This is a genomic window from Corallococcus interemptor, assembly GCF_003668875.1.
GTDB classification, from domain to species: domain Bacteria; phylum Myxococcota; class Myxococcia; order Myxococcales; family Myxococcaceae; genus Corallococcus; species Corallococcus interemptor.
The window spans coordinates 55,912-103,766 of the sequence record NZ_RAWM01000017.1 but is presented as its reverse complement, the minus strand read 5'-3'; the positions used below and the strand labels follow the sequence as shown (position 1 = coordinate 103,766).

45 protein-coding genes and 1 tRNA gene are annotated in these 47,855 nt (G+C 69.0%); 20 read left to right on the top strand and 26 right to left on the bottom strand.

Translation table 11 applies throughout. The annotated features are described in order from the left end of the window. The 5 genes from D7X96_RS09370 to D7X96_RS09345 form a co-directional block, all read right to left on the bottom strand. Positions 1–1,424, bottom strand: a 1,424-nt coding sequence (locus D7X96_RS09370; RefSeq protein ID WP_440588241.1) for an Ig-like domain-containing protein, incomplete at its 3' end; no start/stop codon positions are given. 780 nt (positions 1,425–2,204) lie between these two features. Further along, a complete protein-coding gene (locus tag D7X96_RS09360) occupies positions 2,205–3,134 on the bottom strand; it encodes an RluA family pseudouridine synthase (protein ID WP_199747237.1) in 930 nt (309 codons plus the stop codon). A gap of 631 nt (positions 3,135–3,765) precedes the next feature. After that, positions 3,766–3,839 (bottom strand) — tRNA-Arg (locus tag D7X96_RS09355). A 156-nt stretch (positions 3,840–3,995) separates the two neighbouring features. Further along, complete coding sequence (locus D7X96_RS09350; RefSeq protein WP_244219508.1) at positions 3,996–5,237, bottom strand: SMP-30/gluconolactonase/LRE family protein; 1,242 nt, start codon at positions 5,235–5,237, stop codon at positions 3,996–3,998. Between the two features lie 3 nt (positions 5,238–5,240). Further along, positions 5,241–5,513 carry a hypothetical protein gene (locus D7X96_RS09345; RefSeq protein WP_121769515.1) on the bottom strand — a complete coding sequence of 91 codons (273 nt, stop codon included), beginning with the start codon at positions 5,511–5,513 and terminating at the stop codon, positions 5,241–5,243. 374 nt (positions 5,514–5,887) lie between these two features. Here D7X96_RS09345 and D7X96_RS09340 point away from each other — a divergent pair, with 374 nt between their 5' ends. Next, positions 5,888–6,412 (top strand): GNAT family N-acetyltransferase, encoded by a 525-nt coding sequence (locus D7X96_RS09340; RefSeq protein WP_121769514.1) that lies wholly within the window; start codon positions 5,888–5,890, stop codon positions 6,410–6,412. On the opposite strand, the gene D7X96_RS09335 is transcribed toward D7X96_RS09340, so the two are convergent. Then, a complete protein-coding gene (locus D7X96_RS09335) occupies positions 6,409–7,686 on the bottom strand; it encodes an APC family permease (protein WP_121769513.1) in 1,278 nt (425 codons plus the stop codon). The two genes, D7X96_RS09340 and D7X96_RS09335, sit on opposite strands and share 4 nt — an antisense overlap. A gap of 106 nt (positions 7,687–7,792) precedes the next feature. Beyond that, a complete protein-coding gene (locus tag D7X96_RS09330; protein ID WP_244219507.1) occupies positions 7,793–8,809 on the bottom strand; it encodes an MBL fold metallo-hydrolase in 1,017 nt (338 codons plus the stop codon). Positions 8,810–8,897: 88 nt separating this feature from the next. Here D7X96_RS09330 and D7X96_RS09325 point away from each other — a divergent pair, with 88 nt between their 5' ends. Continuing rightward, a complete protein-coding gene (locus D7X96_RS09325; RefSeq protein ID WP_121769511.1) occupies positions 8,898–9,821 on the top strand; it encodes a LysR family transcriptional regulator in 924 nt (307 codons plus the stop codon). A 31-nt stretch (positions 9,822–9,852) separates the two neighbouring features. After that, on the top strand, positions 9,853–10,089 hold the full coding sequence (locus tag D7X96_RS39940) for a SelT/SelW/SelH family protein (RefSeq protein ID WP_233609465.1): 237 nt from the start codon (positions 9,853–9,855) through the stop codon (positions 10,087–10,089). Between the two features lie 4 nt (positions 10,090–10,093). On the opposite strand, the gene D7X96_RS09320 is transcribed toward D7X96_RS39940, so the two are convergent. Then, complete coding sequence (locus tag D7X96_RS09320) at positions 10,094–10,801, bottom strand: glutathione S-transferase family protein (RefSeq protein WP_121769510.1); 708 nt, start codon at positions 10,799–10,801, stop codon at positions 10,094–10,096. A gap of 130 nt (positions 10,802–10,931) precedes the next feature. Between D7X96_RS09320 and D7X96_RS09315 the strand changes: the two genes are divergently transcribed. Then, the gene (locus D7X96_RS09315) at positions 10,932–11,819 is read left to right on the top strand and encodes a LysR family transcriptional regulator (protein WP_120546482.1); all 888 of its coding nucleotides are present in this window, start codon (positions 10,932–10,934) and stop codon (positions 11,817–11,819) included. Here the strand turns inward: D7X96_RS09315 and D7X96_RS09310 are convergent. After that, entirely contained in the window at positions 11,782–12,909 is a 1,128-nt protein-coding gene (locus D7X96_RS09310) for a sensor histidine kinase (RefSeq protein WP_121769523.1), read from the bottom strand. The genes D7X96_RS09315 and D7X96_RS09310 overlap by 38 nt on opposite strands. 26 nt (positions 12,910–12,935) lie before the next feature. On the opposite strand from D7X96_RS09310, the gene D7X96_RS09305 reads away from it, so the two are divergent. The 3 genes from D7X96_RS09305 to D7X96_RS09295 all read left to right on the top strand — a co-directional run bounded on the left by D7X96_RS09305 (position 12,936) and on the right by D7X96_RS09295 (position 14,985). Further along, positions 12,936–13,100, top strand: coding sequence for a hypothetical protein (locus D7X96_RS09305; protein WP_233609466.1), 165 nt, complete (start codon positions 12,936–12,938; stop codon positions 13,098–13,100). A gap of 42 nt (positions 13,101–13,142) precedes the next feature. Beyond that, complete coding sequence (locus D7X96_RS09300; RefSeq protein ID WP_121769509.1) at positions 13,143–13,688, top strand: ester cyclase; 546 nt, start codon at positions 13,143–13,145, stop codon at positions 13,686–13,688. 145 nt (positions 13,689–13,833) lie between these two features. Then, positions 13,834–14,985 carry a serine/threonine-protein kinase gene (locus D7X96_RS09295; protein WP_121769508.1) on the top strand — a complete coding sequence of 384 codons (1,152 nt, stop codon included), beginning with the start codon at positions 13,834–13,836 and terminating at the stop codon, positions 14,983–14,985. Positions 14,986–14,989: 4 nt separating this feature from the next. On the opposite strand, the gene D7X96_RS09290 is transcribed toward D7X96_RS09295, so the two are convergent. Then, positions 14,990–15,349 (bottom strand): helix-turn-helix transcriptional regulator, encoded by a 360-nt coding sequence (locus tag D7X96_RS09290; protein ID WP_120546443.1) that lies wholly within the window; start codon positions 15,347–15,349, stop codon positions 14,990–14,992. A gap of 111 nt (positions 15,350–15,460) precedes the next feature. On the opposite strand from D7X96_RS09290, the gene D7X96_RS09285 reads away from it, so the two are divergent. Together D7X96_RS09285 and D7X96_RS09280 are read left to right on the top strand one after the other, a co-directional pair. Continuing rightward, on the top strand, positions 15,461–17,242 hold the full coding sequence (locus D7X96_RS09285) for a serine/threonine-protein kinase (RefSeq protein ID WP_306449681.1): 1,782 nt from the start codon (positions 15,461–15,463) through the stop codon (positions 17,240–17,242). Positions 17,243–17,270: 28 nt separating this feature from the next. Then, the gene (locus D7X96_RS09280) at positions 17,271–18,185 is read left to right on the top strand and encodes a DUF2381 family protein (RefSeq protein ID WP_244219506.1); all 915 of its coding nucleotides are present in this window, start codon (positions 17,271–17,273) and stop codon (positions 18,183–18,185) included. Positions 18,186–18,201: 16 nt separating this feature from the next. On the opposite strand, the gene D7X96_RS09275 is transcribed toward D7X96_RS09280, so the two are convergent. The 5 genes from D7X96_RS09275 to D7X96_RS09255 all read right to left on the bottom strand — a co-directional run bounded on the left by D7X96_RS09275 (position 18,202) and on the right by D7X96_RS09255 (position 23,436). Continuing rightward, a complete protein-coding gene (locus D7X96_RS09275; RefSeq protein WP_121769507.1) occupies positions 18,202–19,599 on the bottom strand; it encodes a sensor histidine kinase in 1,398 nt (465 codons plus the stop codon). Continuing rightward, positions 19,596–20,282 carry a response regulator transcription factor gene (locus D7X96_RS09270; protein WP_121769506.1) on the bottom strand — a complete coding sequence of 229 codons (687 nt, stop codon included), beginning with the start codon at positions 20,280–20,282 and terminating at the stop codon, positions 19,596–19,598. The genes D7X96_RS09275 and D7X96_RS09270 overlap by 4 nt, the downstream gene beginning before the upstream one ends. A 27-nt stretch (positions 20,283–20,309) precedes the next feature. Further along, a complete protein-coding gene (locus D7X96_RS09265) occupies positions 20,310–21,914 on the bottom strand; it encodes a phage tail protein (protein ID WP_120546441.1) in 1,605 nt (534 codons plus the stop codon). A gap of 86 nt (positions 21,915–22,000) precedes the next feature. Beyond that, positions 22,001–22,765, bottom strand: coding sequence for an SDR family NAD(P)-dependent oxidoreductase (locus D7X96_RS09260; protein ID WP_120546440.1), 765 nt, complete (start codon positions 22,763–22,765; stop codon positions 22,001–22,003). Then, positions 22,765–23,436, bottom strand: coding sequence for an SDR family oxidoreductase (locus D7X96_RS09255; protein ID WP_121769505.1), 672 nt, complete (start codon positions 23,434–23,436; stop codon positions 22,765–22,767). Before D7X96_RS09255 ends, D7X96_RS09260 begins: the two co-directional genes overlap by 1 nt. A 175-nt stretch (positions 23,437–23,611) precedes the next feature. Here D7X96_RS09255 and D7X96_RS09250 point away from each other — a divergent pair, with 175 nt between their 5' ends. The 5 genes from D7X96_RS09250 to D7X96_RS09230 all read left to right on the top strand — a co-directional run bounded on the left by D7X96_RS09250 (position 23,612) and on the right by D7X96_RS09230 (position 32,684). Then, positions 23,612–27,136, top strand: coding sequence for a hypothetical protein (locus D7X96_RS09250; RefSeq protein ID WP_121769504.1), 3,525 nt, complete (start codon positions 23,612–23,614; stop codon positions 27,134–27,136). A 142-nt stretch (positions 27,137–27,278) separates the two neighbouring features. Continuing rightward, positions 27,279–28,898, top strand: coding sequence for an alpha/beta hydrolase (locus tag D7X96_RS09245; RefSeq protein ID WP_244219505.1), 1,620 nt, complete (start codon positions 27,279–27,281; stop codon positions 28,896–28,898). Positions 28,899–29,156: 258 nt separating this feature from the next. Continuing rightward, positions 29,157–31,235 carry a sodium-translocating pyrophosphatase gene (locus D7X96_RS09240; RefSeq protein ID WP_120546436.1) on the top strand — a complete coding sequence of 693 codons (2,079 nt, stop codon included), beginning with the start codon at positions 29,157–29,159 and terminating at the stop codon, positions 31,233–31,235. 168 nt (positions 31,236–31,403) lie between these two features. Next, the gene (locus D7X96_RS09235; protein WP_120546435.1) at positions 31,404–31,598 is read left to right on the top strand and encodes a hypothetical protein; all 195 of its coding nucleotides are present in this window, start codon (positions 31,404–31,406) and stop codon (positions 31,596–31,598) included. A 69-nt stretch (positions 31,599–31,667) separates the two neighbouring features. Continuing rightward, on the top strand, positions 31,668–32,684 hold the full coding sequence (locus tag D7X96_RS09230; protein ID WP_120546434.1) for a hypothetical protein: 1,017 nt from the start codon (positions 31,668–31,670) through the stop codon (positions 32,682–32,684). Positions 32,685–32,686: 2 nt separating this feature from the next. On the opposite strand, the gene D7X96_RS09225 is transcribed toward D7X96_RS09230, so the two are convergent. Both D7X96_RS09225 and D7X96_RS09220 read right to left on the bottom strand, forming a co-directional pair. Further along, on the bottom strand, positions 32,687–34,219 hold the full coding sequence (locus tag D7X96_RS09225; RefSeq protein ID WP_121769502.1) for a M28 family metallopeptidase: 1,533 nt from the start codon (positions 34,217–34,219) through the stop codon (positions 32,687–32,689). Positions 34,220–34,265: 46 nt separating this feature from the next. Continuing rightward, positions 34,266–35,270: an alcohol dehydrogenase gene (locus D7X96_RS09220; protein ID WP_233609470.1), complete on the bottom strand. Its 1,005-nt coding sequence runs from the start codon at positions 35,268–35,270 to the stop codon at positions 34,266–34,268. A 151-nt stretch (positions 35,271–35,421) separates the two neighbouring features. Here D7X96_RS09220 and D7X96_RS09215 point away from each other — a divergent pair, with 151 nt between their 5' ends. Next, positions 35,422–36,303, top strand: coding sequence for an NAD(P)-dependent oxidoreductase (locus D7X96_RS09215; protein ID WP_121722003.1), 882 nt, complete (start codon positions 35,422–35,424; stop codon positions 36,301–36,303). Between the two features lies 1 nt (position 36,304). On the opposite strand, the gene D7X96_RS09210 is transcribed toward D7X96_RS09215, so the two are convergent. Continuing rightward, positions 36,305–37,045: a fatty acid desaturase family protein gene (locus tag D7X96_RS09210; protein ID WP_208647288.1), complete on the bottom strand. Its 741-nt coding sequence runs from the start codon at positions 37,043–37,045 to the stop codon at positions 36,305–36,307. A gap of 139 nt (positions 37,046–37,184) precedes the next feature. Here D7X96_RS09210 and D7X96_RS09205 point away from each other — a divergent pair, with 139 nt between their 5' ends. Further along, positions 37,185–37,598 carry a hypothetical protein gene (locus D7X96_RS09205; protein ID WP_199746828.1) on the top strand — a complete coding sequence of 138 codons (414 nt, stop codon included), beginning with the start codon at positions 37,185–37,187 and terminating at the stop codon, positions 37,596–37,598. 6 nt (positions 37,599–37,604) lie between these two features. Here D7X96_RS09205 and D7X96_RS09200 read toward each other — a convergent pair whose 3' ends face one another. The 3 genes from D7X96_RS09200 to D7X96_RS09190 form a co-directional block, all read right to left on the bottom strand. Next, complete coding sequence (locus D7X96_RS09200; RefSeq protein WP_121769501.1) at positions 37,605–38,474, bottom strand: OmpA/MotB family protein; 870 nt, start codon at positions 38,472–38,474, stop codon at positions 37,605–37,607. A gap of 110 nt (positions 38,475–38,584) precedes the next feature. After that, positions 38,585–39,766: a right-handed parallel beta-helix repeat-containing protein gene (locus D7X96_RS09195; RefSeq protein WP_120546428.1), complete on the bottom strand. Its 1,182-nt coding sequence runs from the start codon at positions 39,764–39,766 to the stop codon at positions 38,585–38,587. Between the two features lie 145 nt (positions 39,767–39,911). Then, positions 39,912–40,955 (bottom strand): NAD(P)-dependent alcohol dehydrogenase, encoded by a 1,044-nt coding sequence (locus D7X96_RS09190; RefSeq protein ID WP_121722005.1) that lies wholly within the window; start codon positions 40,953–40,955, stop codon positions 39,912–39,914. Between the two features lie 147 nt (positions 40,956–41,102). Between D7X96_RS09190 and D7X96_RS09185 the strand changes: the two genes are divergently transcribed. Continuing rightward, positions 41,103–42,008: a LysR family transcriptional regulator gene (locus D7X96_RS09185; RefSeq protein ID WP_121769500.1), complete on the top strand. Its 906-nt coding sequence runs from the start codon at positions 41,103–41,105 to the stop codon at positions 42,006–42,008. Between the two features lie 115 nt (positions 42,009–42,123). Here D7X96_RS09185 and D7X96_RS09180 read toward each other — a convergent pair whose 3' ends face one another. From D7X96_RS09180 to D7X96_RS09170, 3 genes are read right to left on the bottom strand one after another with little or no spacing between them, the layout of a single operon-like run. Further along, positions 42,124–42,807, bottom strand: a complete 684-nt coding sequence (locus D7X96_RS09180; protein WP_121769499.1) for a phosphatase domain-containing protein — start codon at positions 42,805–42,807, stop codon at positions 42,124–42,126. 1 nt (position 42,808) lies between these two features. Further along, entirely contained in the window at positions 42,809–43,429 is a 621-nt protein-coding gene (locus D7X96_RS09175; RefSeq protein WP_121769498.1) for a DUF1877 family protein, read from the bottom strand. A gap of 32 nt (positions 43,430–43,461) precedes the next feature. Next, positions 43,462–43,773 carry a hypothetical protein gene (locus D7X96_RS09170; protein ID WP_121769497.1) on the bottom strand — a complete coding sequence of 104 codons (312 nt, stop codon included), beginning with the start codon at positions 43,771–43,773 and terminating at the stop codon, positions 43,462–43,464. Between D7X96_RS09170 and D7X96_RS09165 the strand changes: the two genes are divergently transcribed. Beyond that, on the top strand, positions 43,772–44,224 hold the full coding sequence (locus D7X96_RS09165; protein ID WP_244219504.1) for an alpha/beta hydrolase fold domain-containing protein: 453 nt from the start codon (positions 43,772–43,774) through the stop codon (positions 44,222–44,224). The genes D7X96_RS09170 and D7X96_RS09165 overlap by 2 nt on opposite strands. On the opposite strand, the gene D7X96_RS09160 is transcribed toward D7X96_RS09165, so the two are convergent. Beyond that, complete coding sequence (locus tag D7X96_RS09160; protein ID WP_121769496.1) at positions 44,218–44,646, bottom strand: DUF4326 domain-containing protein; 429 nt, start codon at positions 44,644–44,646, stop codon at positions 44,218–44,220. The genes D7X96_RS09165 and D7X96_RS09160 overlap by 7 nt on opposite strands. 71 nt (positions 44,647–44,717) lie before the next feature. Beyond that, a complete protein-coding gene (locus D7X96_RS09155) occupies positions 44,718–45,107 on the bottom strand; it encodes a hypothetical protein (RefSeq protein ID WP_121769495.1) in 390 nt (129 codons plus the stop codon). 218 nt (positions 45,108–45,325) lie between these two features. Here D7X96_RS09155 and D7X96_RS09150 point away from each other — a divergent pair, with 218 nt between their 5' ends. Next, complete coding sequence (locus D7X96_RS09150; RefSeq protein WP_121769494.1) at positions 45,326–46,591, top strand: CCA tRNA nucleotidyltransferase; 1,266 nt, start codon at positions 45,326–45,328, stop codon at positions 46,589–46,591. A gap of 94 nt (positions 46,592–46,685) precedes the next feature. Beyond that, on the top strand, positions 46,686–47,732 hold the full coding sequence (gene mnmA / locus D7X96_RS09145; protein ID WP_121722010.1) for a tRNA 2-thiouridine(34) synthase MnmA: 1,047 nt from the start codon (positions 46,686–46,688) through the stop codon (positions 47,730–47,732). Positions 47,733–47,855: the final 123 nt, after the last annotated feature.

The following is a 47,855-nucleotide window of genomic DNA, read 5'->3' as shown; positions in this document are numbered from 1 at the left end:
CCGTAATACCCGGCTCCGCCCCCTCCGCCCTGGGACGACCCGTAGTAGCCCATGCCGCCTCCACCCCCCACGATGACGTCGAGGCCTTCAGAAGCCCCCAGGGTGAATGTGCCGGTTGCACTCACGCCCTTCGCCCCCGTCGTGGAGCCGTTGCCTCCGCCGCCTCCGCCCACGAGCTGGTAGGTGATGAAGAGCGGCACTCCGAAGGGATTGGTCCTGTTCAGGACCGAGGTCACGACCTTCGTGCAGACGGGGAACTGCAACACGAACTCCTGGGACTTCTTCTGACCATTGGCATCCTGGACCTGGACGGTCACGGTGTAGTTCGTGGTGGTCTGCGGAGTCGTGGGCGCTGTCCAGACGACTTCGCTCCTGCCGGTGGTCGTCGTAGGTGTCCCCAGCACGCCACCCGTCGCGCTCCAGGTGAAGGTCAGCGCGGTGTTCTCCGGATCATGCGCCGTGACGTACAGGCGCACCGTGGCGGCCGACTTGACCGTCGCGCTGGACTGGTAGGAGGTGTCGATGACCGGGGCCGAGTTGGGGACTCCCACCGAGCCCACGTTGAGGGTCAGCTCGCCCGTCGTGCTTCCTCCACGGCCGTCGCTCACGGTGACCTTGGTCTTGCACTTGCCGCTGGAGGGAGCCGTCGAGGGCGCGGTCCAGGTGGAACTCTTGCTGGCCGCGCCAGCGAAGACGCCGCCGCAATCATCCGTCCAGGCGTAGGTCAGCGAATCCCCATCGGAATCCGACGCTGACACATCCAGCGTCACGACGCCGCCCGAGGCCACCTGCCCCGAAGGCGTTCCGGTGATCTGGGACACCACCGGCCAGGTGTTGAAGGTGACGGTGACGTTCGCGCTCCCCGTGGCGGTCACGACCGCGATCTGGAGCGAGATGCCGGCCTGTCCACCCTTGCCGTCGTTCACCGTGGCGCTCAACGTGTACGTTCCCTGAGTCGCGGGCGCGGTCCAGGTCGGGTTGGAGACCGCGGCGTTGCTGAAGGCTCCCCCCGTGGCTGTCCAAGCATAGACGAGGGTGTCACCATCCGCGTCGGTGGCGGTCAGGGCGAGGGTCACCGGCTTGTTGGGTTCGACCTGGGCGGGTGAGACCGTGACGCCGGTGATCTTCGGCGCGCTGTTCACGAATGGGGTGGGGGCAGTGCTCTGCTGGAGCAGCAGCAGCACGGAGGTCGTCTGGGCCGCGGTGATGGTGATGTTCGTCACCTCGCCCGCGTAGATGACAGTGTTGGAGGCATTGTACGCCTTGGCGCTGAAGGTCCTGGCCGTCCCAGCGGGGAGGTTGCCAACCACGCCGCCCCACTGAGCCCCGGTCTTGTCCAGGTTGGTGGTGACCGTGGTCATGCCCGAGCCCGTGACCGTCAGCTCCACCCGAGTCACCTCGGAGGTGTTGAGCTCCTGGGACATGACACCAATCTGGGCACTGCCCGTGGGTTCAATGACCATGGGATCGTCGCCCGCACAGCCGACAAGCGCCGCGCAAAGTGACACTGCGACACACAACAGCCACGTCCTGCCTCGAGGATGCATGAGCCCTCACGGGATGGAAGGCAGACCGCTGCATGAACACAGCGCAACCCCCCATGGTTGATCTGCCATTGGTTGGGGAGACGGACTCTATGGGTTGTAATTTTGATTTCAACTCCGGGTGAAGCAGACCCGTGGAGTGTCTATGGTGACCCGCGTGATCATAGGCGGGATAAAGGCCATGTTGAGAGGGAGGGCTGGAACGCAGGAGCCGAGGAGGGCCGCTGACGGGGCCGCCGGGCAGTACGCCAGACGGGTGGAGAAGCTACGCAGCCACTTGGGATACACGTCGGCCCAGGCCGCCTTCCCATGGGGTGCGCGGCAGGGGCCTGGTTCTCTTGGCTGGAGCGGCTTGAGCCTCAACACCACGCATTCTGGGGGGCCCTCGCGCCGGGGCCAGCCTCGCACCTGCCGGGGGCAGGCCCAGGTGCTCCAGAATCGCTCGCACTCCACCTCTTGCCTACACATACGCCAGCACCCGCCGCCTGCCTCCACACCTCACGCAGACGAACACGTCCAAGTCGAACGTCCTCCTGAGCAAATCTGCCCAGTCCACTCGCGGCGTCCTCTCCTTCCTGACCGCTGCCTGGGGCGCCTCGCTCGCCTCCTCCGCACCTGCTTGAGGGACGCGGAGCATGAGCTTCAAACAAGGCCCGGTGCTCAGGTCTCCGTCGCCATCCGCAAGGCGGCCGGAGGTGGCGCGTGCAACCGCAGGCGCTCCGACGTGAGCGGGTGCGTGAACGCGAGCGTCTCCGCGTGGAGCAGATAGCCCCCCTCTCCGGGCAGGCCAGGCTCGCGCTCGCGAGGCAGACCTCCCGAGGCGAACAGCGGCTCACCCGTGAGCGGATGGCCGATGGACGCCAGGTGGATGCGGATCTGCTCGGGGCGGCCCGTGTGGATGCGCACCGCGAAGAGGGTCTGCCCGTCACGCCGCTCCAGGACCTCCGCGTGGCTGTGTGACGGTTTGCCCTTCTCGGTCGCACCGTGCACCGACCCCAGCAGGGGGTGGGGCACCAGCCCGATGGGCGTGTGGATGTCATAGGACGCCTGCGCCGCGACCCCGTCCGAGAGCGCCCGGTAACGCTTCTCCACGTCACCCTCGCGCCAGTCGCGGGAGAGCTTCGCGGCGGCGTCATGCGTGCGGGAGAAGAGCACCAGCCCCGAGGTCGCCCGCCCCAGCCGGTGCAGCGCGGACGCCTCAGGCCAGCGCAGCCGCACGAACGAGAGCAGCGTGTTCTTGAGGAAGCCGCCGGAGGGAATCGTCGGCAGCCCGCTCGGCTTGATGACCGCGAGCAGCGAAGCGTCCTCGTACACCAGCTCGAAGCTGTCTGGCGTCTCCCCTTCCCGCCAGGGCGGCCGGTGCCAGCAGAGCTCCTGGTGGCCCCGCAGCACCTCATCGCCGGTCGCGATGGAGCCCTCCAGCCGCACCTCACCGCGAGCGAAGCGAGCACGCCACTCCTCCTCGATGGAGTGCCGGTACGCGCCCGTCAGGTGGGCAAGCGCGGTGCGCCCCACGGAGGCGGAGCCAATCCGCTCGCGGTACACATAGCCGTCATTCAGGCGGCCAGAGTCATCAGGTGGGGACGTCACCCGAGCACTCTACGAGCCCCAGGCGGAAGTGACAGCCCCGGGGGCGCAGTCGGGGTGGGCACCGTCCCGCGAGTGGGGGCCTGCTTCGTTCGTTCCGGGGCGTCCCTGGAGACTGGGGGCATGTCTTCTCGCGTGGTCGGCTCTCCACCAAGTGCGTCGCGGTGACGTGCGCTCGCTTCGCGTTGCAGGCGGGACACACACACCCCTCGCCCCTTGCACGAGAAGGCGACGAGCAGCTCGTCCTTGCAACTCTCGCAGCGCACCCGCGCGAAGCCGTGTGCCAGCCCCCCGCCTCGCTCGCCTTCTCCAGCAGCGTGGCCAGGTTCTCCCTCACCGGCTCGTACACCACTGTCCCCTCCGGCTGCCTGCGCCGGTACTCCCGCCCGCGCTCCTCGGCCTGCCCTTCCCATCCACACCTCGCCAGGGCTCACGCTACGGAGGGGCTCCCATGGGTTTGAGTGAAGCCTGGAGCCCCTGACTGCTCAGGGGTTCGAGGCGCGACCGAGGCAGCGCTTCAGGAGGGGCAAACCCGGTACCAAACGGGTACCCAATCCAGCGAACCCGCCTGAACGCCGTTGAACGCCACCGGACAGAAAGACGCCCTGCTTCCGTGGGGCTGGAAGCAGGGCGATGACCCCGACAGGAATCGAACCTGTGGCCTGCGGTTTAGGAAACCGCCGCTCTATCCAACTGAGCTACGGGGTCGAAGCGACGCAACCGCCTTATACCAGGGCGAGTTCTCCTCGCAACGAGGGCGTGGGGGAGGGGGCACTATCGGACTGGGAGTCCCGTGGGAGTCTTGAAGGGGCTTCGCCGGCCTCGTTGTGGTGGGCTCGCCTTTCGCCTCACCTGACAGCACCTTCACGGGGTTCCGAAGGTCTCCTGCCACGACAGGTCCCCGTCCGCGGACACACGGAACACCCAGAGGTCCGTCTTGCCCGCGCCCCGGGACATCGTCGAGCCCGCCACAACGAGGCCGCCGTCCGCCAGCCGGGTGATGCCGCGCGCGAGATCCTGCCGGCCGCCTCCGTAGGACTTCCGCCAGCGCACGGCGCCGTCGGGGCCCAGACGCCATACTCGCGCATCGCGGTCCGCCAGGCCCTTCAGCGAGTCGCCCGCCACGGCCGCGCCTCCGTCCGGTAGCGCCGTCACCGCATGGCCCGCTTCCACGGTGGCGTCCTCGGGGAGGTGCTCCCACTGGATGCGGCCCTTCGCGTCCAGGCGCACCACCCACAGCCCCCAGTCCGGAGACCCCGGCGCGCTCGTCCGGCCCGCCGCGACGAGCCCTCCGTCCGGCATGGCGGCGAGCGCGGCCAGTTCTCCCCGGCGCTCCGCTGACAGCCACCAGGCCCACGCGGGCTGTCTGTCCGCCTCGAAGACGAGTATCGCGGAGGTGCCCAGCCCCGTGGTGGAGGACTCCGCCGTCCCCGCCACCGCGAGGCGCCCGCCCGGCAGTACGGCCAGCGAGGTGACACGCTCAAGCTTCTCCAGCCGTGTCTCGCCGAGCGGCTGGCCATCCGGTGACAGCCAGAGGAGCCAACCCGCCCCGCCTTGGACGCCGCCAGCGACGATGGTGCCGTCATCAAGCACCCCCACCGAGGTGAGCCCGTTGATGCCCCCGGTTCCTGGCGTGCGCTCCCAGCGGGGGCTCCCATCCCTGTTCAGTGCGAGCACCCAGGCCTGGAATTGGTCTCTCGCCACCTCCACCTCGCCCACCACCACGAGTCCTCCTCCTGGGAGGGGGGAAAGGGCCCGGGCATGGCTGCCGGGTCCCTCACCCTGGGTGCGCTCCCAGCGCGGGCGGGGCGCGGTGCCGTCGAAGTCCAGCACCCATGCCTGAGATGTGCCGGGCCGCCGGGAGTGGGTGTGACCCGCCACGGCGAAGCCCTCGCGGGTGGCCGTCACCGCCTCGGCGGCCTCGTGGCCCGTGCGGTTCTTCTGCTCGACTTCATGCGCCAGGTCCATATCGCTCGATGGTGGACGAGGAAGAGACAGCCGACGCCAGAGCAGGAACCCCGCGGCCAGCATCAGGACGGCCAGCAGCGCCAGGGGCCCGAGGGGCCGAACCGGCGCTGCTCCGCTGCGACGAGCAGGCGACGCCACGGCTCAGAACCAGCTCCGCTCTTCGGTGAGCCACTGCGACCGCAGCGGCTCCCGGAGGCCCAGGTCGTTGACGGCGTCCACGATGGTGCTGTCATCGCAGACAAGGATGAAGATGCGCTTCCACGCCGGAGTGTGGAGGCGGTTCTTCTCCGGCTGGCTGAAGGGCTGGATGTCCCACTCAAGCGCGGCGCGGCCGGTGACCGGCCTACCCAGCAGGAGCTGCCGGAGTTTGGGAAAGACATTGTCGAAGATGACTTGGTTTCCCTCGCGCATCATCCCCTGCAACTCGTTAACACGCTGGACCGCGGACCCAGGCTGGGGATTCGAAGGCTCCCTGCTGCTGACACGTTGGTATACGCGCCGCAAGGTTCCCCCTGTGGGAGCTTGCGTTTGCTCCCAGTTCGCTCCACTGCGGGGGAGGCTAACATGCCTGTACCGCCGGAAGCCCACAGAGGGAGGCGAACGGGTGCAGAGAGTCAGGCAGGCCACTGACGAGGGCCTATGTCGAAGACGAAGAAGCGCTTGAAGATGAATCGGAAGTACAGGGTCGCCTACATGACGCCCGAGGGTGGCTCCAAGCATGAAGACGATGGACCGGCGCGTTCGGCGCAAGGCTCGCGCTCTCTCAACGCTGACGGGAGGTTCTTGAAATGGAAACGAGACGCTGCAAGCTCGTCGACAATGACGCTGACTTTCAAGCCTGCGTCGATATCCGGCTGAAGGTCTTCGTTGAAGAGCAGGCCGTTCCAGAAGACATGGAGTTGGACGAGTTCGAGACCGTCAGCAAGCACTTCCTGGTCACCCTCAACGGCAAGGGCATCACGACGGGCCGGCTCAGGCCCTATGGCTCGTTCGTCAAGTTCGAACGAATCGCGACCCTGCTGGAAGAGCGAGGGAAGGGGACCGGGCGCGTGCTCATGGAATGCATGATGGATTACGCCGAAAGGCACTATCCAAACCATCTGCCCATGATGCACGCGCAGATCTCGGCGCTCGGCTTCTACGAAAAGCTTGGCTGGATGCCTGTCGGCGATGAGTTCGACGAAGCCGGCATTACCCACCTCGTGATGATTCACGTCCCGGAGAGCGAAGCGCGGATCCAGAACCTCCTGATCTGGAAGGGCACCGACGCGGATCCTGAAATCGTGGAGGCGTTGAAGCAGCGGCGCCCCTAGCCGAGCGCCGCCTTCCCGTCCGGCTTGCGCTGGAACCGGTAGAGCACGAAGCCCACCGCGAGCGCGACGGCCCCGGCGATGAGGTTCTCGCGCTCCGCGCTCAGCGCGAACACCACGCACAGCGCGGCGGCGGCGAAGGGAATCACGGGGCCACCCGGGATGCGGAACGCGTTCGCGGGTGCCTGGAGCTTGCGGCGCAGCACGGGCACCGCCAGGGCCGTGCCGAAGTACGTGGCGAGCCGGGCCACCACGGAGAGCGTGGCCAGCACCTCGAACGAGCCGGAGAACGCCAGGGGCAGCGCGATGGCCGTCTGCGTGAGGATGGCGACCGTCGGTGTCCGGTAGCGCGGGTGCAGCGTGGCGAGCGCCGCCGGACCAAAGCCGTCCTGCGCCAGCGCGTACAGGTAGCGCGGCCCGGCCAGCACGGTGTTGCTGTTGGTCCCCAGGATGGACAGCACCCCGCCCACCGTCATCAGCAGCCCACCCCAGCCCCCGAGGAACCGCGCGGCGGCGTTGGCGAGCGGCGTCTGCGCGTCCGCGACCCCGGGCAACGTGCCCAGCGCCACCCACTGAACCGCCGTGTAGATGAGCGTGACGACGCCAATCTGCACGATGAGCGCGAAGGGCACGTCGCGGCGTGGGTTCTTGAACTCACCCGCTGGCGCCGCCGTGTTCTCGAAGCCGGCATAGGCGAACAGCAGCAGGAGCACCGCGGCCCCCAGGTTGCCTCCCTCCCTGGGCGCCACGGACGTCGCCAGCGGCACGGACACGAAGAAGAGACCCACGGCGATGAACACCAGCAAGGGCACCGTCTTGGTGACGGCGAGGAACACCGCCGTGCGAGCACCGCCCTTCACGCCCACGACGTTGATGGCGGTGAGCGCGAGCAGGGGCACGGCGATGGCCAGGCCCTGGCCCACGCCCGAGTTCGCCGCGGGCCACAGGAAGCCCAGCGCGCGGGAGAAGCCGACGGACAACGAGGCCACCGACGAGACGCGCGCCAGCCACGTCATCCAGCCGACCTGGAACCCCACGCGCTCGCCAAAGGCTTCACGCGTGTACAGATACGCGCTGCCGGGCTTGTCGAAGTAGCTGGCCGCCTCCGCGAAGCAGAGCACGAGCAGCAGCACCGCCAGCCCCGCGAGCACCACCGCGCCCGTGCTGGCCGAGCCCAGGTTCGCGGCGGCCGCCGCTGGCAGCAGGTAGACCCCGCTGCCAATGACGTCGTTGATGGAGAAGCCGACAATCTCCCAGCGCGATACAGCGCGCCGCATGCCCGGCTCAGGAGGAGGCGAAGGGGGTCCAGGGATCATGGGGAAGAGAACCCCACTGGAGCACAGATGCGGCGAATCCGCGAATTAGAGAGAAGCCGGGCTCCTTTCACTCCGTCCTGGCCTTCGCGGCCTCCCAGCGCTGGCCGGAGCTGTAGTTGAGCGGGATCCACCGGTAGCCCTTGCCCTCCGCGCTCAGCCGGCCCAGGCCGGGGAAGGGCATGTGCGCGAAGCCGATCAGATCGCCGCGCTTCGCCGCCTCCGTGAACGTACGCGCCCGCTGCGCCGCGGCCGCGCGCTCGTCGACGTCGTAGGCAACCGTCACCGAGGGCTCGCGCAGCTGCACCGAGCCGAAGTGCATCAGGTCGCCCCCCAGGACCAGCCGCTCGCCACGGCTCTCCACGACGTAGGCGCTGTGCCCCGGCGTGTGTCCCGGGGTCGGCATGGCCCGGATGCCCGGAACGAGGGTGTCCCCATCCCCGAACACCTTCAGCTTCCCGGCCTCCTGGTACGGCCCCACCATCGCCCGCGCCTCCTCGAAGTACTTCGGGTCCACCGAGCCCCTCGTCCGGTCATCGCGCCCCAGCCAGAAGCCCGCCTCTCGCGCGTGCACCCGGAGGATGGCGTTGGGGAAGGCCCGGCCCGTCCTGGCCATGAGCCCGCCCGAGTGGTCGGAATGGATGTGCGTCAGCAGCACCACGTCGATCTGCTCGGGGCGGTAGCCCGCCGCCTGGAGGTTCTGCTGGAGCTGGCCTCCCACGCCAGGGCCGAAGAAGCTCCCCACGCCTGTCTCCACGAGCACCAGCGCGGTGCCGGTGTTGATGAGGAAGGCATTGATGGACACCTCGACCGGATCCTCCAGGTGGTCGCGCGACAACAGCTCCTTCACCTGCCTTGGCGTCGTGTTGGTCGCCACCTCGCTCACGGTCTGGGGAACGGTGCCATCGGAGAGCGCGGTGACCTCGAAGTCACCGAGCAGCAGCCGATGGACTCCAGGGGCCTGGGTCCGGACCTGGGGCGCGGCGGCATGGACGGAGGTAGGAAGCAGTGGCGCACCCGTCAGCATCATCAGCGTGAGGGCGCGAGAGACAGAGAGGAAGGAACCGCGGGCAGTGGGCTTTGTCATGCGCAAGGAGATACGCCCCGCCTTCGCTGGGATAAACGGGAGCCGTTCACACACTCCGTTTCACCGCTGAAACAATCCGAGGTGGCAGATGGACACGTTCACGGCGATGGAGGCCTTCGTCCGTGTGGTGGAGACCGGCACCTTCACCAAGGCCGCCGACGCGCTGGCACGCCCGAAGGCGGCGGTGACGCGGCTGATCCAACAGCTGGAGGCGCATCTGCGCGTGAAGCTGCTGCACCGCACCACGCGCCGCGTGACAGTCACCCCGGAAGGAATGATCTACTACCAGCAGGCCCTCCGGTTGCTGGGCGAGGTGCGGGAGCTCGAAGCCACGTTGTCCCAGTCACGACGCGGTCCCCGGGGGCGCCTGCGGGTGGAGTCGAGCGGGACCATTTCGCGGCTGCTGCTCGTCCCCGCGCTGCCGTCGTTCTACGCGCGCTATCCCCAGATACACATCGAGCTGGGCGTGAGCGACCGCGTCGTGGACCTCCTCGCGGACAACGTCGACTGCGCCATTCGAGGAGGTCCGGTGAAGGACGACTCGCTGGTGGCAAGGCACCTGGGGGACCTCTGCTATTGGCTGTGCGCATCCCCTCGCTATCTGGAGCGCCACGGCGCGCCGCTCCACCCACGGGAGCTGGCGGGACCGACGCACGCGGTGGTCAGCTACTTCTCGTCGCTGAGCGGCAAGGAGCTCCCCTTCGTCTTCATGAGCGAGGGCGAGCGGCTGGAGGTCCAGGGTCGAAGCCTGCTCACGCTCAACGAAACCAATGCGTACCTGGCCGCGGGGCTCGCCGGTCTGGGCGTGATGTTCGCGCCGCGTTTCGTATTGGAGCCGCACGTTGCGTCCGGGGAGCTGGTGCGGGTGCTGGATGGCTGGCTGCCCGAACCCCGGCCCTTGTTCCTGGTCTACCCACCCACACGCCAGCTGGGCGCCGGGGCGCGGGTCTTCATCGACTGGTTGACGGAGCTGTTCGCAAGCCGGCCCAACCTGTGGCGCGATGACAGCTGAGATGGTGCTCTGTCCCGTCAGGAGGAACACCATGGCCGACGCGAAGATCTCCATCACCTACTGTACCGCTTGAGGCTACCTGCCCAAGGCTGCCCGTGCGGCGGCCGTGCTGAAGGACGAGCTGGAAGTGGACGTGGAGCTGAAGAAGGGCGGGTCCGGCGTCTTTGAGGTGGCCGTGGACGGGCGGGTCGTCATCAAGAAGACCGGCCTGGCGTTCCCCAGCGAGCGGGAGGTGGTGGACGCGGTGTTCCGCGCCCTGAAGCCCTGACGGCTCACGCGGGCAGACGTTGCAGGGCCTCCGCGAGGCGGATGTGTCCCTGGAATGCGCCGCTGCCCCGAGGCGCTTCGCCCTTTTCAATGGCATGGGCGAAGCGCACTCCGGCGTCCACCTCCAGCCGCTCGAAGAGGCCCTGGAGCTTCGGGTAGTCGCGGCGGTCCAGCACCTCGTGGTACCGGGTCCACCGGGCGATGCCGATGAAGTAGGCGTCCGCCAGCGTGCGGTGGTCGCCCAGCAGCCACGGCGTGTCGCCCATCAGCACCTCCAGCTTCGCGTGCGCGGAGATGACCTTGCGCGCCCCCAGGCTTCGCAGCGCCTGCTTTTCGGACTCCTGCAGCTCGGCGTGCTCGAGCGCGTACCAGAGCGGAGAGAAGGCGCTGAAGAAGGTGGTGTTCAGGTACGCGAGCATCTGGTTCAGCCGGTCGAAGTCCTCGGTGCTCTGGGCGAACGACAGCCCGGTGCCCACGCCGCGCGCACCCAGATGGTTGAGGATGGCCATGCTCTCGCTGATGCGCGCGCCCGTCTCAGTCATCAAGGTGGGCGTCTCCGCGACCGGATTGATCCGGAGGTAGTCCGCGCTGGTGACATCCTCCGGCATGGCGATGCGGCACAGCTGGTAGGGCCGGCCCAGCCACTCCATCGCGACGATGGAGCCGAACGAGCAGCCAGAGGGGACACCGTAGAAGAGGGTAGGCAGTGCCATGGGGAATCTCCTGTCCGAAGCGGAAGGCGTCATGCCTTCGATGGAGACACCATGGCCGTGGCAGCGCGCGCCGTGTAGACAGCGGAATGCGAACGCAAGGTCCACACCCGTGGACGATGAGGCGCGGCCCTTGAATCTCAACGACCTCCATCTTTTCGTCCAGGCCGTGGAGAGCGGTGGCTTTGCCTCGGCGGCGCGACGGCTGGGCATTCCCAAGTCCACGGTGAGCAAGCGCGTGGCCGAACTGGAGGACGCGCTGGGTGCCCGGCTGATCCAGCGGACGTCACGAAGCTTCGCGCTGACGGACGTGGGGCGGGACTTCCTCGACCATGCCCGCGCCGCCGTGATGGAGGCGGAGGCCGCTGAGAACGTGGTGCGCCGCCGGCAGGTGGAGCCGAGTGGCGTGGTGCGAATCACCACGTCGCTCCCCACGGCGCAGTTCCGGCTCGCGGAGCGTCTGCCATTGCTGGCGCTGGCGCATCCCAAGGTGCGCGTTGAGCTTCACGCGACGGACCGCTTCGTGGACCTGGTGCAGGAGGGATTCGACATCGCCGTGCGCAGCCACTTCTCACCCTTGCCCGCGTCGGGCCTGGTGCAGCGCCGGCTCGCGGTGGAGTCCTTCGTGCTGGTGGCGTCGCCCGGCTACCTGTCCAGCCACGCCAGGATTCGCCGGCCCGAGGATTTGCGCGAACACGACGGCCTCCTGATGAGCGCCACGGCCCCTCCGTGGCGGCTGCGCGGGCGGGCAGGGGAGACCGTTACCGTGATGCCAAAGGCACGCATGATCGCCGACGAGTCACGGGTGCTCCTGAAGGCGGCCATGGCCGGGCTGGGCGTCGTCTGTCTGCCGGAGTCGTTCACCCACGTGGACGTGGAGGCCGGGCGGCTGGTGCGGGTGCTTCCCGCCTGGACCGCGGGCACGGTGACGACGACGATCCTGACGCCCCACCGCAGGGGCCAACTGCCCGCCGTGCGCGCCGTCATCGACTTCCTGATGGAGGGTGCCAGCGAAGCGTAACGCGGGTGCCTCGGGGTTCGAGGGCTTCAATGGACAGCGTCCATCCGAAACGCTGCGTCAGCCGTTCCACCAGCGACAGGCCGATGCCGTGGCTCTCGCTGCCGGGCTCGGCGCGGCCAAAGCCAACCCCTGTATCGGTCAGGGTCCACGCCCCGGGCTCGATGGCGATGACGATGCGGCCCTCGCCCGTGTAGGCGAGCGCGTCCTTGAGCAGATTGCCCATCATCACCCTGGCAACGGAGGCAGGGAGGGGCGCGTGGACTTCGCCCTCGGACTCGATGGTGAGCGCGATGGTGCCGCTCCGCCGGAGGTGCCCGTACAACGCGAGCAGTTCTCGCGAGACGCGGTTGAGTTCGCAGCTTTCTTCGGTTCGGCGCTCCCGGGCCAGCCAGAGGATGCCCTCCGTCAACAGGCCCATCTGGCTCACGGCCCGGCGCAGCCGCTCGAACGTCTCCGCGTCTCGCGGCGGATCGAGTTCCAAGATCTCCACCGCGCCCTGGGCAACGGCCAGCGGCGTGCGCAGCTCGTGACTGGCGTCCCGGTTGAATCGCCGCTCACGCTCCAGCTGTTCCTGGATGCGTGCGTCGCGTGCGAGCAGCGCGTCCAACAACGTACGGACCTCGGCCACTCCGCCGTCGTCCCCGGGCGGCGGTGTCCCTTCGGAACGGCTCCACTCCACCATCCGCTCCAATGGCCGGCCCAGCCTGCGAGCCACGAGGCGGGCGAGGAGCGCGGCGGCCAGCAACGCCAGCAAGGCACTGGTGAGAAGCAGCCCGGCGGTCCGCTTCAGGTGGGCCGTCGTGCTCGTCAGGCGCGTCACGTCGAACGCGAAGTAACGGCGGCCTCCGTCCGAGCTGGGGCGCACCGCGACGTGGAAGTGTCCGTGGTCTCCGGCGGACACCTCGTACTCTCTTGGCGGTGCGTCCGGACGCAGGTGCTCCGCGAGCCACGGCGGCAGTGCGGAGTGCCCGTCATACCGCGTGATTCCGGGGACGTGGCCTGGCTCGGGCCGGTCCGCCTCCGTGGCCACGATGCGGCTGAAGATGACGTCCTCCAGGTCGTAGCTGAAGAGCGTGAAGAACCCACCCATCAGCACCAGAGAGAACGCGGCGGACAGTGGAGGTTCACGCGGAGGATGGGGAGCGGATCCCCGCGTGGGTGCTGGAGCCGGAAGGGAAGGGGACGAATCCACCCGTGGCCCTCCTGCTGCACGGTCTCACCCGGAGCAAGGACGACTGGCTGTCGGATGACGAGGTCCGTCGCTGGTTGAGCGAGCCGTAGCAAAGGCCCCCGAAAGCGTGTGGATTTGCCTGGCATGTCCTCGTGACGACCGAAGACAAACGCAAGGCGCGGCAGAAGCTGGTCCTGGATCACTTTCGCGATGAGGTGCGGCAGAACTGGGACGACGTGCTGTCCACGTTCCCGCACCCGCACTACGAGCTGGTCCCCACCATGAAGGTGCATGACGGCGACCGCGCGGTGCGGGACTACTACCGGGAGACGCGCGTGGCGTTCCCGGATCAGCACCACGAGATCATCTCGTTCCGGCACAGCGACGATGCCGTCATCGTGGAGTTCTGGTTGATGGGCACCCACCTGGGGCCGCTGGGCTCCATCCCCGCCACGGGCAGCCGCTTCCGGGTGCGCATGAGCGCGTACTTCATCTTCGACGACGCGGAGAAGCTGGTCTGCGAGCGCGTCTACTTCGACACGCTCAGCATGCTCAAGCAGCTCCTGGGCGGATTGGACATGGGCTCGCCCAGGAACTGGCTCCTCGCCGTCCGCTGCCTCAAGGGCCTTCTGGCCATGTCCGGCGGCCCGCCCGCGCCCGAGCTCACCGAGACCCGGCCGCCCGCCTTCATCGACTGAAGCGGAGCAGGGGCATGGGTTGGGGTTCACGGTGGCGTCGGCGCGCCTGTTGACCTTTAGGGTCCTGAATCCTGGACTTTAAAGGTTGATGTGGCTCAGACTCCCCGCGCGGAGCAGCTGCCCTTCTTCCGCCTCCCGAGGAGCCATGCCCGACACGACGACCGATGACCTGGCGCGCACGGAAGCCTCCGCGCGCCGCAGGCTGCTTCCACCCACGCCCGCGCGGCCCGTGCACCTCTTCACCCTCGACGGCATCCGCTACGAGGCGGTCCGCGAGCTGGTGTTGATGCCGAACGGCGAGGTGCTGATGCTGGCCCGTCGCTTCACGGAGCTGGGCAACTCGCTGCCCGGGTTCTGCTTCGTGCGGCGGCTGGCGAACCCATCCACTTCCATGCAGCGCAGGCGCCTGGGGGAGGAGGTTCAGCTGGCCTTCCGCTTGCGCCACCCGGCCATCGCCACGGTCTTCCATCGCAAGGTGCACCAGGGCGCGCTGCACGTCGTCATGGAGGCCGTGGAGGGCCCCTCTCTGGATACGCTGGTGAGCGCGGGCGTGGCACGCGGACGCCCCGTCTCCGAGGCCTTCGCCCTCCATGTCGGCGCGGAGCTCGCGGAGGCGCTGCACCATGCGCACACGCTGACGGACGCGGACGGCCATCCGCTCGGCATCATCCACCGCGACGTCAATCCCCGGCACGTCTTCGTGGGGACCCAAGGCGAGGTGAAGCTGACGAACTTCGGCGCGGCGTACTCGCTGGTGGTAGGGCGTGAGGAATCGCCCGCGAACCTCGTGCGTGGAGACGTGGCCTATGCCTCGCCGGAATATCTGACCCGACAGCCCCTGACGCCGCGCTCGGATGTCTTCAGCCTGGGTGTGCTGCTGGTGGAGCTCTTCACCGGCAAGCACCTCTTCGACGTGGAGGATCTGCCACCCCCGCCCAGGCGGTTGGCCTCCCTTCAGGCGGAGAGCCTTCCCTCCCTGCCTTTGATGCAGATGCAGATCCTGCTGGCCCGCTTCAGCCCGGAGGATGTCGAGGAGGCCGTGGCCTCACTCTCCCCGGACGTGAAGGCGATGCTCCATGTCGCGCTGCGCGCCAACCCCGAGGAGCGGTTCGCCACGGCGGCGGACATGCGCGACGCCATGCGAGTCGCCCTGGCGAGACGGCACGCGGGCTACGGCCGTCAGGAAGCCGCGGCGGAGTGGGCGCAGGTTCTGTCGGAGGGCATCGGCCTTCTCGACGGGGTGGAGTTCGGCGACGAACTGGCCGCGGATGCGTGGGAGGGATTGAAGCGGAGGTGACGCTTCAGCGTGCCAGCGCCGAGGCGACGTGGAGGAGGGCGTCCAGCTTCTCCGCGTCCAGCTTGCGCGCGAGGTGGAGCAGGCGCCGCAGCTCCGGGGGGGCCTCCTCCTTGGGTGGCGACTTCGAACCCTTGCGCACGTCGCCCGTCGCGGTGAGGCCCATCAACTTCTCGGGAGAGACGCGCAGCTCCCGGCAGAGGCGGTAGAGGGTGGGCACGCTGGGCAGCATCTTCCCGCGTTCCAGGCGGTTGTAGACGGGGTGCACCAGTTCCACGCGCTCCGCGACTTCTGCCTGCGTCAGGCCCAGGTGCTGGCGGGCCGCGCGAGCTTCCGTGCCGATGGTGATGCCGAGTTCTTCGTTCATGGCGGGGCGCAGCGTAGCCGAGGACGCGCATGGGAATGCCCCTGGTAGGGTGCGCGCCCCGCAGGGAGGATGCCGCATGCGCGAGGCCGGGTTGCCCGAAGGAAGGACGCCATGATGAGGGGGCCGCCTCCGGCCGCGTTGTCTCCCGGGGCCCGGGTGCTGGGCTACACGGTGGAGCGCCAGCTGGGGCAGGGCGGTTTCGGCACGGTGTACCTCGCTCGCTGCGAGGGCCAGCCCTTCGCGCTGAAGGTGCTGCACCTGCCGCGCGTGGGCGAGCGGGCGGAGCGGGAGGTCTCCATCCTCACCCGGCTGCGGCACCCCAACGTGGTGGGGATCCTGGGCCATGGCTACTGGCCGGTGGCCCGGCCGCGGTTCGCCGTCATCGCCATGGAGTATGTGGACGGGCGCCGGCTGGATGACTGGGCCGACGCGGAGAATCCCACGGCGCGGCAGGCGGCGCGCGTGTGGCTGGGCGTGGCTCGGGCGCTCGCCGCGGCCCATGCGGATGGGGTGGTGCACCGGGACGTGAAGGAGGGCAACGTCATGGTGCGCGCTTCGGATGGCGTGGCCAAGCTCGTGGACTTCGGCATTGGCGACTACGCGGGCGCGCGTGATTTGACGGCGGACATCCTCCCTCCGGGAACGCTGGACTACCGCTCCCCGGAGGCGTGGCGCTTCCTGCGAGGCCACCGCGAGGCACCGGACGCCCGCTACACGGCGGGCCCGGCGGATGACCTGTGGGCGTTGGGCCTCGTGGCCTACCGGCTGCTGACGGCGCGTTTCCCCTTTGATGGCGAGGACCCCGCCAGCTTGACGGAGGCGATCCTCACCCGCGCGCCCACGCCGCCACACGAGGAGAACACGCGAGTGCCCCGGGTCCTGAGCGACGTGTGTCTGCGGCTCCTGGAGAAGGCCCCCGAGGCGCGAACGCCGAGCGCCAAGGCCCTCTGTGAGTCCCTGGAGGATGCGCTGCGCGGCGCTGACGCGGCGTGGGACGTGCCACTCTGCGATGCCTACGCCGAGGACTCCGCGACGACGGAAGGGGAGGACATCGACAGCTTCGAGCAGTGGATGAACGAGCCCCGGCACCGTCCGCGCCGGGGCAAACGGCTTTCCCCGAAGCAGGTGCCGCCTCCTGGAACGACCGTGCGTGTGGCGCCCGCGAAGAGTCGCGGGAGCTTGCGTGCATGGGCGACCTTCGTCGTCGTGCTCGTCCTGGCGGGCGCGGCATGGGGCGTCGGGACATCGCGAACCTCAATGCCGGGCCCCGTCCGTCAGGAAGTAGCGACCCCTGGCAAGTCGCCTCAAGCTGACCGCGCCGCAGCCGCCGCTCTCCCTGCGGCGCTCCAGGAGGATTCCGTCACCGTGACGACGCAGCCGAAAGACACTCCGCCCATCCCGCTCCCCTCGAAGCCCGTGAAGAAGGGCATGCGCACCATGGCCCGTGCTGTCGGCGCGGCGGCGGTCTGCTCTGCGCTCGGGTGCCCTGGTGCTCAGGTGCTCTCGCCTCCGCCGCCGGAGCCGTGTCCGGTGGGAGCGGTGAAGGCCATGGAGAAGTGGGGCATCAAGATTGGCGACAAGCACATGGCGGTCTTTGATCTCGATGAGAGGTACCTCACCGTCCAGGACGGTCCCGGTCAGGTGATTCTGTTCAGCCAGTGGGCGGACATGCCGGGCGATACGGTGCTCTCAGGCCGGCTCATCGTGCGCGACCACGTTTTTGGGCGACTGACCTGGGCAACGACCCCAACGGGAGACAGCTTTCCTGTCTGCCTGGAGGTCTACGACACGACGGGTGATCGCGGCATGTTGCGAGAGGCCGGAAACGACTCGCCGTCGAGTGCCCGCATCTTCGCGAACGCGTACGTGAAGGCGGTGAGGGAGTTCCAGTAGCCAGGGTACCCCTGGGAGAGAGCGTCGAGTGACTGCATCATCCATCGTGGTGGTCCTGGGACTGCTCCTCGCGAGCGGAACCTCCACCGGGCAATCCGAACCCTCCGACTTCGGACCAGGAACGCGTCGGATCGAGCTGCTCTCCGACGAGCCTCAAGCCACGCCGGAGATCCTGATCAGCGCAGGTCTTTCCACGACGCTCCTCTTCGATGCCGACTTGAAGCGCGAAGCGGTCGAACTGGAGGGGCGGGACCGGTTCAACCTGGTGGATCTGGGGCAGACCACGCTGCGCCTGATGCCATCTTCTCGCGTCACCGCCGCCGAGACGTTCCGGCTGGTCGTACACTTCCGGGACGGAGCCGCGCCGGTCAGCGCGTCCTTTCGTCTGCGAGTCCATCCCGCGAAGGCCGAACCCCTCATCGAGATCTATCGCATCCGGCGGACCCTTGAGACCTACCAGCAAGAGGTGCGGGAGCGTCGGGCAGAACTCCTCCGCTGCATGGTCGAGACCTCCCGGTTGGCCGCGGAGCGTGAAGCACCTGCGGGACTGGCAGGACTCCTCTCCGTCGGAGCCATGGATGAGCACGGCGTCCTTGGAAGAGACGCGAGCAGGGACGTCTCCCGCGAAGGAGAGAAATGGCTCCAGAACTCCTTCGTCAGCCTCTACCGCTCCAAGGCATGGGTTGCCGTGGAGATCAATCTGAGACTCAGCGCGGGTGGTGCGCCCTGGATCGCGAAAGGGGCGATGCTCCGAAGCAAGGGCGTAGCGGATTTGAAGGTGCTCCGCATCTGGCAGGCGCAACCGACTCCAGGGAAAGAATTCCTGCGCCTCGTGGTCGAAGCCGAAGCTCCGGCGGACTCAGTGCAGGGCCCCTTCTCGCTCAAGCTCTGGGAGGAAGAGGGGCCGCGGACCCTCACGCTGCGGAACATCACGTTCCCGTGAGGGCCCGGGCGCCCATTCAGCTCTCGGCGGTCGCGCACGGGCCTTCGATGACGACCTTGAGCCCCCGGGGCTCGTTGCGGTGGAAGGTCAACGTCAGGCCCGTCTTCCGGCACAGCTCCCGGACGATGGCCACGCCCAGCCCGCTGCCGCGCGGATCTCGCTGACGGGCCTCGCCCGCGCGGAAGAGCCGCTCGCCCAGCCGCTCCAGGTCTTCCGGGGGCAGCCCCGGGCCGTCGTCCAGCACGGTGAGGCGGAAGCGCTCGGGCGACACGCGCTCCAGCAGCGCCACCACGTGGCCTCCTGGATCTCCATGCGTGATGGCGTTGTGCACCAGGTTGCCCACCGCCTGCTCCAGCATCGTCGCGTTGCAGCGCACCCAGACAGAGTCATCCGGATGGGACGCGTCCACGCTCAACTCCTTGCGTCGCGCCAGCAATCCAAGCCTCGCCACGACGCGCTCCACCACCATCCCCAGCTCCGCCCGGGGTTCACCGGCCAGCGGATCCACGCCCTCGCCCAGCTGACAGGCCAGGCGCAGGTTGTCCACCAGCGCCGTGAGATAGACGGTGTCCTCGATGCCGCGCACCAGCAGCCCGGACAGCTCGTCCCGGGACGCGGCCGTGGCCTGCTCCAGCGCGAGCTGCAGCGACGCGATGGGCGTCTTCAGGTCATGCGCCACGTCGGCCAGGAAGCGCTCCAGCGCATGCTTCCGCGCTTCGATGTGCCGGGCGTCCGACACCACGCGCACATGCGTGCTGTCCAGCACCCGGGCCAGGTCGCCCAGTTCATCCGGCACCGCGTCTTCCGCGGGCACGTACGCGGGGCCGCCCAGCCGTCCCGCGGTCTGGTGCAGCCGCCGCAGCCGGCGCAGGAGCGGCCCGATGACCACCGCGGTGGAGAGCGCGGCGGCCAGCGACGTGAAGGTGACCGCGGCCAGCAGCATCCACCGCAGCTCGTCCATGCGGTCGATGAGGAGCGGCCAGCGGAACTCCAGGAGGCTGCACGGTCCCACGTCCGCGACCCGCATCAGTAGGGCTCCGCCCCACGCGTGACCGTCGAGGCGCGGAAAGTAGAAGGTCAGCGGCTTGGGCTCACCGGCGAGCAGCCGCTCCACGAGCTTCGGATCCGGACCGCTGTTCTCCGTCGCGGTTCCGGAAGGAGCCAGCACCCGGGCAGCGTCGAACGCCACCACCTGCATCCCCTGGGGCGACGTATAGGTCCAACCCCCGGCCGAGGCCCGGCACGCATCGGCCTGCGTTTCGAACGTCGTGTCGGCCAGGAGCTGGACGGTGTGATGCGCGGACAGCTCCGCCGCCTTCCGGAAGGAGATGGACGCGGCGGCCAGGGTGGCCAGAATGCCCAGCGCCACCGACGCGATGGCGGTGCGCCACGCCAGCCCGTGCCACACCTTCACGGCGCGCCCTCCGGATCGAACCGGTAGCCAATGCCCCAGACCGTGCGCAGGTGCGCTCCGGCCGGCCCCAGCTTCTTGCGGATGCGCGCCACGTGCGAGTCCACCGTCCGCGTGTCGCGCTCTTCATTGGGCGGCAGCGCCTGGTCGGCGATCTGCTCGCGGGTGACGGCGCGTCCGGGCCGCTCGACGAGGTAGAGCAGCACGTCCAGTTCATGCCGCGTGAAGGACACCGGCCCGGTGCCCTCGCGGCTGACGGTGTGCGCGTCCAGGTCGATGCTCACGTCCGCCCAGCGCAGCGTGCGCCGCGCGTCCTCCTCCGGCAGGCGGAGCCTCGCGCGGATGCGCGCGACCAGCTCCTCCATCCAGAAGGGCTTGGCGAGGTAGTCCGCCGCGCCCAGTCCGAAGGAGCGCAGCCGCGCCTCCAATTCCTGTCGCGCGGTGAGGACCAGGATGGGGACGCGCAGCCGGTGGCGCCAGGCCTGGAGCAGCTCCAGGCCGTCCATTCCCGGCAGGTTCAGGTCCAGCACCACCAGGGCGGGCGGCTCGCGCTCCGCGGCCTCCAGCGCGAGCGGCCCGTCCGTGGCGAGCGTCACCTGGAAGCCCGCGAGCTTGAGCCCGCGGACGATTCCGGCGGCGATGGGAGGGTCGTCCTCCACGACGAGGATGGGACCATGCACGTCCATGGGGACGACCTCCGTCAAGCGCGTGGCTCAGGGCGCCGAAGCGTACTTGATGTAGTAGTTGACGTTGATGTTGATGGGGCGGGTCTCCTTGTCGCCCGAGGTGGCGTCGACGTCCTTCGACCCCTTGTTCCATTCACCCACCCTGAAGCCGCCCTTCACGGTGTCGGCGGTGTTGGAGTCGTCCTTGGGGAGGTTCTTGACCTCGATGGAGAAGGCGGAGGTGCGCGGCGCGCCGGTCGCGAACTCCTGCACCGAGCCGACCGCGTCCCCGAAGTTGCCGCCAGCGGCCTCCAGCGGGGGAAGCCGTTGCGCCGCGTCCGGATCCCTGCCCGCGCCGTGGTCGGTGCCACGCAGGAAGCGGCCGCGGTAGTCAGGAAGGTAGAAGACGTTGCCGCTGCCTCCGTTGGCGTAGCCGATCTGCGCGAAGAGCGGCGCGTAGGCGTCCGTTGTCGCCTGGCCGGCGCCGTCGCAGGGGGCCCAGTACTCCGAGGGGGGCCTCGCTTCCCCCGGGAAGCCCACCACGGCCCCGATGGGGAACCCGTCCGACGTGGCCGTGGACGAGGCGGGCCCGCCGCAGACGTACCAATCCACGTTGACGTTCCCGGGACGGGTCTCCAGGTTGCCGCCCTTGAGCTTCACGTTCGTGGTCTTGCTCGTGTACTTGCAGACGTGCTGTCCGCGGATGTTGGTCGCCTTCTTGGAGCCCGTGGGCAGATGGTGGAAGGTCAGGGAGATGGGGTTGCGGGGAGCACCCGTGGCCCAATCCTGGACGGAGCCCACCAGGTTGCCGACGGAGCCACATTCTCCGGAGGGCAGCGTCGGCTGGGGCGCCGTCCGGGTGGTGGCGTCCGGATCGTTGCCGGTGGATCCGCTCACGCCCCGCAGGAAGCGCCCCCGGAAGTCGGGGACGTAGAAGTACGGGTTGCCGTTGCCGCCAAAGCTCTTGCCCAGGACGGCGAAGAGCTCGGGCTGGCTCGCGGCGAGGTGGGAGTTGCCGTTGCACGACAGGAAGCGGGTGTCCGTCAGCACGCGCCCGGCGAACGGGAGGATGGCGCCCGTGGGAATGGCGGTGGGATTGTTGCGGCTGTCGGTGCTCGACGCCTTGATGATGAAGTGGACGTAGGCGTTGACCGGGCGCGACTCCTTGTCACCGCCGGTGACGAAGCCGCTCCAGGTGAGCGTGCCATCCTCCCAGTGCGCCAGCTTCTCGCTGAAGTCCTCATACGCCCTGTGGAGCCTGTGGGGCAGGTGATCCGCCTCACCCTGGAATGACTGACCCACGAAGCTGGTGGCCCACGACTCCACCGAGCCCGGACGGTCTTCCACGTTGCCGCCCTTCTGGGCCGCCGTCCGGGTCTTCACATCCGGGTCGCGCACGGTGGCGCCAGCCGTGCCGCGCAGGAAGTACCCCTGGAAGTTGGGGAGGTTGAAGGACTGGCCGGGGTAGCCCCCATTGGCGGTCCCGATGGCCTTGAACAGCTCCGGCAACTCCGCGACGTCGTGCCCCGACCCGTCACAGAGCAGCCAGCCCTGCGGCGCCAGTTTCGAAGGGTCCCCGCCGTAGGCGAGCACGGCGCCCACGGGAATCGCATCCGCGGCAATGGTGGGCTTGTTCGGCTTCACATCCGTCATGACTGCCTCCCCCTCTTGCGGCGCCCCAAGCGCCTTGCAAGGTGAGAGGAGGATGCGGGGAAGCTGTGGAGGAAGTGTGGAGCGCGTCAGAACGACGGCAGGTCGGACGCCAGATGGGACGACAGCCCTCCGTCCATCACCAGCGCGCTGCCGTTGACGTAGCCGCCCGCGGGCCCGACGAGGAACGCCACCAGACCCGCCACCTCTTCCGGCGTTCCGAAGCGCTTCGCGGGGATCCGCTCCTGCAACCGCTGGCGTGACGCGGACGGCGCCTTCGCCAGCATCTCCGTGTCGATGTAGCCCGGACAGACCGCGTTGCAGGTGATGCCGTAGCCTCCCCACTCCGCGGCGATGGCCTTCGAGTAGCCCACGAGCGCGTGCTTGGTGGCCGCGTACGTGGACGACTGGGCGCCCCCGAAGAGCCCCATGATGGACGCGACGTTCACGATGCGCCCGTGGCCCTCCGCCTTCATCCGGGGCAGCGCCCACTGACACAGGTTGCGCACGCCCTCCACGTTCACGCCGAACAGCAGGTCCCACTCGGCGACGCTCACCTCGTCCGCGCGATGAAACGGCCCTCCCAGGCCCGCGTTGTTCACCAGCACCCGGGGCACGCCCACCTTCGCTTCAACCCGGGCGAGCGCGGACTCCACGTCGTCCCGGCTCGCGACGTCGCAGGCAAGCGGCCACGCGCGGCCACCAGCCTCCACCAGCTGCTTCTGGAGCTGCTCCAGCGCGGCGGCGTCTCGCGACAGCAGGACCACCTCGAACCCGCTGCGCGACAGCTCCGTGGCGATGGCCGCTCCAATCCCCCGGCTGGCTCCCGTGACGACGGCGACAGGGGCTTTCATCAGAGCACCCCCTGCGGCGGGACGAGGCGCAGCTCGTCGATGCGCACGTTCGGAGGCTTCATCGAAATCTCCCAGATGCACTGGGCCACGTCCTCCACGGCGAGCATGTCCGCGGGGCTGAACTCCGGCCGCGACTTCCAGAACGCGGTGTAGACCGCGCCGAGCGACAACAGCGTGGCGCGGATGCCAAAGGCCTTGCCCTCTTCGTTGAGGACGCCGGTCAGCCCCCGGACGCCATGCTTGGTCGCGGCGTAGGCGCCGTTCATGGGCAGCGTCAGGTGGTCGCTCACGGATCCGATGTGGATGATGCGGCCACCGCCCCGGAGCTTCATCCGCCGGAAGGCCTCGCGCGCGCACAGGAACGTGCCCGTGAGGTTCACGCCGAGCGTCCGGTTCCAGTCCTCCAGCGACGTCTCGTGCAGGGGCGTGAAGACGCCCACGCCCGCACAGTTGACCAGGAGCTCCACCGGGCCCGTCTCCGCCTCCGCCCGCTCGAACAGCGCCCCCACGGAGTCCTCGCGGGTGATGTCCACGTGCAGGCAGTCCGGCGTCTCCGTCCTCACGTCGCTCGCGGCGCACACCACGCGCAGGCCCTCCGCGCGCAGCTTGTGGACGACGGCGCGCCCGATGTCGCCGGTGCCTCCGACGACGATGACATTCCGAATGCTCAAGCCCCGTGCCTCTCCCCGGGCCGTCCCCAGAAAGCCCATGAACAGGCTAGTCCATGCAAAGCGCGCGAACGAGGGATACTCACAAGGACGCTGCGGGAAGCTTTGGGTGAGGTTATTGGCTATTTTCTCAGAGTGCGAGTCCCCGGATGTGCGGACTCGTCCAGAGAGGCCCGAGATGATCTTCTTCATCATCCAGCCGAACGTCCCGGTGAATGACGCGTCCATCACGACGCCAAACGCGGACCCCACGGTGCCGTGGAACCGGGTCGGTGTCAGGCTGGCGGCGTGGACCGAGGTGTACACGGACCTGCCGACATTCTTTGAAGCCATTGTCGTCGCGGCACTCGCCGACCCGGTCTGCCGAGGAATGCTCGCGACGATGGGAACCGAGTTCGCGATTGCTCCCCTGGACGGCACATTCCTGTCGGAGAAGTCGCGATTGAACCGGGTGACGGCGCTCTTCTACGGGGTGCTCCGCTACTGGTGCAGCCCGCAGATCGGCAATCCCCAGTCCCCCACGCCAGCGCCGTTGGAGAAGCCGCTCACGCACATCGCGCTCTGGCAGCCAATGCTGGAACCGAACGCGCCGCGGACCGGCATCACCGACCTCTACAAGTCCATGCGGGCTCTCCCGCTCGCAACGGCGACGCGCCGCGCCCAGCTCCGCATCTTCGACAACATCCTGGAGGCTGCCCGGGCGGTCGTTGGCGAGGTCACGACCTCGCCCATCCGGCGACTCGACAAGCTGTTCGCGTTGAAGCTGACGAACAGCCCTCGAATGCTGGCGCGGCAACGCCAGCTCATTGGCGCCTACGTCGGCCGGCAAAAGGACAACTTCGACAAAGCCATTGCTGAGAAGAAGACCCTCTTCACGATCAAGGTCTGTCAGTACATGGCCTATTATTTCGGGCCGGATCTCTGCAAGCAGCTCAACCGGCTCAAGGCCCGGGAGGTCCTGGGCGCGTTCATCGCGTTCGCCCTGGACGACTCGGACAAGGCGGTCCTGGCGCCACTCCCGGAAGCGGTGCGGGCCATCTGGCTGAGGCTCCCACCGGTGGCGCGCTGCTGCATGCTCATCAATGATCTTCGCAAGCTGTTCGAGGATCCCAAATCTCCCACGGATGTCCGTGCCTCGCTCGCGTTGCCCAGGAAGGAGCTTCTGGCGGACCCGCCTCCGCTGCTCTGGCCCAGGAGCTACCGGGTCATCCGCCCGGAAAGAAAGACGTTCGATGGCGTGGTCGCTCAAGGCGTGAATCCGCGATTCCTTGCCGCGTGGAATCCGGATGAATACGCGGAGTATGTCATGACGTACCGGATGAACCTCTGCCCCCTGTGGGGAGGCGCCTCCGGTCACGCGGTCAATGCCATCCACCACTGGCAGGAGGCATTGGGAGAGAAGGCGCCGAACGTCACGAGGTCCGTCATCGCCGCGAGCCTCTTCGTCCTCTGGCGGCTGTTCTACGACATCCGCATCAGCCCCACCCATACGCTGACGGAGACGTTCGAGGCGACGCTCGCCCCTCGGGACAATCAGGTAGTGGATTCATACGAGGCCAGCTCGGGCGAGGAAATCGAGGCGGCTCCCCGTCTGATGCTGCCACCCCCCAAGAAGTCCGAGGAGAGCAAGGAGTCCGACCCGGTGCCCCAGCCACGCAAGCCCGTCTTCACGGTGCTGCCTCAGCAACTGGAGGACGCCTACGACGTGCTCGACCTGTGCCGGATCCGGGACGGAGCCCGCGCCGGTGCGGTCAACCCCATTGGCCTGGTGCGGATGCTGTCGCGGGCCTACTGGAACGGGCAGGGGTTCGCTGGCTACGACACGGTCCAGCAGGCGGTGAATCGGGAGCGAAAGACGCTCGCGGACCAGGGGTATTGGCTTCCGCGGTGGTCGCACGATGCGACGTCCAAGGTGGGCACGGGCGTGATGTCCTACGTGGAGTCCGAGGATCCGGACATGCAGCCCATCAAGCCCGAGGTGGCCAGGGAGGCGCTGCGCCTCCTGGGCGGCATCCTTCGGCGGCTGTGCACACCGGTTGAGCCTCTGCGCGGGTTCCGGGCTCCCTGGGCCCTGCATGCGAAGGTATTGGACGAAGTGAAGCTCCGGCAGCCCGCGCTGTTGGAGAGCCGGCGTGAGAAGGCCGAGACACTGCTTCGGCGCGGAATGAAGACCCTGGAGGTACTCGCGGGGCTCGTGGGCGTGCCGGAGGAGCCCCTGAGCGCGGAGCTGCAGCTCCTGCTTCGGGTCGCGACGCAGTCCTTCCTCCTCTGCATCCAGTGGTTGGAGCCCACCTCGCCCGAAGGCCGGGCACCGACGGTGGGGGTCCTGCCGTCCGAGCTCGTGACGGTGCTCTGGTCCCGGCTGTCTCCGCTGCCCAGCCTGCTTCAGGAGGCGGCGAAGACCTCCGTGCCACGGACCTATCAGGAGACGCTGAGGATGGTCGCGGCGGAGCTCGAGCAATTGAAGGCGGAGCTGAGGCCCCTGTTGCCGTCGTCCGCCCGAGGCAACCTGCGGGAGGAGGGCGTGCGCATGCGGCCCACCTCCCGCGAGGCGCCAGCGTTCTCTCCCGAAGTGAAGAAGGCCCAGGCGGCGGTGAATCAGCTGATCTCCCAGGTGAAGCCGCTGCTCCAGTCCCTGGTGAATGAGATGAGAAGCGGCCTGAGCCTCGCGAAGCAGGTTCCGCCGGAGTGTCGTGCCGCCGTGCGTGAGGCGCTGCGTCTGCTGGAGGAGGACGAGTTGCTGTTGAGCCTGTCCCTGACCCCGTACCGTGTGGACGGGACCCTGGCGCGGTTGTCGGATGACGCCATCGCGCTCAAGGTGCGGCAGCTGGTGCGGGACCTGCCCGGTTCACTGCGCTCACTGCAGAAGACGCTGCGAGCGGCGTTGAAGGGCCCGAAGCTCTCCCCCGTGAACCGCGGCTTCATCAACTCCCATGTGGACAGGATTGCGTTGCTGCTCCCCTCGGTGGAGCAATTGACGCTGTCCTCCCATGACGACCTTCCTCAGGAGCGCTGGGCGCCGAGCGACATCATCGCGGAGGTCCGCAAGTCCCGTCAGGCTCCGACCTCGAAGCCTCCTGTGTCCTCCGTGCCTTCGTTCAGCCGGTCCAACAAGGGGCCGTCCACGTCCACCGGGGACTCACACCGCTTCGTCCAGGGGCTGGACACCCACTGGTACACGGGGGACGAAATCCGGGTGCTACTCGGGTTGCACCTGCGCGACGTGCGCGACCGGGTCTACATCATGGAAGGCATTGACGCGCATCTGCACCAGGGCTTCACGCTGGAGGAAAACCTGCGACAGGTCCGCGCCGCCATTCGGGACACCGAGACCCAATGCGTCGTGGCGCCAGTTCATGTCGGAGGCAATCACTGGACGGCGCTCTCCCTCCACTTCGACCTCCAGGCGGCGAAGCCCTATCTTTCACCTGCGATTCATTACGTGGATCCGCAGGGGACGCGCGGACTGCCCGAGACCCTTCGCCTGTCCCTGCTCATCCTGTTCCCGGACGCCCGCGTCACGACGTCGACCCAGGCGTATCAACCGGCCAACGACGAACATAACTGTGGCCCGTGGACGGTGACCCTGCTGGCTCATCTGGCGCGGCACGGGGGCGTGCTGCCAGACAGGGGCGCCTTCAACATCCAGGAGGCTCGCACGGAGGATGGAAGGCGTCTCCAGCAGGCGCTAGACCGCCCCTGACGCCTGGCGTGTTCACCGGAGGCCCCAGGGCCTACCCTCGGAAGTGCGCATGGAGCACCTCCTCACCCACGCCGAGCAACCCGTCCAAGTACGCAGCGCCAGGCGTGCCAGCCGGACCTGGCCTCGCTGGCTCCGCTACTCATTGCCGGGGTCCTGGGTCGCGCTGCTCTTCGCATGTCTGGCTTTCACACCATCGCTGCTGCCGCGCAGCGGGCCGTTCCAGGGCTTCGTCAGCGGCCTCAGCGCGGCGATGGGCTATGGGCTGGGTTGCCTGGGCGCATGGCTCTGGCGGGAGTTCGCGGACCGCCCCGCGAGGACACCCCGAAAGCTCGCGTGGCAGGGCTTCTTCGCGACGGCCCTGGTGGCTTTGACGGGCGCGCTGCTGCTCGGCTGGCACTGGCAGCACCGTTTGCGGGAGCTCATGGGCATGCCGTCGCCGGGCCGCGCGGGCTATCTGCTCGCCCCCTTCGTCGCGGCGGCCTTCTTCTTCCTGCTCGTCGCCATGGGGCGCGGACTGCGCGCCGTGTTCCGCGCGCTGGCCACGCGACTCTCACGGCACATCGGTCCTCGCGCGGCCCGGGCGACCAGCGGCCTGGCCGTGGTGGTGATCACCGCGCTGGTGGCCAGCGGCGTGCTGTGGGACGGGCTCATCGCCACGGCGGACCGCACCCTGGCGGTGCAGGACCTGATGACCGACGAGGGCGTGGTCCAACCCCGGACGGCGCTGCGCTCCGGCGGCCCCGGCTCCTCCATCCCGTGGGAGTCCCTGGGGAGGGAAGGGCGCAACTTCATCGGACGCGGGCCCTCGGTCGACGACCTCTCCCGGTTCCATGGCACGGCGGTGAAGGAGCCGATCCGCGCGTACGCGGGCTACGCCTCCGCCCCGGACGCGGAGGCGCGCGCGGCGGTCGCGGTGGACGACCTGGAGCGGGCCGGCGGCTTCGACCGCGAGTACCTGCTCGTGGTGACGACGACGGGCAGCGGCTGGGTGGTGCCGGAGTCCGTGGACGCCTTCGAGTACCTGGCGCGCGGTGACTCGGCCATCGTCGCCATGCAGTACTCGCATCTGTGGTCGTGGCTCTCCGTCCTGGTGGATCAGGATCGGGCCCGGGAGTCGGGCAGGGCGCTCTTCGACGAAGTGTATGAACGCTGGTCGCGGCGTCCTCCGGCGCGGCGCCCCAAGCTGCTGGTGTTTGGAGAGAGCCTGGGCTCCTACGGCGGAGAGACGGCGTTCAGCGGCGAGCGGGACCTGGCCAACCGCGCCGACGGGGTCCTCTTCGTCGGGCCGCCGAACTTCAACACCCTGTATCGCGCCTTCACCGACCACCGCGACGCGGGCAGCCCGGAGGTGGAGCCCGTCTACAGAAGCGGCCGCATCGTCCGCTTCAGCCGCCGGCCGGGGAGCGACATCCCGCCCGCGTCCGAGCCCTGGGGGGACTCGCGCGTGCTGTACCTGCTGCACCCCTCCGACCCCATCACCTGGTGGAGCCCCCGGCTCCTGGTGCACCGGCCGGACTGGCTGCGCGAGCCCCGGGGCGCGGACGTCCTGGGCCAGATGGTGTGGATCCCCTTCGTCACGTTCTGGCAGGTGACCGCGGACCTTCCCCTGGGGATGGAGGTCCCCGCCGGATACGGCCACGTCTACACCGGCGAGCACGTGGACGGCTGGGTCGCGCTCCTGCGGCCCGAAGGCTGGAGCGCGGACCAGACGGCCCGGCTGCGCCAGCTCCTCCTCGCGAGGGATGCTTCGAACCGTGGATAGCTGGTGGCGCAACGACCCTGTGGCGCCCCCTGTCTTCCGGTGATTCGTCAATGAATACGATTACTTAGGTTCACTCGGCAGGGTCCCACCACCACTTCCGGCGCCCGGGGGGCCCTCCCGCGTCATGGCCCCTCTGCTCCGAGGAGGCTCCCCGCTTGCCCTGAAATCACGTATAGGCCTCCGCACATTTTCGCGCGGCACGCGAGCGCCCCGCAGGGCGAGCGGTCAGTGACCCCCGGGACTGCTCTGGAGGAACGGATGGAGTTGTCGAGTCTCGAATCGGATTTCTGGGCAATCGCACCAGGCGTGATTGGCGCCGTGGGCCTGCTCTTCGCTGCGTTCTTCTACTTCCGCGTCAAGGGCCTGCCCGAAGGTGACGCGACGATGAACCGCATCGCGGGCTACATCCGCGAAGGCGCGATGGCGTTCCTCGTCCGCGAATACAAGGTGCTCGCGGTCTACTGCGTGGTCGTCGCCATCGTCATCGGCCTGGCGCTGGGCCCGGTCGCGAGCGCGAGCTTCGTGGCGGGCGCGTTCCTGTCGCTGCTCGCGGGCTACATCGGCATGAAGGCCGCCACGTTCGCGAACGTGCGCACCGCGCAGGCCGCGCGCACCGGCTCCAAGCCGAACGCGCTGCTGGTCGCGCTGGACGGCGGCGCGGTGATGGGTCTGGCCGTCGCCGGCCTGGGCCTCATCGGCATGGGCGTCCTCTACTACGCGTTCCGCGGGAGCGCGGAGCTGTCCCCCATCCTCCACTCGTTCGCCGTGGGCGCCAGCTCCATCGCGCTCTTCGCGCGCGTGGGCGGCGGCATCTACACCAAGGCCGCGGACGTGGGCTCCGACATCGCCGGCAAGGTCATCGAGAACATCCCCGAGGACGACCCGCGCAACCCCGGCGTCATCGCCGACAACGTGGGTGACAACGTGGGCGACGTGGCCGGCATGGGCGCGGACATCTACGAGTCCATGGTCGCCGCCATCGTCGCCGCCATGGCCATCGCGCTGACCGCCAACTCGACGCAGCTGTCCCGCCTGCTGGTGGACACGAACGCGACGGGCAACGCGAAGCTGGCCGGCGTCATCCTGCCGCTGGTGCTGTCCGCCATCGGCCTGGTGGTCAGCCTGGTGAGCATCTTCATCGCCCGCGCGCTCAAGCACATGAACCCCGCGCAGGTGCTGCGCAGCGCGCTCATCATGCCCCCCGTCATCCTGGTGGGCCTGTCCTTCGTGCTGATGAACGTGTTCGGCCTGTCCCAGAACATCACGTTGGCGCTGGCGGCGGGTGCCTTCGGCGGCGCCATCATCGGCCTCGTCACGGACTACTACACGTCGTCCACGCCGGTGCAGCGCATCGCGGAGTCCTCCATCACGGGCGCGGGCACCAACCTCATCCGCGGCCTCGCGGTCGGCATGGAGAGCGTGGGCATCTCCATGGCCACCATCGCGCTGGTGGCGTACATCGCGGACCGCGCGCTGGGCCTGTACGGCATCGCGCTGTCGGCGGTGGGCATGCTGGGCGGCACGGCCGTCGTCATGACGGTGGACGCGTACGGCCCCATCTCCGACAACGCGGGCGGCATCTCCGAGATGTCCGGCCTGGGCCCGGACGTGCGCGCCATCACCGACGAGCTGGACGCGGTGGGCAACACCACGGCCGCCATCGGCAAGGGCTTCGCCATCGGCTCCGCGACCCTCACGGTCATCGCGCTCTTCTCCGCGTTCAACCTGGAGGTCAACCACACCCGCGTGGCCAACGGCCTGGCGGAGATGAGCCTGGAGCTGACCAACCCGAACGTCATCGTGGGCCTGCTCTTGGGCTCCATCCTGCCGTTCCTCGTCGGCGCTTCCACGATGCTCGCGGTGGGCCGCGCGGCGGGCGCCATCGTCGAGGAGATTGGCCGTCAGTTCCGTGAGATTCCGGGCCTGATGGAGCTCAAGGCGGAGCCGGACCCCAAGAAGATCGTCGACATCGCCACCAAGAGCGCCCTGCGCGAGATGATCTTCCCGGGCATCATCGCCATCGTCGCGCCGCCGCTCGTGGGCTACCTGCTGGGCCCCGGCGCGCTGGCGGGCCTGCTGGCCGGTGCGCTCGTCGTCGGTGCCACCATGGCGCTCTACATGGCCAACGCGGGCGGCGCCTGGGACAACGCCAAGAAGTACATCGAGAAGGGCAAGCTGCCGGGCCACGCCAAGGGCTCGGCGGTCCACAAGGCCGCCGTCGTTGGCGACATGGTGGGCGACCCGTTCAAGGACACGTCCGGTCCCGGCGTGGCCATCCTCATCAAGGTCATGAGCGTCGTGTCGCTGCTCGTGGCCTCGCTCATCGCGCTGCGCTGAGCCGTTGTTCCTGGGGTGCGGCAGCCAGCTTGAAGGCGCCGCACCCTGGGGGCAGGAGGGCGGACACCCGGCCAGGCGACAGCGGCCGGGTCAGGGGCAGTGGGCGAGCGCGTGCTTACACTTTCTGGTGAGCCGCTCGCTCGTGTCCCTCTGAGGGTGAGGTGTCCCATGGTCCTGGAGCTCTCCCAGCAGCAGATCCATCTCCTCCAAGTGTCGCTGGCCGAAAGCATCGATGCGCTGCGTGACGAGGTGGTCCACACCGACACGCGCGACCTGCGCGAGCACCTGAAGGACACGCTCGAACGGCTGCAGGCCATCCAGCGTGAGGTGGAGGCGCAGGCTCGACCGGCCGCCCAGCCATGACGAAACCGCACGGAGGGTAGAGGAAATCGCGCTAAACCGCGATTTCCACTCTGTCTTCCGAGGTTTCGGATGAAGAAGTTCCTGCTGTCCGCCGCCGCGACGCTGGGCCTGACGCTCGCGTCCTCGCCGGCCCACGCCCAGTCCCCCGGCCCCTTCTCTCCCTTCGCGCCGTTCGAGCTGCGGGTGAACTTCCAGCCCGCGAACGCGCCGGTGCCCGCGGGCTTCGTCGCGGACTCCGGGCAGGTGTACGGCAACCGGGGCAATGGCTTCACCTACGGGTGGAACCAGGACAACACCGCCAACACAAGAGATCGCAACAACCCCAACACGCCGTCGCAGGCGTACGACACCCTCATCCGCACGCAGAACGGCGCGAACTACACCTGGGAGCTGGCCGTGCCCAACGGCTACTACGAGGTGCGGCTGGTGGCGGGGGACTCGGACTTCATCGACAGCGAGTACGCCTTCAGCGTCGAGTACTACGGCGACGTGCTGCGCGGGACGCCCACGGCGGATCAGCACTTCTTCGAAGCGGTGAAGCTGGTGGACGTGAGCGATGGCCGGCTCACGGTGCGCAGCAGCAGCCCGGCGGTGAACAACAAGCTCGCGTTCCTGGAGGTGAAGCGGAAGTTCGGCATCGACATCAACTTCCAGCCCGCGTCCAACCCGCCCCTGGAGAACTTCGGCTACCTGCCGGACAACGGGCTCGTCTACGGCGCGCGGCAGTTCGGCTTCACCTACGGCTGGAACGTGGACAACACGGCCAACATGGTGGACGCGGGCCATGACGTGGACATCGTCGCGCAGCGCCACGCGCGCATGCAGCAGGGCGGCGATCGCGTCTGGGAGATCGCCGTGCCCAACGGCGTCTACGAAGTGAGCATGCTGGCCGGAGAGCCCTTCAACTATGTGGGCGCCTACCGCATCCAGGCGGAGGACACGGTGGTGCTCAGCGGCATGCCCACGGGCTACGGCTTCACCACCGGCATCGCGCGCGTCGCGGTGTCGGACGGGCGCCTCACGGTGAAGAGCGCGCCGGGTGCGGGGAACAACCGCATCAACGCCGTCTACATCCGGCAGCAGTAGCGTCAGCGCGGAGCGGGAGTGGTGGGCTTGCCCTCCAGGGGATGGCCCCGGGTGCCGGCGGCCCACTCCTCCCAGACGTTGAAGGACTTCATCTGCGAGCCCAGGTCGGTGTCGCGGATGAGCGCCTCCACCTCCGCGCGGCTCTGGCGGGGCAGCTTCTCTTCCATGGTGGCGAAGCCCCACGCGAGCGCACCCACCACGGCCGCGTTGGCGCGCAGGGTGCGAGCGTCGCACTGTTCGAACTCGTCCGAGCGCGCGTGGTAGTTGGGCCCGTACGTGGCCGGCTCCTGGTTGGCGATGAGGTTGGCCACGCCGTGCATCATGAAGTCGAAGTTGTCGGTGCCCACCACCGGCACGTCCACCTGGGTGAAGGGCCCCAGGCCCGCCACGGGCTTGAGCGCGGCGTCCACCAGCGGCACCAGGGCGGGCCGGCCGTTCGTGTAGAAGCCGGTGATGCGCCCGCAGCCGATGTCCACCGACAGCGCCATCGTGTGCTGGTTCAACTCCGCCGCGTGCGAGCGCGTGTAGCCCGCGGAGCCGTACATGCCCTGCTCCTCGCCGTTCCACAGCGCGAAGCGCAGGGTGCGCGCGGGCTTCAGGCCCAGGCGCTGCATCTGCCGCGCGAGGTCCAGGAGCATCGCGACGTTGGCGCCGTTGTCGAGCGCGCCGCCGCCCAGGTCCCAGCTGTCCAGGTGCGCGCCCAGCACGACGACCTCGTCCGGGTGCGTGGTGCCGCGCAGCTCCCCGATGACGTTGCGCGACTCGTAGGGGCCGCCTGTCTTCAGGTCCAACGCCGCGGTGAGGCTCAGGGCCTTGCCCGCGCGCAGCAGCCGCAGCGCGCGCTTCGCGCCGTCGCGCTCCATCACCATCATGGGGCGGGTGTTCCGGGGGCCCACGGAGACGCTGTGCCGGTACAGCTGGTTGCCCGGACGGCTGCCCATGTAGACGACGCCGGCCACGCCCGCGGCGAACGCGCGGGACTCGATGGCGGTGGCCTCGTCGTACTCGCGAAAGAGGCCGTCCACGTCCTTGAGTTCGTCCGTCTCCACCAGCAGGAACGCGCCCTTCGCCTTCGCGCCCAACCGCTGGAGATCCGCCCCGGTGCCGCGGCCCGCGTCCACCAGCGGCGCGGTGAGGCCGGCCTTGGGCGTGGCGGTGGAGAAGGGCATCGCGGCCACGCGCGGGGCGAAGCGCACGCCCGGGCCCTGCACGGAGGCCGTAGCGCCGCGCTCCAGCCACAGCGCCGGCATGGGGAAGGCTTCCGTGCGCGCCGTCACTCCGGCGGCGCGGAAGCGCGCCAGCGCCCACTCCACGGAGCGGCTGTTGGCCTCGGAGCCCGTGGCCCTGCCGCCCACCTCGTCCACCAGGGAGCGCAGGTCGTCGAGCATGGGCGTTCCGCCCAGCAGGCTCCCCACGAGCAGCGCGGCGTCGCGCTCACGCGCGGAAGGCGGGGCCTCCTGGGCACTGGAGGGCGCCGGGAGGGCCAGGGCGAGGGACAGCGCCGCGAGGCGGACGAGCGGACGGGCAGGGGACATGCCGCAAGCATTCCCACCCCGGCCCGTCCCCGGCAAGCACGAGCCTTCAGCGCATCTTGAGCACCACGCGGAAGCGGGCCTTGTTGCTCATCATCCGGTCGAAGGCCTCCGCCGCGCGATCCAGAGGGAACACTTCGTTGCGCGAGCGCACCCCGGCCAGCGCGCTGAACTCCATGGTCTCCTGCGAGTCCTGGGGCACGCCGCTGGGCCAGCCCTGGATGCGCGTGCGCTTGCTGATCATGGACAGGCTGCTGACAGGGATGGGCTCCGAGCCCGCGCCCAACAGCAGCAGGGTGCCGTTGCGGCCCAGGCCTCCCAACAGCTCGCCCGCGAGGCTGCTGCTCGACGCGGTCATCATGATGACGCGCGCGCCGCCCAGCTTCTGGAGGGCCTCCGCGGGCTTCTCCTTCTCCGTGTCGATGTATTCGTGCGCGCCCAGCTCCAGCGCCAGGGCCTTCTTGTCCGCCCCGCGCGAGATGGCCACGGTGCGGTAGCCGAACTTGCTGGCGTACTGGATGGCCAGGTGGCCCAGCCCGCCAATGCCTTGCACGGCCACCAGGTCCCCCGGCCGCGCGCCCATGTTGCGCAGGGAGTTGTAGGTGGTGACGCCCGCGCAGAGCAGGGGCGCGGCGTCCTCGGAGGACATGCCCTCCGGGATGCGGGCCAGCGCCTCCTGGGGAGCGACCATGTACTCCGCGTAGCCGCCGTCGTAGCTGATGCCGCAGACCTGCTGCTTCTCGCAGGTGACGAAGTCCCCGCTGCGGCACGCGACACACTGGCCGCAGTGGCCCCCGTGCCAGCCCACGCCGACGTGCTGTCCTTCCTTCCAGGCCGTCACGCCGGAGCCCACGCGGTCGATGCGGCCCACCACCTCGTGGCCCGGCACGCGCGGGTACTGGATGGGCATCCAGCCTTCCTTGGTGATGGCGTCGCTGTGGCAGACGCCGCACGCCTCCACCGCGATGCGCACCTGCCCGGGTCCAGGCTCGGGGACCTCGCGCTCCACGGTCTCGAGCGGGCCGCCTGCCTTCTTCACCTGCACGGATTTCATCGTCCTGGCCATGGCGGAGGGATGGGGATGACGCGGTGCGGGCGCACCTGGAGTGAGGAAGAACGCCAGGCCGGTGGGCAAGCGGCCGGGTTGACGCCGGAGGCCTCGCGCTCCGAGGCTGGGGGACCTCTCGCATCACAGGAGTGTGCAGATGACTTCCAGCCGTCCGGCGAAGCTCGCGGTGATTGGCAGTGGTCTCATGGGCAGCGCGCTGGCCCGGGCGTTCGCCGCGGCGGGGCACGACGTCGCGGTCTGGAACCGGACGCCGGCCAAGGCCCGGGCCGTGGGCGGTGGCACCGTCGCCTTCGAGAGCCTGGTGGAGGCCGTCGCCGGGCGGGCGCTCGTGGTCGTCTCGCTGTCCAACTACGCCGCATGGTCGGAGCTGGTCGGCTCACCGGCCATCGCGTCGGCGCTGGCTGGAACGACGGTCGTCCAGCTCACCAGCGGCTCACCGGCGGATGCGCGCGGCGGGCTGGAGTGGGCGAGGGCCCACGGCGTGGACTACCTGGACGCGGCGATCCTCGCCTTTCCCGCGTTCGTGGCCACCGACTACGCGACGGTCTACTACGCCGGGTCGCGCGCCGTGTTCGACCGGCACCAGGAAACCCTCCAGGCCATCGCCAAGACCTCCGTCTACGTCGACGAGAAGATCGGCTCCGCCGCGACGCTCGACTGCGCCATCCTGGAGGCCTTCTACGGCGGCTCGCTGGCGGTCCTCCACGCCGCGGCGATGTGCCAGGCCGAGGGGTTGGACCCCAAGGCCTTCTTCGCCCAGAAGAACTCCTTCCTGGGGTTGATCTCCGTCACCGCCGACGCCGCGCAGGGCATGATCGAGAACAACGACTTCACCGGCCAGCAGTGCAGCCTCAACACCCACGTCGCCGCCCTCGAGCACATCGTCCGGCTGAGCACCGACGCCCGCATCAGCGCGCGCTTCCCCCGGGAGCTGCTGGAGAACTACCGGCGAGCGCTCGGCGCTGGGCTGGGTGAGCAGGAACTGCCCGCCGTGTTCCGGACCCTGAAGCAGGAGTGATTCAGAAGGTCTGGCGCTTCTCCAGTTCGGGAAGCGCCTGGTCCAGGCGCTTCGCCAGCTCCGGCAGCTTGATGGTGGGCACCGCCGGGAAGAGGTGGTGCTCCAGGTGATAGAACATGCTGAACGTGAGCAGGTTCTTCCAGCCGGTGCGCTGGGTCCGCGCGAGCGCCGGGGCATCCTGCGTGTCGTGATGCACGGTCCACACGGCGAAGAAGGCCATCAGGCACTCGCCCAGGGCCATCACCATGACGTGGTAGATGAGGAAGTGAAGCCGCAGGTGGAAGACCCCGGCGACGAAGACCGCGATGGAGGCCAGCTCGAACAGGACGTTCCAGCGGTACTTCCTGTCGCCATGCTGGAGCGTCACCTTGTGGATCAGGAACATGTGCACGGGGCCGTACAGGATGGCCCCGTACCAGGACATGCCCGCTGACTTCCCCTCGTAGTCACCCTCCGCCAGGGTGAACCGGTGATGTCTCAGGTGGTTGAACTTCACCGCGTGGAGCGAGACCACCATCAGCACGCTGTTCAGATACAGCGTGAGCCAGGTCAGGAACCGGTTCGTGCCCAGCGCGCGGTGGAAGCCGTTGTGGACCTGCCTCAGGCCCGTGAGGAAGAAGAAGGCCGAGAAGGGCAGGGCGAGGGCGTAGTGCTCGAAGTACGCCAGCAGCATCGAGAGCAAGAACCAGGGAATGGTCAGGTTGTTCTCGATGAGGAGCTCCCTCGTCGAGAGCGTCCTCAAGTCCTTCCACTTCACACCGCGGAGGCGTTCCGGCTGGACCATGCAGTGAAGGATGCCCGAAGAGGGGTGAAACAGCGATGTCGCGCTAACACCCGGGCCTGGCTTTGCTATGCCGCCCCGGCGAATGGACACCGGGAGCGTGGAGAAGAGCTGGAACTGCCTCTGCAAGGGGACGGCCGGCACCGCGACCGCGCAGCTCGAGGAGATTGGCGTGGACCTCAACGCCCTGAAGACGGACGGGTGGCCCTGCGTCCAGGGGGACTTCGACAAGGACGGCCAGCCGGACTACGCCTTCCCGGGCAAGGGCTACTCGTGCAACGGCTCCGTGCCGGTGCGGGTGCTCTTCACGAAGGACGGGAAGGTGCGCGAGGTAAGCGCCCTCCCGCGTCAGGTGAGTTGCCTGCAGCTCTACGGCATCCGCTCCAAGCCGGGCCCCTACGGCGTGCCCAGGACGGCGCGCCAGGGGCTGGTCGACTGGGGCGAGGGCAACGCCACCTGGGTCTACCTCTTCAACGGAAAGAAGTGGCGGGCCTCCAGCCACTTCTCCGAGTAGGCACTCCTACTTGCCCGTCTTCTTCCCGACGGCGGGCTTCACGGCGGCCGGCTTCGCGGGAGCCCCCTTCACGGGCGTCGCCTTCGCGGGCGCCGCCTTCGCGATGGCGGGGTTGCGCTTCGCCGCCAGCTCCGGAATCAGCAGCAGCTCGATGCGGCGGTTGCGCGCGCGGCCCTGCGGTGAGGCATTGGCCGCCAGGGGCCGCGTGTCGCTGTAGCCGGCCGCGAGCATGCGCTTCGCGGGCACGCCGCCCTTCTCCTGGAGGAAGCGCACCACGTTGACGGCGCGCGCGACGGACAGCTCCCAATTGGTGGGGAAGGTGGCCTGGAGCTTCTGCGTGGGCGGCGAGTCGTCCGTGTGGCCCGACACCTGGATGAGCTTGTCATCCACCTTGGACAGCACGCCGCCCAGCCGGGTGAGGACCTCCTGGCCGCGCGAGCTGATGCTGGCGTCGCCCGAATCGAAGAGGACCTTGTCCACCAGGTCCACCTGGAGGCGGCCGCCGTCCTGCGACAGGCGGATGGCGCCCTCGGCGATCTCCTTCTTCAGCTTGTCCTGAAGGTCCTCGTAGGTGGCCTTGAGCCGCGCCAGCTCCGCCTCCTGCTCCTGCACTGTCTGGCTGAGCTGTTCCTTCTCCGTGTTGAGCTGCTCCTTCTCCGTGGACAGCTTCGCGTGCTCCGCCTCCAGCGCGGCCAGCTTCGCCTCCAGCTGTTGCTTCGCGGCCTCCGCCTCACTGGCCTTCGCCGTGGCCGAGGCCGCCTCCGCGTCCGCGCGCGTCGTGCTGCGATGCGACAGGTAGAGCACCAGCCCCGCGAGCGCCGCCACCAATCCTGTCACCAGCCAGGGGACCCAGGCCCTTCCACGTTCCGTCTCCATGTCGCGACCTCCAGGGTGCAATGGATGGAGGGCACGCTAGTGAAGGGCCCCGGGTGCGCTTCAAGGCGACCCGGGTGCGTGAAGGTGTCTGGAGGTGCATTCTTCCAGCGTCAGTACATGGAGCAGACGATGCCGACGCAGTCGGCCACGCCGTTGTCCCGCGCCACGTTCCCGCCGCCGTTGATGGCGGTGGGCGCGTAGATGCCGATGCCCGCGTTGCCCAGGGCGACGTTGTTGATCAGCGTGGGCGTGCTGGGCGGCAGGACGCGCAGGCCGTCGTTGCCGCTGCGCAGGAACTGGTTGCCCCGGACGATGCCCGTGAGCGGAGTGGGGACGGCCGCGGGAAGGTCGGCCAGGCTCAGGCCCTCCGCGTTGTCATGGAAGGTATTGCCGTCGATGTAGACCGTCTCGGCCTGCACCTCGAGCCCCTCGCCATTGCTGACGGCCAGGGTGTCCACCATCTCCAGCCGGGTCGTCTGCCAGATGGGCCAGGCGGTGGGCGCGAACGAGGCGTTGTTCGCGAGGAGTGAGTTCTCGAACCGCATGTTGTTGCAGGTGTAGGGACCGCCGAAGTCGAACTGCATCCTGCCCACGGCATCGTTCCACGCGAGCGTGCTCCCCCGGACACGGAAGGCCCCCCCGAAGCAATGGATGACGACTCCATTGGACGTGAAGGTGGAGTCGAGCACGTCGATGTTGTGGAAGTCCGCGATCATCGCGGTCGCGTTGTGGGTGAAGACGGAGGAGCGCACGTCGAAGTTGCCATCGGACGCATCGAACGCGCTGCTCAACCCCTGGCCGTTCCCGCTCAGACGTGAGTTCGTGATGAGGAAGTTCCCATACGAGGCCTGGTCGTAGACGCCGATGTTGTTGTCGAGGAGCGCGAGCTCATGCAGCCGCACGTACAACGTGCCCGCATTGAACGTGGTGGTGATGCCGCTGCCGAATCCACGGATGGTGCCATTGCGCACCATCCGGCCCCTCGCGATCACGACGCCCTGCGACTCGTCGTTCGCCGGGCCAGTGCGGCGGATGGTGTAGCCGCCCAGGTCCAGGACGATGTCCGCGCCGTCGAGCTGGAGCGCGAAGGGCGCCGAGCTGGGGCAGTTGAGGTCATGCGTCAGACGCGTGTGGGTGGTGAGGGTGTCACCGCAATGGACGGTGGCTCCGGCGGTGAACGTGACTTCGCCCTCCGCATCGGAAGGGACCGTGCCACGGGCCTGGACGTCCTGCGCTCCCGTGAGCAAGGTGCTGACGGCCAGGGCCAGGGTGAATCCACGCATCTGCTTCATGTTGCCTCCTCGGGCCGGAGACGTCCGGCCACCGGCGCCAGAGGTAGGCACGGGGCTCCAGACCGCTTCCCGTCCAGGGGTGTCAGCGCGCGGCCCGGAGTGCGACAGCGTGGCGGCGCCCAAGGGTGGGTAGGAGCCCCGGCGGTTACTTCAGCGTCGACGTGTCGATGACGAACCGGTACCGGACGTCGGAGGCCAGCACGCGCTCGTAGGCGTCGTTGATCTTGCTGGCGGGGATGACCTCGATGTCCGCGCCGATGTGGTGCCTGGCGCAGAAGTCGAGCATCTCCTGCGTCTGCGGGATGCCGCCGATGAGCGAGCCGGTGAACGTGCGGCGGGGCATGAAGAGCGAGAAGACGTTGAGGGACAGCGGCTCCGGAGGCGCGCCCACGTTGACCAGCGCGCCGTCCAGGGCGAGCAGGGACAGGTAGGCGTCCACGTCGATCTTCGCGCTCACCGTGTTCACGATGAGGTCGAACGTGCCCGCGAGCTTCTTGAACGTCTCCGGGTCCTTCGTGGCGTAGTAGTGGTGCGCGCCCAGGCGCAGGCCCTCCTCCTTCTTGCTCAGCGACTGGGACAGGACGGTGACCTCCGCGCCCATCGCGCGAGCGAACTTCACGCCCATGTGCCCCAGGCCGCCCAGGCCCACGATGGCCACCTTCTTGCCGGGGCCCGCGCCCCAGCGGCGCAGCGGCGAGTACGTGGTGATGCCCGCGCACAAGAGCGGCGCGGCGGCGTCCAGCGGGATGCCTTCCGGAATCTTGAGGACGAAGTCCTCGGTCACGACGATGTGCGTGGAGTAGCCGCCCTGGGTGACCTGCCCGTCCCGGCCGGTGGCGCCGTAGGTGCCGACCATGCCCTTGAGGCAGTGCTGCTCCTCGCCCTTGCGGCAGGACGAGCAGTCGCCGCAGGAGTCCACCATGCAGCCCACGCCGACGCGGTCGCCGACGGCGTGCTTCTTCACCTGGGAACCGACGCCGGTGACGATGCCGGCGATCTCATGGCCGGGGACCAGGGGGTAGGCCTGCTCGCCCCACTCGCCGCGGACGGTGTGGATGTCGGAGTGGCAGATGCCGCAGAACTTGATCTCGATGAGGACGTCGCGAGGACCCAGCTCCCGGCGCTGGAGGGTCAGGGGACCGAGCGGGGACTTCGCGGAGGTGGCGGCGTAGGCGTTGGCGTTGGGCATGTGTCTTCTCTCTCCAGGAGTCTTGGGGGCCGGTGGGCCCCGTTCACGGACTGAGAGATACGCGCCAGGGCCCGGGAGGACTACGCGGAGAACGCCAACAGCCTTTTAACGGGGGCTTAACAGTGGTTTCGGGTACGGTCCTCGCGCATGACTACGGCGCCTTTCACGCAGCTGCAGGTCTTCCTCGCCGTGGCCCGGCTGCGCAGCTTCAGCGGCGCCGCGCGTGAGCTGGGCGTCTCCACGGCGGCGGTGAGCCAGGCCGTGCGGCAGCTGGAGGAGCAGCTGCGCGTGGTGCTGCTCACCCGCACCACCCGCAGCGTGGCCCTGACGGACGTAGGCCGCCGGCTCGTGGAGGGAGCAGGCCCGGCGGTCGGCCAGACGCTGGCCACGCTCCGCGAGGTGGCGGCCCAACCGGGTGAGGCCGTGGGCCGGATCCGCCTGACGGTGCTGACGGCGGCGGTGCCCTACGTCATCACGCCCGTGGTGCCGGCCTTCCGCGCGCGCCATCCGCGCGTGGAGGTGGAGGTCGTCATCGAGGATCGCCTCGTGGACATCGTCGAGGAGGGCTACGACGCGGGCGTTCGCCTGAGCGAGTCCATCCAGCGCGACATGGTGCAGGTGCGCCTCACGGACGCGTTCCGCTTCGTGGTGGTGGGGGCGCCCGGCTACCTCAAGCGCCACGGCACGCCCCAGCGTCCCGAGGACCTGCTGAAGCACGAGTGCATCACGTTCCGCTCGCAGACGACCGGGACGCTGTATCCGTGGGAGCTGGAGCGCGGACGCAAGAACTGGCGCGTGCCGGTGCGCGGGGGCGTCGTCAGCAATGACATCCATCTGCCCTCGGCCCTGGCGGAGCAGGGCGTGGGCCTGGCGTATGCCTTCGAGCCGGCGGTGGCGGAGCCGCTGCGCACCGGGAAGCTCGTGCGGGTGCTGGAGGCCTACGCGCCGACGGTCCCGGGGTTCTTCCTCTACTACCCCAGCCGCGCGCAGCGCTCCGCGCCACTGCGGCTCTTCGTCGAAGCGGCCCGGGAGCTGGCGCTGAAGTCCTTGTGAAGAGGTGCTCGGGGCGGCTGTCCAGGCCCTCCTGCTTGCCCAGTCTGCGCTTCTGCATCGTGTTCTCTCCTGTCGCTCTCTTGCGGGGAGAGATGTTGAACGCAGCTTCGTGGGGTCAAGCCCGCGAAGGCCGCAGGGCGTCCGCCAGCGCTTCGAGCGCACGCTCCTGCTGGGAGGACAGCCGCACCCCGGGCCGCGCCTGCCGCACCCGCGCGAGCGCCGTCTTCGCGTCCGGCGCGTCGCCCCGGGCCACGAGGAGCGCGGCGGCGATCATCCCCGTGCGCCCATGTCCCTGCGCGCAGTGGACGTACAGCGGGCCGGGCAGGGTGGCCAGTTCAAGGAGGACCGGAGCCACGTGCTCCACGGGCAACGTCGACGCGTCCAGGATGGGCAGGGACACGTACCGGCAGGCGCCGCGAATGGCTTCCGGTTCGATGAACTCGGAGGTCAGGTCGAGCACGGCGGTGACGCCTTCGGGCAGCTCACCCGGGAGCAGCCGGCGCCCCACCAGGACTCCGGGCACCACTTCGTCAAAGACACGCTCCCGTGAGCCGCGCCGCGCCAGATGCCACGTCCCCCACGTGAGCAGCAGGTAGGGCAGGAGCGCGAGCACCGCCCACGGACGCATTCGTCCGTCGGGTTGCTTGCCAAAGGCCCGTGCGCCCGCTCCGGCATACGCGAGCGCTACGAGGGCGAAGCTCAGCGCGGGCCACAGCAGCAGCCAGCCAACGCCTTGGATCCGCTGTGCGAGGAAGGCGAGGAGCGCCGCCGCGGTGGTGAAGACGAACGTGTATTTCATTTCAGTCCACGCGGACCAGGACGCCGTCCCCGTGCTCCGCGGCCGTGACGTGGAAGGCGCGGAAGAGGACGAGGTGCTCGCGGAGCCACTGCCAGGCTTCTTCGATGCCGTCCTCGCGCGGGCACTTGTAGACGCCTGCCTCGCGCAGGTTCGCGAAGGTGAAGTGCTCGCGAAGGGCGTCGAACCGCACGGCCTCCAGCATCCGGGCGATCCGCTCCACCGTCTCCGGCCGCGTATAGCGCAGGGGCACGCCCTGTCCCGCCACCACATGCGGAGCGATCTCCGCCTCACCGCGAATCGCGATGCCAGCCAGGGAGTCGTCCTCCTCTCCCGGTTCATTCCTGCGACGGTCGGACAGGACGAAGTGCAGGTGGTCCCATCGCCGGCCGAGATCCACCTGTTGTGTCGCCAGATCGGGGCGGGCGCGCAGCAGCTCCTTCACGGCCTCCAGGAGCTGAAGCTCATCGGTCTCCGGGGCACCCGGGGACAGACTTTCCTCACGTGGCTCGCGGAGCAGCCGGGGGACGGACGACAGCCATCCGCCCACGCCAATGTTCCGCCGCGCCAGTTCCAGCAGGGAGGAGCCGCCGGGAAGGGCCTGGTAGGTCGCATCAAGTCCCATGGGCCCGTCCTAGCAGCTCCGCTGCCATCCGTTCATCCAGCCCGCGCGGTCACCGGTTCCGCAGCCATGGCCCTCCGCGTGTTGGCTTCAATGGCGACCTGGCACAACGCCACCTGCGCCTGGAGCTGAAGGGAGAAGGCCCGGGCCCGGCCGAACATGACGCCGCTCAGCGCCACCACCAGCCCACCCACCAGGACGAAGGCGCCCTGGGCGTTCATGGCGCTCGCCCCAATCGCGCCCCCGATGAAGCCGATGACACCCCACGCGAAGATGATGCCCGAGGCCCGGTTGTACAGCGCCTGCGCGTGCTTCGTGATGATGCTGGGATCGTACTGAACCGCCATGTCGTGCTACCTGCGGCGCATCGGACAAGCCCACCGTGGCCTGCACTTCCTCACGCGCAGCGGGATGCAGTGGTTCTGGGACAACTACGCGCCGGGCTCCACCCTCCACACGGAGGCCACCGTCAGCCCCCTGCGCGCGACCGACGCACAGCTGCAAGGCCTGCCGCCCGCGTTGATCCTCAACGGCGAATGCGACGTGCTCCGCGACGAGGGCCAGGCCTACGCGCGCAGACTGGTGGACGCGGGCGTCCCGGCGCTGGCCGTCCAGTACGCGGGGATGATCCATGACTTCGTGATGCTGGATCCGCTGGCGGACTCACTCGCCGCGCGCAATGCCATCACCCAGGCCTGCCTGACGCTGTCGGAGGCGCTGGGCACGCGGAGGCAGGCGGAAGCCGCGCTCACGTCCCAGCCCGCGCAGGTCCGCGAGCGGGAGAGCGCGCGTCACTGACCCGCGCCCGCATCCAGCCACGCGGCCAGCACGTCCGCGTGGCACGGGCCCGGCTTGCACCAGCAGCCCAGCCGCTTGCCTTTCAACGTGCGCACGTCCCGCAGGAAGTCCGCGTCATGCCGCGTGCGCAATTCCAGATACCAACGGAAGGACTCAAAGGCATCCGGGCCGGGCGCCATGCGCCGCTGGGCCTCGTCGCGGATGCTCGCGGCTTCGTCCGCCGGCAGCTTCGCCAGCCACGGTTCGAAGTACGTGCGAATCATTGCCTTCCAGGTCTTCACGCCCCCGGGCTTGAACGGGTTGCCGAAGCGGCCCGGCACGGGGTTGAGCGGCCCTGGCTTCGCCCAGGCTCGAAAGGCGCGGCCCACGTACACCTCACAGGCGTCGTGGACGTGCACCGCGGTGGTTCGGGGTTGGGACATGGCGGGTGCATCGTTAACAGATGCACCCGCCAGACGCCGTGAGGGATGCCCGGCCCGTCAGCAGGCAGGGGTCACCAGGGATCGATGCCCTGCTTCTCGTGCGGCGTCGGCGTGTACGTGGACTTGAACCCCGAGGCCGCGGCGTTGAGCCCCGAGCCCAGCGCCTCCACCGCGCCCTGCTTGAACTGGCCCTTGCTGAAGCTCACGAAGGCGTCGCGGCCGAAGTTCAGCGCCTCGCGCTGGTGCGCGTTGACCTCGCTGCGCGCGCCCGTCTCCACCTTCTTGACGTTGTCGATGACGCTGTTCTTGGACCGGTCGGAGATGCCGATGTTGCCCCTGTCGAGGATCTGGTTCACGCCGCTGACCGCATGGCTGTAGTCGCTCGTCTTGCCCTGCGTCGTCTTGTCGATGTCGAGGCGGGCGGGGTTCTTGAAAGTGTGGTTGCTGGTGACCTTGAACATGGGTGTCCTCGTGGGGGCGGCGGCCCGTGGGCCTCGCCCGCGGCAGGTGCTGCGTTGAAATGATTGTCGGGGTGTGTGCGCAGGAGTTTCCTGAAGACTTTCATTGGCCCACGTATACGTCATTTGTCGTATGCCGGCCTTCGCGGGGGCCGCCGCAGTGGCAAGGCCTGACGGAAGCCGCTACGAACGCGGCCGCTTCCTCCCACCCCCCCGCGGACATGATCGCCAACCTCCACGACGCCGACATTCCGAAGCCCGTGCTCGAAGTCATCACCCGCCTGCGCGAGCTGGGCCACCCCACGTACCTGGTGGGCGGCTGCGTGCGGGACATGGTCCGCAAGGTCCACCCGAAGGACTTCGACGTGGCCACCAGCGCGCTGCCGGAAGAGGTGCAGCGCGCCTTCCGCAAGGTCATCCCCACCGGCATCCAGCACGGCACCGTCACGGTCGTCACCGGCGGCAACCACGTGGAGGTGACGACGTTCCGTTCGGAAGGGGACTATCTGGACGGACGGCGCCCCAGCTCCGTGTCCTTCGAGCGCGACATCGTGAAGGACCTGTCGCGGCGCGACTTCACCATCAACGCCATGGCGTACAACCCGCTCGACCGCGAGCTGGTGGATCCCTTCGGCGGGCAGGTGGACCTGGCCGCGAAGCTGATCCGCTGCGTGGGCTCCGCGCTGGAGCGCTTCTCCGAGGACGGCCTGCGCCCCCTGCGCGCCGTGCGCTTCGCCGCCGTGCTGGGCTTCACCCTGGACCCGGAGACGCGCGACGCCATCCCCGCGACCCTGGCCGTGTTCCGCAAGGTCGCGCTGGAGCGCGTGCGCGAGGAGCTGCTCAAGCTGCTCCTGTCCCCGCGCGCGGAGACGGGGCTGCACCTGCTGGCGGACACGGGGCTGATGGAGTGCTTCCTTCCGGAGGTGGCCCATGCGGACGCGGAGAGCGTCCGGCTCGCCCGCGCCGCCGTGCAGGCCGCGCCGCTGGACGCGGACCTGCGGGTGGCCACGCTGCTGGCGGACATCGACACCGCGACGCAGGCGAAGGAGCTGTGCCTGCGCCTGAAGTTCCCCAACAAGTCCGCCGACCTCATCGGGCTGCTCGTCGAGCACGCGAAGCTGGAGACGCGCGTGGACGACGCGGACCCGGCGCTGCGCCGGCTGCTCGCCCGCGTGGGGCTGGTGAACCTGCCCGCGCTGCTCGCCGTGGCGAAGGCCCGCGTCCAGGCCCGGGCCCCGGAGCGGCTGCCCGCGGTGGAGGCGCTGGCCTCAAGGCTGGAGGCGCTGGCCGCGGCGAAGCCTCCGCTGTCCGCCAAGGAGCTGGCGCTCACCGGGGGCGACATCATGAAGACGCTGGGCATCGGCCCCTCGCCGAAGGTGGGCGAGGCGACCCGGTACCTTGTCGAATCCGTGCTCGACGACCCGTCGCTGAACACCGCGGACGCGCTCCGCGCCCTGCTCACGGCCTGGGCGGCGCGCGGTCCATGACAAGGGGGCCTCCTCCCGGCCGGAGGGCAGGGGAGGGGGCCTGGAGCGCCTCCGGCCGTGCGTCGCGGCCTGGGGGCGTGTAGGAAGGAGCCCCATGCGAGTCGTCGTTGCGATGAGTGGCGGAGTGGATTCCTCGGCCGCCGCCGCCCTGCTCAAGGAGCAGGGCCACGAGGTCATCGGCATCACCCTGCGCGTCTGGTCCTACGAGGGCGCCGCGAAGTGCGGCAGCTGCTGCAGTCCGGACGACATCGACGACGCCCGCGCGGTGGCCCAGACGCTGGGCATCCCGTTCTACGTGGCCAACGCCGAGGAGATCTTCCAGGACCGGGTCGTCAACCCGTTCGTCCAGTCGTACCTGGGCGGCAAGACGCCCATCCCCTGCGTCAGCTGCAACCGCGACGTGAAGTTCAACTTCCTCCTCAAGCGCGCGCGCGCCCTGGGCGCCCGGCTGGCCACCGGCCACTACGCCCAGGTGGAGGAGGTGGACGGCCGCTTCCACCTGCGCCGCGCCGTGGACGCCGCCAAGGACCAGAGCTACTTCCTCTTCACCCTGGGCCAGGAGGAGCTGAAGGACGTCCTCTTCCCGGTGGGCCACCTCACCAAGGCGGAGGTGCGCGCCGTCGCCGAGCGCCACCAGCTGCCCACCACCCACAAGCCGGAGAGCATGGAGATCTGCTTCGTGCCCGACGGCGACTACGCCGGGTTCGTGGAGAAGGTCGCCGGCCCGCAGCCGTCCGGCGAGGTCGTGGATCCCGACGGCAACGTGCTGGGCACGCACAACGGCATCCACCGCTTCACCGTGGGTCAGCGCAAGGGACTCAACCTGGGTGGCGGCGAGGTGCGCTACGTGCAGCGCCTGGAGCCGGAGACGAACCGCGTCGTCGTGGGGCCCGCGGAGGGCACCGGCCGCGCGCAGTTCGGCCTGCTCCAGCCGCACTGGGTGGACGGGCCGCCTCCGCCGGAGCAGTCCGTGGAGGTCCGCATCCGGCACCGCCACGCGGGCGCCCCGGGGCGGATCCACATCTCGCAGCACGGGCTGGTGTCCGTGAAGCTCGACGCGCCCGCGCGCGCCGTCACGCCGGGGCAGGCCGCGGTCGTCTACGACAGGGACCGCGTGCTCGGCGGCGGGTGGATCGTCTGAGCCGACCTGTCGCGTCCCGCGCCGGACTTCCGGCCTCGGACGCGATGGATCTCCAGGGGCTCCGCGAATTTGACCCGCCTGGGGGTGGGGCGTAGCTTGCGCGCACGCTGTCGCTACAGGCCG

Excerpts from the sequence above, each read along its gene's own strand:
- D7X96_RS09260 (WP_120546440.1), bottom strand. The coding sequence starts at position 22,765 with ATGAAAGCCCCTGTCGCCGTCGTCACGGGAGCCAGCCGGGGGATTGGA.
- D7X96_RS09155 (WP_121769495.1), bottom strand. The coding sequence starts at position 45,107 with ATGTTCAAGGTCACCAGCAACCACACTTTCAAGAACCCCGCCCGCCTC.
- D7X96_RS09270 (WP_121769506.1), bottom strand. The coding sequence starts at position 20,282 with ATGGACGTGCATGGTCCCATCCTCGTCGTGGAGGACGACCCTCCCATC.
- D7X96_RS09200 (WP_121769501.1), bottom strand. The coding sequence starts at position 38,474 with ATGGAGACGGAACGTGGAAGGGCCTGGGTCCCCTGGCTGGTGACAGGA.
- D7X96_RS09285 (WP_306449681.1), top strand. The coding sequence starts at position 15,461 with ATGATGAGGGGGCCGCCTCCGGCCGCGTTGTCTCCCGGGGCCCGGGTG.
- D7X96_RS09195 (WP_120546428.1), bottom strand. The coding sequence starts at position 39,766 with ATGAAGCAGATGCGTGGATTCACCCTGGCCCTGGCCGTCAGCACCTTG.
- D7X96_RS09295 (WP_121769508.1), top strand. The coding sequence starts at position 13,834 with ATGCCCGACACGACGACCGATGACCTGGCGCGCACGGAAGCCTCCGCG.
- D7X96_RS09230 (WP_120546434.1), top strand. The coding sequence starts at position 31,668 with ATGAAGAAGTTCCTGCTGTCCGCCGCCGCGACGCTGGGCCTGACGCTC.
- D7X96_RS09160 (WP_121769496.1), bottom strand. The coding sequence starts at position 44,646 with ATGTCCCAACCCCGAACCACCGCGGTGCACGTCCACGACGCCTGTGAG.
- D7X96_RS09180 (WP_121769499.1), bottom strand. The coding sequence starts at position 42,807 with ATGAAATACACGTTCGTCTTCACCACCGCGGCGGCGCTCCTCGCCTTC.
- D7X96_RS09225 (WP_121769502.1), bottom strand. The coding sequence starts at position 34,219 with ATGTCCCCTGCCCGTCCGCTCGTCCGCCTCGCGGCGCTGTCCCTCGCC.
- D7X96_RS09330 (WP_244219507.1), bottom strand. The coding sequence starts at position 8,809 with ATGACAAAGCCCACTGCCCGCGGTTCCTTCCTCTCTGTCTCTCGCGCC.
- D7X96_RS09235 (WP_120546435.1), top strand. The coding sequence starts at position 31,404 with ATGGTCCTGGAGCTCTCCCAGCAGCAGATCCATCTCCTCCAAGTGTCG.
- D7X96_RS09335 (WP_121769513.1), bottom strand. The coding sequence starts at position 7,686 with ATGCGGCGCGCTGTATCGCGCTGGGAGATTGTCGGCTTCTCCATCAAC.
- D7X96_RS09190 (WP_121722005.1), bottom strand. The coding sequence starts at position 40,955 with ATGCCCAACGCCAACGCCTACGCCGCCACCTCCGCGAAGTCCCCGCTC.
- D7X96_RS09290 (WP_120546443.1), bottom strand. The coding sequence starts at position 15,349 with ATGAACGAAGAACTCGGCATCACCATCGGCACGGAAGCTCGCGCGGCC.
- D7X96_RS09220 (WP_233609470.1), bottom strand. The coding sequence starts at position 35,270 with ATGAAATCCGTGCAGGTGAAGAAGGCAGGCGGCCCGCTCGAGACCGTG.
- D7X96_RS09150 (WP_121769494.1), top strand. The coding sequence starts at position 45,326 with ATGATCGCCAACCTCCACGACGCCGACATTCCGAAGCCCGTGCTCGAA.
- D7X96_RS09185 (WP_121769500.1), top strand. The coding sequence starts at position 41,103 with ATGACTACGGCGCCTTTCACGCAGCTGCAGGTCTTCCTCGCCGTGGCC.
- D7X96_RS09320 (WP_121769510.1), bottom strand. The coding sequence starts at position 10,801 with ATGGCACTGCCTACCCTCTTCTACGGTGTCCCCTCTGGCTGCTCGTTC.
- D7X96_RS09265 (WP_120546441.1), bottom strand. The coding sequence starts at position 21,914 with ATGACGGATGTGAAGCCGAACAAGCCCACCATTGCCGCGGATGCGATT.
- D7X96_RS09240 (WP_120546436.1), top strand. The coding sequence starts at position 29,157 with ATGGAGTTGTCGAGTCTCGAATCGGATTTCTGGGCAATCGCACCAGGC.
- D7X96_RS09310 (WP_121769523.1), bottom strand. The coding sequence starts at position 12,909 with ATGGGTGGGTTCTTCACGCTCTTCAGCTACGACCTGGAGGACGTCATC.
- D7X96_RS09325 (WP_121769511.1), top strand. The coding sequence starts at position 8,898 with ATGGACACGTTCACGGCGATGGAGGCCTTCGTCCGTGTGGTGGAGACC.
- D7X96_RS09250 (WP_121769504.1), top strand. The coding sequence starts at position 23,612 with ATGATCTTCTTCATCATCCAGCCGAACGTCCCGGTGAATGACGCGTCC.
- D7X96_RS09340 (WP_121769514.1), top strand. The coding sequence starts at position 5,888 with ATGGAAACGAGACGCTGCAAGCTCGTCGACAATGACGCTGACTTTCAA.
- D7X96_RS09215 (WP_121722003.1), top strand. The coding sequence starts at position 35,422 with ATGACTTCCAGCCGTCCGGCGAAGCTCGCGGTGATTGGCAGTGGTCTC.
- D7X96_RS09165 (WP_244219504.1), top strand. The coding sequence starts at position 43,772 with ATGTCGTGCTACCTGCGGCGCATCGGACAAGCCCACCGTGGCCTGCAC.
- D7X96_RS09345 (WP_121769515.1), bottom strand. The coding sequence starts at position 5,513 with ATGATGCGCGAGGGAAACCAAGTCATCTTCGACAATGTCTTTCCCAAA.
- mnmA (WP_121722010.1), top strand. The coding sequence starts at position 46,686 with ATGCGAGTCGTCGTTGCGATGAGTGGCGGAGTGGATTCCTCGGCCGCC.
- D7X96_RS09170 (WP_121769497.1), bottom strand. The coding sequence starts at position 43,773 with ATGGCGGTTCAGTACGATCCCAGCATCATCACGAAGCACGCGCAGGCG.
- D7X96_RS09175 (WP_121769498.1), bottom strand. The coding sequence starts at position 43,429 with ATGGGACTTGATGCGACCTACCAGGCCCTTCCCGGCGGCTCCTCCCTG.